This window comes from Vogesella margarita (assembly GCF_028548475.1).
In the GTDB taxonomy this organism is placed as follows: Bacteria; Pseudomonadota; Gammaproteobacteria; order Burkholderiales; family Chromobacteriaceae; genus Vogesella; species Vogesella margarita.
In genome coordinates, this window is the sequence record NZ_JAQQLE010000014.1 from 1 (window position 1) to 55,612 (window position 55,612).

The window sequence follows — 55,612 nt, forward strand, 5'->3', positions numbered from 1 at the left end:
GTCTGGTGGCCATAGCGAGGTGGTCCCACGCCTTCCCATTCCGAACAGGACCGTGAAACGCCTTAGCGCCGATGATAGTGCAGATACCTGTGTGAAAGTAGGACACCGCCAGACGCCCCATTCAGATGCCCCGACCGGATGGTCGGGGCATTGGTTTACCCGCCGAATGCCGGTAAACGACCAGTTTTTCTGGTGACCATAGCGAAGTAGTCCCACGCCTTCCCATTCCGAACAGGACCGTGAAATACTTTAGCGCCGATGATAGTGCCCATTGCGGGTGTGAAAGTAGGACATTGCCAGAGCCCCATTAGCGCTGCGGAACATTCCGCGGCGGACAGAAAAGCCCGGACCCCGTGTCCGGGCTTTTTGCTTTGCATTGCCGCTGCGGCAAGCGCGGAGGCAATGGTATCCTTGCCGCTTATCGTATTGTGCCGCGTGTCGTCGTGGCCGCAGCAAAGGAAACGCATGACTTATCCGACTCCGCAGTTTGAAGAAAAGATCTGTTCGCCCGAGCAACTGGCCGCAAGGTTGGCCGCACTGCCGCGCCCGATCGTGTTTACCAATGGCTGTTTCGACATTCTGCATCGCGGTCACGTGACTTACCTCGCCCAGGCGCGGGCGCTGGGCGGCAGCCTGATCGTGGGGCTGAATACCGACGCTTCGGTGAAGCGGCAGGGCAAGGGTGACGACCGACCGATCAACAACGAGCTGAACCGCGCGGCGGTGCTGGCGGCGCTGGAAAGCGTCAGCCTGGTGACCTGGTTCGATAGCGACACCCCGGCCGATCTGATTGAACTGGTGCAGCCGGATGTACTGGTCAAGGGCGGCGACTGGACGGTGGACAAGATCGTCGGCAGCGCCGAAACACTGGCCCGCGGCGGCGAGGTGCACTCCATCCCCTTCCTGTTCGATACCTCGACCACCGCTACCATCAAGAAAATCCGGACCGTGGACGGCCAATGAAAGACCTGGCGTTTTCGGTGTTGCGCACCCTGGCCGATGGCCGTTTCCATTCCGGCGAGGCGATGGCGCAGCAGCTTGGCTGTTCGCGCACCCTGGTGTGGCAGGCGGTGCACCATCTGGAGAACGAGTTCGGCCTCACCGTGTTCAGCGTGCGTGGCCAGGGCTACCGTCTGCCGGCGCCGTTCTCGCTGCTGGATGTGAGCTCGGTGCGTGCCGCTCTGGACGAGCGTGCGGCCAACGTGTTCACGCTGGCGCTGGCCGACGAGATCGACTCCTCCAATACCCAGCTCACCACGCGCGCGGCGCAGGGCGCGCCGCACGGCCTGGTGCTGGCGGCGGAGCGGCAGACCGCCGGTCGCGGCCGGCTGGGGCGACGCTGGCAGATGCGGCTTGGCGCCGGGCTGACCTTCTCGCTGCTGTGGCGCTTTGATCGTGGCCTGTCCGGCCTGGCCGGGTTGTCGCTGGTGGTCGGCATCGCCATCGTGCGCGCCCTGCGCGAGTTCGGCGTGCCGGTGGCGCTGAAGTGGCCGAACGACGTGCTGCTCGATGGCCGCAAGCTGGCCGGCATCCTGATCGAATTGTCCGGCGATGCGCTGGGGCCGGCGGCGGTGGTGATCGGCATCGGCCTCAACGTGGAGGCGCCGGGCGAGGTGGACCAGCCGGTGGCCAATCTCGCCGACGCCGGCTGCAAGGTTGGCCGCAATGCGCTGCTGGCGGCGCTGCTCAACCAGCTGGCCGGGGTGCTGGCGCAGTTCGATCGCGACGGCTTTGCCGCCTTCCGCGACGAGTGGCACCAGCTGGCGGCCTTCATCGGTCAGCCGGTGCGCCTCAGCTTCAGCCACGGCGAACCGGCCGACGGCATCGCCGTCGGTGTCGACGACAGCGGGGCGCTGCTGGTCGATGGTGCCGCTGGCCGCCGCGTGTTCCATGTTGGCGAAGTCAGCCTGCGGGCGGCGCCATGAAGCTGCTGATCGACGCCGGCAACACCCGCGTCAAGTGGGCACTGTGGGACGGCCACCAGCTGCAGCCGCAGGGCGCGGTGGCGCACGCCGACATCGCCACCCTGGCCGCGCCGTGGGCGGCGCTGCCGTTGAGCGCGGTGCTGGCCGCCAGCGTGGCGCACGAGGCGGTGCGACAGGCGATCGAGGCGGCTTCGCCGCTGCCGGTGCAGTGGCAGCGTGCGCAGGCGGCGGCATTCGGGGTGCGCAACCACTACCGCAATGTCGCCGAGCAGGGTGCCGACCGCTGGCTGGCGGTGCTGGGCGCGCGGCAGCGCTATCCGGCGCAGGACGTGGTGATCGCCAGCGCCGGCACCGCGCTGACGGTGGAGGCGCTGACCGCCGAGGGTGACTATCTGGGCGGCCTGATCCTGCCCGGCTACCGGCTGATGCTGGCCAGCCTGGCGCAGAATACCGCCAACCTCGACCGTGCCGCCGGTCACGCCTGCGCCTTCCCGCAGGGGACCGAGGATGCGCTGGCCTCCGGCGCCATCGACGCGCTGTGCGGCGCGATCCAGCGTCTGCAGCAAAGGTTGGCCGCACACACCGGCCGTGCGCCGCGCTTGCTGCTCACCGGTGGCGACGCCGCTTTGTTGCAGCCGCACCTCCCGCCGGATGCGCGGATGGTGGATAATCTCGTCATCTATGGATTAGCAAGCGTGGCAGACGGCTCATGAAGTGGTTTCTCGTAATCGTGGTGGTACTGAACGTGCTGGTCGGCCTCTATGGCGTGCTGAAGCAGAAACCGGTCGCCGACATCGGCGCGCAGGACATCAATGCGGCGCAGCTGACCATCCTGCCGGCCAGCTGGAGCCCGGCGTCCGCGCCGCTGGCACAGCCGGAAGCCAGTGCCGTCACCGCGCTGACCGACAACCTCGACGCCAGTGTCGCCACCCCGGCGGCGGCACTGCCGGCAACCCTCGCCAGCCAGCCATCCGTACAGAAGCCGGCCATGCAGAAGCCGCTCATGCAGAAGCCGCTCATGCAGAAACCGGTGGCGCCGCTCAAGGCCGACACGCCGACCGTGGCCAAGGCCGAGCTCACGCCGGTGGCCAAACCGGCCGCTGCCGGACAGTGCCTGGCCTGGGGCGCGCTGGACGACAAGCAGCTGGCACGGGTGCAGGGTGGCCTGCCGGCGCTGAAGCTGGCTGCCGCGCCGCAAAGCAGCGTCAAGGAAGCGATGCGCGGCTCCGGCCGGGTGTGGGTGTTCTACCCGCCGCTCGCGACCAAGGCGGAAACGCAGACGCTGGTGGCGGAGCTGAAGGGCAAGGGCTTCGACAGCTACATCGTCAAGACCGAAGGCGAGTTCAGCGGCCACCTGTCGCTGGGCCTGTTCTCGAAAGAGGCGGCGGCGCAGGCGCTGGTGGCACGGCTGAAGGCGGCCGGCTACGACAAGGCCAAGGTCGACGCCCGCAGCGAGCGCAGCCAGCTCACCACCCTCAGCTTCCGCGCGCTGGACGCGGCGCAGGCCGACAAGCTGCGCGCGCTGCAGCAGCGGCTGTTGCCCGGCATCCCGCTGCGCGCCTGCAGCTGATCGCAAACCCGAGGCAGACCGTGCGGTCTGCCTTTTTCTTTGGCCCGCCATGCATAGACAACACTTTTCCCGGCTGCTGGACCAGCGCGTCGCCACGCGCAGCCTGTACCGCGAGCCGCTGACCTGGCTGCTGGGCGGGGCGATGGCCTTCATCGCCGGCGCGCTCAATGCCGGCGGCTTTCTCGCGGTGCAGCGCTACACCTCGCACGTGTCCGGCGTGGTGTCGTCGATGGCGGACAACCTGGTGCTGGGCGACGTGTCGGCAACGTTGGCCGCACTGGCCTCGCTGCTGGCCTTCATCGCCGGCGCCGCCCACGCCGCGTGGCTGATCAACTGGGCGCGGCGGCAGCGCCTGCGCAGCGGCTACGGCGTGTCGCTGATCGAGGAGTCGCTGCTGATGCTGCTGTTCGGCGTGTCCGGTGCCGCGCTGGCGATCGCGCCCGATTTCTTCGCGCCGCCCATCGTGCTGCTGCTGTGTTTCATCATGGGCATGCACAACACCATTGTCACCAAGCTGTCCGGCGGCCTGTTGCGCTCCACCCACATGACCGGCATCGCCACCGACATCGGCATCGAGCTGGCCCGCGCCAGCTACGTCAACCGCGACCGCAACAGCAAGGTGGCGCAGGTGCGCGCCAACCGCGAGCGGCTGCAGATTTACCTGCTGATCCTCGGCGCCTTCTTCGTCGGCGGCGTGGTCGGCGCGCTCGGCTTCAGTTACCTCGGCTACGGCTTCAGCGTGCCGCTGGCGCTGTTCCTGTTCGTCCTCGGCCTGCGCCCGCTGTGGTACGACCTGCGCCTGCGCTGGCGCTGGTGGCGCAACAGCCGCAGCGCCGTGCCGCGTGAAAAGACATGAAAACGTCATCCAACTGACACGCTTCCGTGATCTGGCTGTCACGCACCTGCCTTAAGGTAGGCGCGGTCAATAAACGCATGCCGCCACGAGGTTCATCATGTCCGACAGCTACAAAATCAAACACCACGGCGTAGAGGCCGCGGCCAACGAATCCACCAACCCATTGCTGTCCGAAGTGCTGGAAGCACGCTTCTCCCGCCGCAGCCTGCTGCAGGGCTCTGGTGCCCTCGGCGTGGCCGGCGTGCTGTCGGGCAGTTTCGCCACCCTGGCCGAAGCCGCCAGCGCACCGTTTGCCAAGAAGACCCCGCAGCTGGGCTTCAAGCCGGTGCCGTTCGGTTTTGAAGACAAGGTCGTGGTGCCGGAAGGCTACACGGCCGAGGTGCTGTACGCCTGGGGCGATCCGGTGGGCATCAAGGGCAATATGCCGGCCTTCAAGCAGGACGCTTCCAACAGCGCCGCCGAGCAGGAAGTCCAGGCCGGCATGCACCACGACGGCATGCACTACTACCCGCTGCCGCTGGGCGCGACCGGCTCCAAGCACGGCCTGCTGGCCATCAACCACGAATACACCGATGACGGCCTGCTCCATGTTGGCGGCATGAAGCCGTGGAATGGCGACAAGGTGAAGAAGGCACAAGCCGCCGTCGGCGTGTCGGTGATCGAAGTCGAAGACACTGGCAAAGGCTGGCAAGTGGTACGGCCGTCGAAATACGCGCGCCGCATCACCGCCAACACGCCGATCGCCATCGGCGGCCCGGCACGCGGCAATGCACTGATGAAAACCGAGGCCGATCCGCAAGGCGTGGAAATCCTCGGCACCTTCCAGAACTGCGCCAGCGGCCCGACGCCGTGGGGCACCTACCTGACCTGTGAGGAGAACTTCGACGGCGTGTTCGTCAACGAATCCGGCAACCTCACCGAGCTGGAAAAGCGCTACGGCATCTCCAACAAGGACGCCGGCTATCGCTGGGCGTGGGAAGACTTCCGCTTCGACCTGCAGTTGAACCCGAACGAAGCCAACCGCTTCGGCTGGGTGGTGGAAATCGACCCGTTCGATCCGGCCGCCAAGCCGGTGAAGCGCACCGCACTCGGCCGCTTCAAGCATGAAGGCGCCACCACCACCATCGCGGCCAACGGGCAAGTGGTGGTGTACATGGGCGACGACCAGCGCTTCGAGTACATCTACAAGTTCGTGTCCAAGAACAAGTACAACCCGAAAAACCGCAAGGCCAATATGCAGCTGCTGGAAGAGGGCACGCTGTACGTGGCACGCTTCGACGCCGATGGCAGCGGCCAGTGGCTGCCGCTGGTGCACGGCCAGAACGGCCTGACCGCGGAAAACGGTTTTGCCGACCAGGGCGACGTGGTGATCAAGGCGCGCATGGCCGCCGACAAGCTCGGCGCCACCAAGATGGACCGTCCGGAATGGATTGCCGTCGATCCGCGCCATCCGGGCAGCGTGTACTGCACCCTGACCAACAACAGCGACCGCGGCAAGGAAGGCAAGCCGGGCACCGACGCGGCCAACCCGCGCAACGACAACAAGTTCGGCCACATCCTGCACTGGCAGGAAAAAGGCAGCGATGCCGCCGCCCTAGGCTTCAAGTGGGACATCTTCGTGCTGGCCGGCCGCCCCGACGCGGCCAAGCCGGAACACGTCGGCAACATCAAGGGCGACGCCTTCGGCAGCCCGGACGGCCTGAAATTCGACCACAACGGCGTGCTGTGGGTACAGACCGACGTGTCCACCTCCACGGTGAACATGAAGGAATACCAGGACATGGGTAACAATCAGATGGTGGCGGTGGTGCCGGAAACCGGCGAATTCCGCCGCTTCCTGACCGGCCCGAACGGTTGCGAGATCACCGGCCTCGCCTTCACGCCGGACATGAAGACCATGTTCGTCAACATCCAGCACCCTGGCGAGCCGGACTCCGAGCGCAACGACCCGGCCAAGCCGACCGCGATCTCCACCTGGCCGGACGGCCCGAAAGCCGGCCGCCCGCGCGCCGGCACGGTGGTGGTACGCAAGCTCAACGGTGGCGTGATCGGCAGCTAAACCGCTGGCACCGAAGCGAAGGACAACAGCCCCCGCGATTGCGGGGCTGTTTTTTTATTGCGGCCAACGTTGGCCGCGGCGGTTGCGGCTTAAGTGATTCATTTCGCACGCCAAACTTGCCCTCGCACCGCCGACACGGCACACTGCGCGCTGCGCACCGCGGGGTGTGCCAGCCTCAAACCGTCGGCTGTACAGATGGACGGTAATCGTCGTGGCGCGTCGCCGCGGCGTGCTCTTCTTGCGGAGCGAACATGTCTGACGATCAAATCAAGGGCGACGGCGCCATTCGCCGCCAGAGCCTGTACGGCTCCTCCATCGAAAACACCTACGCCGGCGTGCTGTCCTTCATGCGCCGCAACTACACGCGCAATCTGGAAGGCGCGGACGTGGTGGTATCCGGCATTCCGCTGGACCTGTCCGTCACCTACCGCTCCGGCGCGCGCCAGGGTCCGCAGGCCATCCGTGCCGCCAGCGTGCAGCTGGCCGAGCTCAAGCCCTACCCGTGGGGCTTCGACCCGTTCGACGACCTGGCCGTGATCGACTACGGCGACTGCTGGTTCGACGCGCACAACCCGCTGACCATCAAGCCGTCCATCATCGAACACGCACGCACTATCCTCGCCTCCGGCGCCAAGATGCTGACCTTCGGCGGCGACCACTTCGTCACCTACCCGCTGTTGATCGCGCACGCCGAAAAGTACGGCAAGCCGCTGGCGCTGCTGCACTTCGATGCGCACTGCGATACCTGGCCGGACGACGAGCCGGACAGCCTGAACCACGGCACCATGTTCTACAAGGCGGTGAAGGACGGCCTGATCGATCCGGCCAAGTCGGTACAGGTCGGCATCCGCACCTGGAACGACGACTTCATGGGCCTGAACGTGCTGGGCGCGCCGTGGGTGCACGACAACGGCGTCGATGCCACCATCGCCGAGATCAAGAAGACCATCGGCGACGCGCCGGTGTACGTCACCTTCGACATCGACTGCCTGGATCCGGCATTTGCCCCGGGCACCGGCACCCCGGTACCGGGCGGCCTCACCACCGCACAGGCGCTGAAGATCATCCGCAACCTGGGCGACCTGAACATCGTCGGCATGGACGTGGTGGAAGTGGCGCCGAGCTACGACCAGAGCGAGATTACCGCCATCGCCGCCGCGCACATCGCCTGTGACATGCTGTGCCTGATGCGCAACAAGAAGGTGGCCGGCACGCTGTAAGCCGTCCGCCTGCGGCCAAGGTTGGCCGCAAACAAAAACCGCGCCCTGTGCAGACAGGGTGCGGTTTTTTTCATGAGGACAGATGCTCTCCGTATATTGCTTATGACTCGCGGAATGCTTTGGGAACCGCATCTCGTAACGGCTCCATCAGGTACTGCAGGGGGGTGCTGTGACCCGTTTGGATGTAAATTTCAGCCAGCATGCCGGGTTTGAAGTCGCGGCTCAACACACGATTTGTTGCATCAAGTAATGGTGAAACCTTGATCGCATAATAGGCTTCACCGGAGTTCGAGTCGATTGTGGCATCAGAGGCGATATAAGTGATAGTTCCCTTGATCAGAGGGGTGCTCTTGACGGGTAATGCGGGAAAGCGGATTTCAGCTTGCTGATTCAGCCGAATGTGCCGGATCGAGTTGAGATCCAGTCGTGCATCAATACCCATCTGCCGGCTATCCGGCACAATTTCAAGCAAAGCATCCAGTGCACCGATGGCAGAACCGGTGGTATGAACTTTAAGCCCCATCACTGTGCCATCGACCGGACTGAGGATGGTCGTGTCCTTTAATGACTGATTGGCAGGCAGGTTGCTTGCTTGCAGGGTAGCCAAGCGCTTACTTGCTTCTTTGAGTTCTGCCGCACTGTTGGAAATAAAATTGTCCTGGATTTCTGCGAGCTGCGTACGGTGTTGCGCCAGCCGCTGACGGGCTTGGGCAATGTCCGAATAGGCTTCTTGCTGTCTATCTATGTAGTCGTTGACGATGCGACGCTGCTCATTCACCTTGTTTTCCGAAAAAAAGTTTTCCTCTTTTAGACGTTTGAAATTTTCCAGGTCGTGTTCTGCGATGGCTCTGGACTGTTGGATTGTTGACAGTCTGCTGTTCCGGGATTGAATTTCTAGTGAAAGCGCCTGCAAACTATCGCGGATATTCTGCTGCATGGATGTTTGCAGTGCCATTCTTGATTTGAATAACAGGTTTTCCTGGCTCAGAATTTTGGCAAGATTGTCGTCTTGCTTGGCGGCCGAAATCAGGGCCGAATCAAAATCTATAGCTGTTTTGCCGTTAATTTCTGACTGTAGGCGGCTGACCTTTGCTTGTTCTGAAAAAATTTCAGTAGTGAGATTATTGAGGTTGGCTAATTGCGTACTATTTTCAAGGGAAAGCAAGCGCTGCCCGCGAAGTACATGCTCGCCATCCTGCACATGAATAGCCGTGACGGTGGCAGTATTTGGGTGACGAATCACCTTTTTGTATTCGCTCACTTTTAACATCCCACTAGCTGTAACGGTTTTGCTAATGGGGGCGAGTGCTAGCCATGCGCCAGCCATGACAAATGCCGTGACGATGACAAATGTTCCGCGTTGCTTGATTAGGTTGAGTTCGCTATGCATGGTTTGTTTGTGGGGAGGGGTGTGTCACTGCCAGGATGTCGGCACGGCTGCCCATTTTTTCAACACGGCCGGCATTCATGACCAGAAGTTGGTCGGCGTATTGGGTCAGGCTAGGTCGATGGGTGATAATGACGGTAGTGGTGCCCTGCGTCTTCAGTTGCAAGAGCGTTGCTTGCAAGGCTTGTTCGCCATCATGGTCCAGATAGGCATTAGGCTCATCCAAAACGACCAAAGCAGGCTGATTGTAGAGGGCACGAGCCAGGGCGATGCGTTGTAGCTGGCCACCTGACAGTTGAATGCCTCCCTCGCCGATTAAGGTTTCGTAGCTGGCGGGCAATTTCAGAATCATCTCATGGGTTCCGGCCATGCGACTGGCCGCGATGACTTTGTCGTGGTCTGCTGCCTGGAACCGACTGATATTCTCTGCCACTGTACCCGACAACAGCGACAGGTCTTGCGGTAGGTAGCCTATGTGGTCCCCCATTTGTGGGGCGGCACCATTAGCGTAATTGATGCCGTCCAAACGAATACTGCCAGTATCGCAATAGGTGGCCCCCGCGATGACTCTTGCTAAGGTGCTCTTGCCCGAGCCATTGGGACCAATGATGGCAAGTTGTTTGCCCGGTTCAAGGCGCCAACTGATATTTCTCAAGATCTGTATATCTGGGCGCTGTCCAAAAATCGTGACGTTTTCCACACTTAGATGCCCGTCAATCGCGGAAGGCAGGAGAGGTGGCTTGCTGGCCGGTGTGTCAAGTAACGGACTGAGATTGCGTAATGCCATCATGGCCTGGACGATCGTTTTCCAGCTTCCGGTCAGGCTTTCTACGGGGGCCAAGGCCTTGCCCAGAATGATGGTGGTAGCCAACATGACACCAGATGACAGATGCTGGTCGATAACCAGATAAGCACCGGTGCCCATCATGGCAATTTGTAGTAGTTGCCGGATCAATTTGCTATGGCTGCTGACTTTTCCGGCCAATTTCCCAAATATGCGGGTGACAGCGTTAATCTGTTGCTGTTGCTGTTGCCAGCGGTTAATGATGGCCGGTTGCATGTGCATAGAACAGATGACCTGGCTGTGTTGATAAGCATCATCGATCATCTGGCTGGCCTGCCTGGTCAGCGGCTGGCTGGTCTGTATAAATTGCTTGCTGCCATGTTCACTCAGCAGGGTAAGAGTGACCAGCAGCAGGCTGCCTGCCAAGGCAATATTGCCTAACAGTGGATGAAACCAGTAAATCACCAACAGATAGAAAATGAACCAAGGTGCATCCAGCAGGGCAATCAAGCTGTGCCCTCCGATAAAGTGACGCAGAGTTGCAATATCTTTCAGAAGCGGGTGATCGGGTTGTTTTTTGATGAAGATTTTATCTCTAAAGTGCTGTTGGATGGCCTGTGTGCTGACAGTCTGTTCTAGTTGCATGGCTGCTTCAGCCAGCAGCCGACCTCTAAGGTAGTCAAGAATGGCCTGTGCGGCCAGAAAGTAGGCCGCTAGCAGGGTAAGCATGATCAGGGTTTCATTGCTGCGACTTGGCAAGACACGGTCGTAGACCTGAAGCATGTAAATGGATGGGGCAAGGTTGGCAAGGTTGATGAACACGCTAAACAGAATGCAGTGCGTGATGTGTTTGCCGAAAAACTGATGGATCAGAGAGTAGGTTTTCATTATGCAAAAAAGGCCCCTGCTGCTGGCAGAGGCCCTGAAGGGTTTATCGACTTTACTTAGATGAGATCAAGGCCAAAAGACTTCGCAAAGTCATTTGATGTTACACCTTTGACGGTGGCAACGAGGACAGTCGAAGCCTCTGTGCCGCTACCATCTGCGTCGTAGTACAACTTGCCCGCTTTGCTGTCATAGATCAGATGCTGGTCAGCGCTCTTGGCCGTTGTTTCACCGGTTCCGATGAGCAGGTTATCTAGAGTGAAGCCCTGCAGAGCCGTGAAAACAGATGTATCGAATTGCAACTGATCTTCGCCACTCTTGAAGTCGGTAACGGTGTCGAACATCGCGGGATCAGTTTCGAGGAAATCGAATCGGAAAATATCGGTGCCAGTGCCACCTGTCAGGAGATCCTTGCCAGCACCACCGATGAGAGTGTCGTTACCAGCCCCGGCGACGAGTGTGTCATTACCGTTTTCACCATATAAGAGATCTACGCCGGCACCACCTTTGGTATTGTCATTGCCAGCCCCCGCGTGAACGGTGTTGTTGCCATCACCCGCAGTAATTTTGTCGTTGCCGCTGCCTGTGGTGATGACATCATTGCCGGTACCCGTGATGATGGTGTTGGCACCATCGCCTGCGTTGACGATATTGTCGCCATTGCTCGCAGTAATCTTGTCGTTGCCGCTGCCTGTGGTGATAACATCATTGCCGGTACCCGTGGTGATAGTGTTGGTACCATCGCCTGCGGTAATGATGTTATTGCCATCCCCGGCCGTAATTTTGTCGTTGCCGGCACCAGCCGCAATAGTGTCGTTACCGCTACCTGTGGTAATGGTGTTATTGCCAGCAGAGGCGTTTACATAATTGTCACCATTTCCGGTCGTGATTTTGTCATGCCCATCTCCGGACAAGATGTGATCATTACCAGCACCAGTAGTGATGGTATTGTTACCGGCAGTTGCCGTCAGAACAAGAACAAGACTGTCATCTTCGTCAAGGTACGCCCCTGCCCAGACTTCATTGTCACCATCGCCGGCAACGATTTTATTGGTACCATAACCTACTTCAATGTGGTCATTTCCCTTGCCGGTGGTAATGAGATTATTACCATTTCCGACATAAATCTGGTTGCCGAGAATGATTGGCTGGTTGGTGTCTGCGTCTAGGATCAGGTCAAGATTATCATCTATGGCAGTCTTGCCATTACCGGCCACAATTTTATTATTACCATTGCTGGCGTAAATCACATTCAGACCATTACCTGCTGCAATCTGGTTATTGCCACCCCAGGCATCGATGTAGTTGTCACCGTTGCCAGTAACAATCTTGTCGTTGCCATATCCTCCCCAAATCTCATTATTACCGTTGCCGGTCGTGATCTGGTTGTGGCCCTGCCAAGCATCAATGTAATTGTTGCCATTGCCAGTAACAATTTTGTCGTTGCCATTGCCCGTCACAATGAAGTTGTTGCCATTGCCGGTGGTAATGGTGTTGTTACCTGTGCCATTGCCGGTCGCATCATCAACATCGTACTCTTCAGGTCCGTAGCCTGCCAGGATGCGATTGTCGCCATCGCCAGCAATAATCTTGTTGTTACCATTGCCGGCGCGGATGTTGTCATCACCGGCACCGGTAGTGATGGTAGCTACATCTTCCATATCGGTGATGGTGTTGTTGCCACTCAGGTCAGTAATTTTGTCTACACCGGCACCACCGTCGATGGTGTCGTCACCGTCGCCACCGTCAAGAATGTCATTGCCGAGGCCACCAAATATCTGGTCATTCCCTGCCAAACCTTGGATTTTGTCATTACCAAAGCTGCCATCCAGATAGTTACTCCCATCGGTGCCCGTAATCAGGTCGTTGCCAGCGTAGGCCGTTTGGGCAAGGGTAGTGAACCCTTCGCCCTCAAGTTGGCTTTTCAGGGCCAATGCTGAGATGGTGAGTTTGTCTACACTGCCGAGCTTGGAGAAGGTCGGTTCGCCATCACCGTCACCACCAACACCGGTTCCGTATTCATAGCCAGTGACCGTACCGGCAATAATCTCGCCATCGGCTACACTAAAGCTGCCTTTGAGTTTGACAAAATAAAAATCATTGTCTACCGATGGGGTGTCTTCGTTGAAATAAACCAGGTAGACGGATGTAGCTTGCCCTGCAAATTTTATCGGGTTGCTCACCACATCTTGTATGTCAAACGTGCCACTGTTGTAACCGAGCTTGAAGTTGCCTTCGAAGGCAATGATAGAGCCATGGTTATCCAGAGTGCCGAAATTTATGCTGGAAGCTGAGTTCTTGGTGATGACAACTTTGCTATCGCTGAAGGAATTCCCCAAAGAGATGGAAAGCCCGACATTTCCTTCCCAGCCATAGAACGCATCCACATTCGTTGCGTCGATGTTCACTGCATCAGCAATGACAGTACCCGAAGTGTTTGATGTCTGTTTGAATGCAGAGAGATGAACCCAAGCGTGTGTGTTGCTGGTATCAAACCAGCCAGCCAAGCTTGTATTACTTTCCATATCGTAGCCAAAGCTTGGTTGGCCATACATACCAGACTGCATTGCCTCAATGGTAGCCAGCATGTTGCTGTAGCTGGTGTCCAGATCGGCCTTGAAGTCGGCATACGAGAAGCCAAAATCCATACTGTTGACGGCGGTGTTGCTGATATTTTCGAAGGTTGCCATAAACCAATGCCCATAAATGCAATAATGATATTTATGCAATAATTCACAATGCTATGGCATTTGTCTATTCGTAGAAATACTTAGCATCTAATTCGAGTGAACATGTCAGAGATGCGTTGAAGCGACTAGTGCCAGCAACAGTAAGTTCTCGCACAGCTCGATGCCGGCGCCGAGGCAGTCGCCGGTCCTGCCGCCCAGCTTCCTTTTCAGGTACGCCCACCACCACAGCCCGGCCAGCGGTGCCAGCAGCAGCGCCGGCGCCAGCCACCACGAGGCGGCCGCCAGCAGCGCGGCGCTCAGCCAGAAGCTGGGCCAGTGCGTGCGCCAGGCGAAGCGCTCGCCGCTGCCGGCGGCGAGGCTGGGCAGCGTCGCCGACCAGGCCACGGTGAACAGCCGCGCCCACGCCGGCACCAGCAGCAGCGGTGCGAGGTTGGCGGCCAGTATGGGTAGCCCGGACAGGTAGCTCGGATAAGCCGCAGGCGCATCCGGGGAATAAAGCGCACCTTGGGAAAACCCCGCCTCCGCCAGCGCAAACTTCACCACCAGCATCAGCAGCACCAGCTTGGCGATCAGCTGCATCGCCATGCTCATCACGCCGAAGCTGCCCAGGTGCGGGTCTTTCAGCACTTCCAGAAAGCGTTCGCGCGAACGGTGTGCCGCGCCCTGCGCATCGGCGAGGTCGGCGAGGCCGTCCAGATGCAGGCCGCCGGTGACCCACAGCCAGGCCAGCAGGCCGGCCAGTGCGGCGAGCCAGGGATCGAGCAGGCTGCCGGCCAGCACCGCCAGCCACACCACGACGCCGACCAGCAACCCGACCGGCGCGAACCAGCGTGCGGCGTCGGCCAGCCACGCCGGGTCGAAGGTTTTCAGCTGCGGCGTGGGCAGGCGGGTGAGGAACTGCACGGCGAGAATCAGTGAGCGCATCGTGGGGTCGCAAGAGGAGGGGCGTTGTGGGTAACTTCCGGAAATCGGTGTGGCTGTGGATAACTCAGTGGCCGCCGTGATCCGGCGCTTCCAGCCGCGTGAGGTAGGCCGGGTGCCCCTCCAGCATCGACAGCTGCGCGAAGCCGCCGCGTTGCACCGCCATCAGCCGTGCGACGTTGAAGTCGGTGCCGAGCAGCTCGGCCAGCAGCACATTGATCACGCCGCCGTGGCTGACCAGCACGCGGTGGCTGCCACGCGCCTGCTGCAGCCAGTCGGCAAAGCCGGTCAGCACCCGGGTGCGGAAGGTATCGAACGATTCGCCGCCCTCCGGCGTCAGCAGTCCGCGCGCCAGCAGCGTCTGCCAGTCCGGCGTGGTGGCGGCGATGTCGGCCAGCGGCCGGTTTTCCCAGGCGCCGAAGTGGCACTCGGCCAGCAGCGGCGCCACCTGCAGCGGCACGCCGCAGGCCAGCGCCTGCTGCACCGCGAATTCGCGGCAGCGCAGCAGCGGCGAGGTGGCCATGCTGGTCACCGGCGCGTGGCGCACGATGCGCTGCCAGCTGGCGGCCATGTCGGCGCGGCCGCGCTCGGTCAGTGGCAGGTCGGTGTGACCGATCAGCCGCCCCTGGTGGTCGATATCGCCGTGGCGCAGCAGGGTGAGGGTGTAGGGGTTCATGGTTCAAGCCTTTTTGCCACGTAAGCACACGGAAAACGAAGTTTCTGCGAAGCAAAAACACGGACCAGAGCGGCTGGCACTCGTGCGGCCAACCTTGCGCCTGGACGCTGCTTCAGGATGTTGCGGCAACAGGCCGCTTGCCGGTTTGCTTCGGTGCCTTGCCGTGTGTTTCCGTGGCGGGGAATCATCCGTTCTTTCCGGCCACGCCGGCCTCGGCAAAGGTGGCCATGCCGGCGTGCAGCGCGATCGCCTGTTGCAGCAGCGGGATCGCCAGCGCCGCGCCGGAGCCTTCGCCCAAGCGCAGGCCGAAGTCGACCAGCGGCGTCAGCCCCAGCGCCGCCAGCGCCAGCTGGTGGCCGGTTTCCTGCGAGCAGTGGCTGGCGATGAACCACGGCGTGACCGCCGGATCGATCTCCTGCGCCGCCAGCGCGGCGGCGGTGCTGATGAAGCCGTCCAGCAGCAGCGGCACGCCCTGCGCCGCGCCTTCCAGGTAGAAGCCGGCGATGGCGGCGATTTCCAGCCCGCCCAGTTCCGCCAGCAGCGCGCGGCCGTCCAGCCCGGCCGTCGCCACACGCGCCAGTGCGTCGGCCACCACCTGCCGCTTCAGTGCCAGCCCGGCGTCGTCGACCCCGGTGCCGCGACCGACGATGCTGTCCACGCTGTGGCCGCTCAGGCGGCAGATCAGCGCCGCCGACGGCGTGGTGTTGCCGATGCCCATGTCGCCGGCGATCAGCAGCGTCGCGCCGCTGGCGATGGCGCGCTGTGCCGCGTTGCGGCCAACCTCTAGCGCCTGCTGCACTTCGTCCGCGCTCATCGCGGCCTCGCGGCGGATATTGCCGCTGCCGGCGCGCACTTTGGCGTGGACGACGGGCAGGCCGTCAAGCTTGGCCGCGACGCCGGCGTCGACCACTTCCAGTCGCGCCTGATTGACGCGCGCCAGCACGCTGATCGCCGCGCCGCCGTGCACGAAATTGGCCACCATCGCACCGGTCACCTCCTGCGGATAGGCCGACACCCCCTCGGCGCAGACGCCGTGATCGCCGGCAAACACGGAGATCGCCGGCGACAGCGGCAGCGGCACCTCGCGCCCCTGCAGCGCGGCCAGCCGGCAGGCCAGGCTTTCCAGTTGGCCGAGGCTGCCGGCGGGTTTGGTCAGTTGTTGCTGGCGGGCCTGGGCGGCGGCGAGGGCGGACAGATCGGGGGGAGAAATGCGCGACATGATGGCTCCTGATACGAATGGGGCAGACCTTACGGCAGCGGCAGCCGTGCTGGCAACCGTCTTGAGCAGGAATAAGCAAATTGCCGCCGCAACGGGCGGGCGGCGGCGGGGACGGGTATAATCCTGCCCCTGCAGGTGTCCGGCCCGTCAACGACAGGCCGGGTGAAACGGGAAGCCGGTGCAAGTCCGGCGCTGCCCCCGCAACGGTAAAGCCTGATCGCGCGCCGCGCGATCCAGGAGCAACAACCGCCACTGTCCGCACGGACGGGAAGGCGTTGCCCCGCAAGGCCGAGCCCGGAGACCGGCCTGCAACGGACGCAGTGGAATCGCGTCCAGCTGGAGCATCGCGGGGAGGCGATCTGACAGAACGTTGGCCGCAACGGCCGGTGTATGTCCTTATTTCTCCGCACTCCCTTTATCTCATCCCGGAGTGTGTATTCATGTTCAAGAACAAACCCCTGGCCGCGCTGGTCGCGCTGGCCTGTAGCCAGGCAGCCCTGGCCGCGACCCCCGTGAACCAGCTGGACGAGGTGGTGGTCACCGCCACGCGTGTGGCGACACCGCTGGCCAAGGTCCTGTCCGACGTCACCGTGCTCGGCCGTGAGGAGGTGGAGCAGTCGGGCAGCGTTAGTTTGCTGCAGTTGCTGTCGCGCCAGCCGGGTGTGGAAATGGCCAGTAACGGTGGCGAAGGCAAGACCGGTGGTATCTATCTGCGCGGTAGCAATGCCAACCATACGCTGGTGCTGGTGGATGGTGTACGCATCATGTCGGCGACGTTGGGCACCACCGCGCTAGAGCATATTCCGCTTGCGGCAGTGGAGCGCATCGAGATTTTGCGCGGGCCGGCTTCTAGTTTGTATGGCGCCGATGCCATTGGTGGCGTGATCCAGATCTTTACCAAACGCGGCGTCGGCACACCGGTTGTCAGCTTCAACGCCGGTTTCGGTGCCGAGGGCAAGCGGGTGATTGGTGCTGGCATCAGCGGCAAGAGTGGTGCCACGGCATACAGTCTCGCCTTCGATCATAACCAGACCGACGGCATTTCCTCGGCCAACGCCCGCAACAGTTTCAGCACCAATCCCGATCGCGACGGCTATGACAACACCACCTACTTGCTGAACATGCAGCATGAGTTGGCAGCCGGTCATAGTCTGGGGCTTAACCTGTACCAGACCGAAGCCAGTAGCGAGTTCGATTACAGTGCCAGCGCACAGGATGAGGATCGGATTCGTTTGGCCGGGCAAAGTCTGGAGCTGAAAGACCAGCTGGCGGCCAATTGGCACAGCACGCTGCGTTACAGCCATAGCAATGACCGCGCCAAGAGCTATATCGGTGGCAATTTCAGTTCGCCCGCCTATGCCTACGAAACCCGTCAGGATGAGTGGCTGTGGCAGAACGACGTGAGGCTGACTGCCGGCCAGCAGCTGGCGCTTGGTGTCTCCAATACGCAGCAGCGTGTGCTCAGCAGCACCGCATTTACCAATACCCGCCGTTCCGTCGATGCCGCGTTTGCCAGCTATCAGGGGGAATTCGGTGCGCACAGCCTGCAAGGCAGTCTGCGGATTGATGACAACTCGCAGTTCGGTGCCAAGACCACCGGCCAGATCGGTTACGGCTTCGTGCCGGCTCAGGGCTGGTTGCTGCGCGCCGCTTACGGCACCGCGTTCAAGGCGCCGACCTTCAATGACCTGTACTACCCATTTGAAGATTACGGTGGTGGTTTTACTTACCAGGGTAACCCGAACCTGAAACCGGAGGAGGCTCGTAACCGCGAGCTGGCGGTGCAGTGGCGCGATGGAGGCCGCTATCTGCGGCTGACGGCATTCGACAACCGTATCAATAACCTGATTCAGACCACGGATGATTTTTCCACGGTAGAAAACGTGGCCAATGCCCGCATTCGTGGCCAGACCTTGGAGGCCGCCACCACCTGGGGCGAGGTGACGCTCAGCGGTAACCTCACCTCACAGCGGGCGCGTGACAGCAACACGGCCAAGCTGCTGACGAAACGTTCCAAACTGCACGGTGGGGTGACGCTGGCTTGGCAGCAGGATCGTACCCGCTGGTCTGCCGAGTGGCAGGCTAGCGGCCGCCGTCCGGTTGACAGCAGTAACAGTGAGTATCTGGCTGGCTACGGGCTGCTGAATCTGGGCGCCGACTATCAACTGGACAAAAACTGGACGCTGAACACCCGGCTCACCAACGTGGGCGATAAAGCGTATGAAACCGTTAAAGGCTTTAACCAAGCGGGTCGTGGCTGGTTTGTGGGTGTCCGTTACGCACAATAAGTGTGGCGCCACTTAGCCAGGGGCTGGTGGTGTACCGGTGACTAAGGCCATGCTGGCCGTTCCTTGGCCTGCGTTGCGGGTCACTTGCCGTGCCGGGCAAGCGGCTTGCTGATGTTAGTTGAGTGTTTGATCCAGGCCCCTGTTTGACGTGCTCAAACAGGGGCTTTTTCATGCCGGTGCCCCTCACGCGCTGACCGGCGGCGGCAAATTGCAGCTGCGCGCGTATTGTGCCGTGCACGCAGGTATAATCCCGCCCCTGCAGGTGTCCGGCGCGTCCTAAGCGCGCCGGGTGAAACTGGGAAGCCGGTGCAATTCCGGCGCTGCCCCCGCAACGGTAAGGTCTGGGCGCGCATGCCGCGCCCAAGGTGCAACACTCGCCACTGTCCGGCAGGACGGGAAGGCGTTGCCCCGCATGACCAAGCCCGGAGACCGGCCTGCAACAGACGCGGTGGAATCGCGTCTTGCTGGAGCATCGCGGGGAGGCGAGCTGACAGTCCGCTTGCCGCAACGGCCGGCGCGCATGTCTTTTGGTCCTGATTTCTCCGCACTCCCTTTTTCCCATCCCGGAGTGTGTATTCATGTTTGACAACAAAACCCTGGCCGCGCTGCTGGCGCTGGCCACCGGCCATGCCGCCGTGGCTGCCGATCCCGTCACCACGGGCGAGACCGTGGTGGTCACCGCCACCCGTAGCGCGATTCCGCTCAGCCGCGTGCTGGCCGACGTCACCGTGCTCGGCCGCGAAGAAATCGAGCAGTCCGGCAGCCTGACACTGCCGGAGCTGCTCAGCCGCCAGCCGGGGGTGGAAGCCTACAGCAACGGCGGCGAGGGCAAATCCGCCAGCCTGCTGCTGCGCGGGGCCAAGGCCGATCACGTGCTGGTGCTGGTCGACGGCATGCGCATTGCCTCGGTCACCACCGGCGCCACCTCGCTGGAACACCTGCCGCTGGCGGCGATCGAGAAGATCGAGATCCTGCGCGGTCCGGTTTCCAGCCTGTATGGCGCCGACGCCATCGGCGGTGTGATCCAGATATTCACCAAGCGCGGCGAAGGCGGGCCGGCACTGAGCTTCCATGCCGGCATCGGTGCCGAGCACAAGCGCAGCAGTGGCGCCGGGTTGTCCGGCAAGGCCGGCAACACCGCCTTCAACCTCGCGTTCGAGCACAACCGTACCGACGGCATTTCCTCGCGCCGCTATCTGCCTGGCAAGTACAACCCCGACCGTGACGGCTACGAGAACACCACCTATCTCGCCAGCGTGCAGCACGAGTTGGCCGCCGGCCACAGCCTGGGGCTGAACCTGTACCAGACCGAGGCCAGCAGCGCCTACGACGCCACCGTCAACAAGGCGGACGAGCTGCGCTCGCGCCTGCAGGGGCACAGCATCGAGCTGAAAAACCGGCTGCGGGCTAACTGGCAAAGTACCTTGCGTTACGCCGAGACCAATGACCGGCAGCACACCTTTACCAAGGGCAACTTCGGCACACCGTCCGCGATTGCCGCTACCCGCCAGCAGGAATGGCAGTGGCAGCACGACGTGCAGTGGCAGGGCGTCGGCCAGTTCAGCCTCGGCGCGGCGCACACCGAGCAGCAGATCGAGACCCTGAACAGCTTCAACGGCACCCGCCGCAACGTGGATTCGCTGTTTGCCGCCTACCAGGGCAGCTTCGGCGCGCACCGGCTGCAGGGCAGCCTGCGCCACGACGACAACTCGCAGTTCGGCGACAAGGCCACCGGCCAGCTCGGCTATGGCTATGCGCTGACGCCGCAGTGGCTGCTTGGCGCCGCCTACGGCACCGCGTTCAAGGCACCGACCTTCAACCAGCTGTACTGGAGCGGCTCCGGCGCCAGCTACCACGGCAACCCGGCCCTGCGCCCGGAAGAGGCGCGCAACCGCGAGCTGTCGCTGAAGTGGCGGCAGCAGGGTGACTACTTCAGCGTGATCGCGTTCGATAACCGGATCGACAACCTGATCGCCAGCAAATCGGTGAGCGACGGGCTGCAGGTCAATATCGACGAGGCGCGCATCACCGGCCAGACGCTGGAAGCCGGCCGCAGCTGGGGCGATTTCAGTCTCGCCGGCAGCATCACCTCGCAACGGCCGCGCAGCCAGCCTTCCGGCAAGCTGCTGGCACGCCACGCCAAACTGTTCGGTGCGCTGACGGCCGGCTGGCAGCGGAACCGCGCCCGCCTCAGCGCGGAGTGGCGCGCCAGTGGCCGTCGCTACGACGATGCCGACAACAGCGCCGACAAGGTGCTGGGCGGTTACGGCGTGCTCAACCTCGGCGCCGACTACCAGCTGGACAAGCAGTGGACGCTGAACACGCGGTTGAGCAACGTCGGCGACAAGCGCTACGAGACCGTAAAAGACTACAATCAGCCCCGTCGTGGCTGGTTCGTCGGCGTACGCTACGCCCAGTAAACGGGATGACCGGGCACCATCCCGGTTCCGCACAACACGACCTGACCCGATCCGGGCAGGTCGTTTTTGATTTCCGGCAGGAGTTGAGCATGAGCACGCATCTGATCACCGGCGGTGCCCGCAGCGGCAAGAGCCGTTACGCCGAGCAGCTGGCGCTGGCCCACGACGGGCCGGTGCTGTACGTCGCCACCGCCGAGCGGCGCGACGACGACAGCTTTGCCGCGCGCATCGCACACCATCGCGAGCGCCGTCCGGCGTCCTGGGGGCTGGTCGAGGCCGGGCCGGCGCTGGCGGCGGTGATCGCGGCACAGGGGACGGCCGGCAGCCTGCTGCTGGTCGACTGTCTCGGCATGTGGCTGATGCGCTTTTTCGACGCCGATGGCCGGTTCCTGGCTGACGACTGGCAGCGCGAGCGCAGCGCGCTGCTGGATGCGCTGGCCGCGACGCCGGCCGCGGTGCTGCTGGTCAGCAACGAGATCGGCTGGGGCGTGGTGCCGCTCGGCGCCGAGACCCGCCACTTCGTCGACGAGCTGGGGCGGCTGAACCAGGACGTCGCCGCGTGCTGCCGGCGGGTGACGCTGGTGGCCTGCGGCCAACCGTTGCCGCTGAAGGTGCCGGCATGAGGCGCTGGGCAGGGCTGGCGTTGCTGGCGGGCTGGGTATTGCCGGCTGTGGCGCAGCTGACGGTGACGGACGGGCTGGGGCAGACGGTGACGCTGGCGGCGCCGGCACGGCGCATCGTGGTGCTGGTGCCGCATGCGGTGGAAACGCTGTATGCCATCGGTGCCGGGGCGCAGATCGTGGCGGTGGTCGAGCACAGCGACCAGCCGCCGGCGGCGAGGCAGCTGCCGCGCGTCGGCAGTTACAGCGGCATCAGCCTGGAGGCCATCCTGCGGTTGCGCCCCGAGCTGGTGGTGGCCTGGCGCGACGGCGGCCATCCGCGCGAGCTGGCGCGGCTGCGCGCGCTGGGTATTCCGCTCTATGTCAGCGCCCCGCAGGACGTGGCCGGTATCGCCCGCGAAATGCGCGTGCTGGGCACGCTCAGCGGCCAGGCGCGCGGCGCGGCGCAACAGGCGGCACGCTTCGAGCAGCAATTCGTCAGCCTGCGGCAGCGCTACGCGACGGCGCGGCCGGTGGCAACCTTCGTGCAGGTCGGCGACACGCCCTTGTTCAGTATCAGCCGCTTGAGTTTTGTCGACAGCCTGGTGCGGCTGTGCGGCGGTCGCAACGTGTTTGCCGACGCCGCGGTGCCGGCGCCGCAGGTCAGCGTCGAGGCGGTGCTGGCGCGCCGCCCGCAGCTGATCCTCGCCTTCGGCACGCGGCAGCTGGCGTACTGGCAACGTTGGCCGCAACTGCCGGCGGTGGCGCTGGGCAACCTGTCGCTGCTGGACGAGGACGGCATCAGCCGCCCCGGCCCGCGCCTGGCCGACGGCGCCGCCCGGCTGTGCCGCCAGATCGACGCCGCGCGGCAGCGTTTGCCGGCGGGCTGAGGCCGGCGCGCCATTTCGTTGCGGCGCGGCATATTTTGCTGACATCGGCGCGCGGCAAGACGTAAAATCTGGCGGTCGCTGCGCTGTTCGCCCAAGCCGGGCGACGGTGGCAGACCCGGTTTGACGCCTCCTCTACCCTTGGCTATCCTCGCCGCTATGGAACAAGAACTCGATTATCTGGAAGGCCGTGTGGTGGCGCTGATTGCGCGCATCCACGAGCTGGAAAACCAGAATGGCCGCTTCGCCGAGGTGCTGGCGCAGACCATGAAGGAAAATGCCGAAATGAAATTCGCGCTGGAGGAAACCCGCCACCGCGTTGCCGCGCTGATGACGCGCCTGCCGCAGGAGGATGCCGAATGAGCGAGATCGTACAGGTAGAGGTGACCCTGCTCGGGCGCCAGTTCACCATCGGCACGCCGCTGGAAGAGCGCGACACGCTGGAGCAGGCGGTGCGCCTGCTGGGCGACAAGATCCAGGCGATCCAGAGCGGCGGCCGCATCGTCGACGCCGACAAGATCGCGATCATGGCCGCGCTCAACATCGCCCACGACCTGCTGAAGGTAAAAGTTGGCGATGGTGGCTTGGAGATGGCGACAATCCGGCGTAAAATACAGCACATGAGCGAGGCCGCTGACGAGGCGTTACGCCAGAACCAGCCCAACCTGCTCTAAGACGAATATCCGTTCTTTCCCCTGCGGTGTTCGAGACGGCCCATAATTCCTTTGTACCAATGCGTTCGCTTTTGGTTGTCAGCATGAGTAGCGGGTGTGTCGCGTCCCTTCGCGGATGTGCCCGAAGCTACTGGCAGGCGACCCCCCCTGGAAACAGGGTACAAGCGAATTCGGCCCGATCGACTCTCGCGGGGGATTCCCCCTCCTTCCGCCCATGACCTCCTCTGCTGCCGCTGACAAGGCGCGTTTGCGCCGCGAGATTCGCCAGGCGCGCAAAGCCATTCCTGCCGCACACCGCCATCACGCCGAAAAGGCGATCAGCCGTCATGCACGCCGTTTTTTCCGCCATGGCCGCCGTATCGGCGCCTATATCGCCACCGGGTCCGAGCTGGGGCTGGACGCGCTGATGGCGCGCGCGCTGGCGCACGGCTGTCGCGTGGCGCTGCCGGCACTGCCGCTGCGCGGGCGCAAGATGCTGTTCTCGGTGCTGGATGCGCGCGGTCGCTGGTATCACAACCGCTACGGTATCCCGGAGTTCGACGGCGCGAACTGGCGCGCCCGCGATCTGGAGATCCTGTTCGTGCCGCTGCTGGCGGTGGACGCGCAGGGCTACCGCATGGGGCAGGGCGGGGGCTTTTACGACACCACACTGGCCTATCTCAATGGCTTTCGCCGCTGGCGGCGACCGTTGCTGGTCGGCGTCGCCTTCGACTGCCAGCGGGTGGCGGCGGTGCCGAAGGAGGCGTGGGACGTGCAGCTTGATTACCTGCTGACCGAGTCCGGCCTCATCCGTTACCGGCGCCTGGCAGCGCCGGTGTAGTCCGGCCGGCGTCTGCCGGCGCCGTGCCGTTTAGCGGCAGTTGCCTTTCTTGGCCTGACCCGGCGGGCAGAACGAGCCGGAGTGGCCGTCGCCGATCTCGATTTCCAGCGGCTTGATCTCGATCGGTTTCACCGACACGCGCGGGCCGCTGATGGTACAGGCAGCGAGCAGCAGCGCCACGCTGGCAAGCAGGACTGTTTTCATGACATTGTCTCTTTCGGAGGATGGGAGGGAGAATGCCGCATTATAGGATATCGCGCCCGGTGGCGAGCACCGGCGCCGGAGGACGGGCATGGCGTACTGGTTGATGAAGTCGGAGCCGGACGAGGTGGGCATCGACCACCTTGCGGCCAACCCCGAGCAGCTGTTCGAGTGGACCGGGGTGCGCAATTACCAGGCGCGCAACTTCATGCGCGACCGGATGCAGCCGGGCGATCTGCTGCTGTTCTGGCATTCGTCCTGCCCCGACCCGGGCATCGCCGGCATCGCAGAGGTGGCTGGTGCTGCGCACGCCGATTCCAGCCAGTTCGATCCCGCCAGCCCGTATTTCGATCCCAAGTCCGACCCGGCCAACCCGCGCTGGCAGTGCGTCGACGTGCGCTTCGTGCGCAAGACCGCGCTGGTGTCGCCTGCCGTCTTGCGCCAGCATCCGGCGCTGCTGGAGATGACGGTATTGCAACGCGGCAACCGGCTGTCGATCACGCCGGTCACGCCGCAACAATGGGATTACCTGATGGAGAACCTGCTCTGATGTTGTCGTTGACGCTGATTGCGGTATTGCTTGCCTGCGGCGTGGTCGCCGGCTTTCTCGCCGGCCTGCTCGGGGTCGGTGGCGGGCTGGTGATCGTGCCGGTGGTGGTCGGCGTGCTGGACGCGGCCGGCCTCGGCGGCCACTACGTGCAACATCTGGCGGTGGGCACCTCGCTGGCGGTGATGGTGTTCACCAGCGTGGCCAGCGTGCGCGCGCACCACAAGAAGGGCGCGGTGAACTGGGCCATCGTGCGCGGCATGGCGCCGGCGATGATGCTCGGCACCTTCGCCGGCAGCCTCTTGGCCGGCTGGATTCCCAGCAATGCTCTGCGCTGGTTCTTCGTGATCTACGCCTACGTGATCGGCGCGCAGATGTTCTTCGGCGCGACACCGGCCGCCAGCCGCGAGATGCCGGGCTTCGCCGGGCAGAGCGCCGCCGGTGGCGTGATCGGAATGGTGTCGAGCTGGGTCGGCATCGGCGGCGGCTCGATGAGCGTGCCGTTCATGGGCTGGTGCAATGTGCCGATGCACAGCGCCATCGCCACCAGCGCCGCGCTGGGCTGGCCGATCGCGGTGTCCGGTGCGCTGGGCTACCTGACCGCCGGCTGGCAGACGCCGGGGCTGCCGTGGGGCGCGTTCGGCTTCGTCTACCTGCCGGCGATGCTGGCACTGATGCTGATGACGGTGCTGTGCGCGCCGCTGGGCGCCCGCGCCGCCCACGCGCTGCCGGTGGCGAAGCTGAAAAAGGGCTTCGCGCTGCTGATGGCGGTGATGGCCAGCGAGATGCTGCTCGGCCTGCTGCGCCAGGGCTGAGGCCGCGCTGCGGCCAACCTTTTCCGCGCAGCGCTTCGCGGCGATGGCAACTCGCCGCTATAATGTTGCGATTGAATTTTCACGCTTTTTTGCGCCTAGAGATCCCCATGCAAGAACAATACAGCCCGCGCGAGCTTGAAGCCGCCGCCCAGCAGAAGTGGCAGGCCACCGCCGCCTTCAAAGCCGTCGAAGACAGCACCCGCCCGAAATACTACGCCTTGTCGATGTTCCCGTACCCGTCCGGCAAGCTGCACATGGGCCACGTGCGCAACTACACCATTACCGACGTGCTGGCCCGCTTCAAGCGCGCGCAGGGTTTCAACGTGCTGCAGCCGATGGGCTGGGACGCCTTCGGCCTGCCGGCGGAAAACGCGGCGATGAAGAACGGTGGCGCACCGGCGGCATGGACCTATGCCAACATCGAGTACATGAAGAAGCAGCTGGACAGCCTCGGCTTCGCACTGGACTGGGACCGCGAGCTGGCGACCTGCAAGCCGGACTACTACCGCTGGGAGCAGTGGCTGTTCACCCGCCTGTTCGAGAAGGGCATCATCTACAAGAAAAACGGCGTGGTGAACTGGGATCCGGTGGACCAGACCGTGCTGGCCAACGAGCAGGTGGTCGACGGCCGCGGCTGGCGCTCCGGCGCGCTGGTGGAAAAGCGTGAAATCCCGATGTACTACTTCGCCATCACCAAGTACGCGGACGAGCTGCTGAACGATCTGGACAAGCTGGATGGCTGGCCGGAACAGGTGAAGACCATGCAGCGCAACTGGATCGGCAAGAGCTTCGGCTCCGACGTGTCCTTTGCCTACGACACGGACAGCATCGGCCACGACGGCGTGATGAAGGTGTACACCACCCGTCCTGACACCCTGATGGGCGCTACCTACGTGGCCGTCGCCGCCGAGCACCCGCTGGCGACGCAGGCCGCAGCAAGCAACCCTGCGCTGCAGGCTTTCATCGCCGAGTGCAAGGCCGGCTCCGTGGCCGAGGCCGACGTCGCCAAGATGGAGAAGAAGGGCATGGACACCGGCCTGTTCGTGGTTCACCCGCTCACTGGCGCCAAGCTGCCGGTATGGGTGGCCAACTACGTGCTGTGGGGCTACGGTGAAGGCGCAGTGATGGCCGTGCCGGCGCACGACGAGCGCGACTTCGAATTCGCCAACAAGTACCAGCTGCCGATTACCCAAGTGTACGCCCCGGCGGCCGGCGACGGCAACTTTGACGCCAGCACCTGGCAAGATTGGTACGGCGCCAAGGAAGGCCTGATCACCCGCAACAGCGGCAAGTACGACGGCCTGGACTTCAGCGCCGCCTTCGACGCCATCGTGGCCGACCTGGAAGCCAAGGCTGCCGGCACCAAGAAAACCCAGTACCGCCTGCGCGATTGGGGCATCAGCCGCCAGCGCTACTGGGGCTGCCCGATCCCCATCATCCACTGCCCGAGCTGCGGCGACGTGCCGGTGCCGGCCGAGCAGCTGCCGGTGGTGTTGCCGGAAAACGTGATTCCCGATGGCGCCGGTTCGCCGCTGGCCAAGATGCCGGAATTCTACGAGACCAGCTGTCCGAAATGCGGCGGTGCCGCCAAGCGTGAAACCGACACCATGGACACCTTCGTGGAGTCCAGCTGGTACTACGCGCGCTACGCCAGCCCGCAGTGCGACACCGCGATGCTGGACAAGGCTGCGGCCAACTACTGGCTGCAGGTCGACCAGTACGTCGGCGGCATCGAACACGCGATCCTGCACCTGTTGTACGCGCGCTTCTTCCACAAGCTGATGCGTGACGAAGGCCTGGTGGACAGCGACGAGCCGTTCAAGAGCCTGCTGACCCAGGGCATGGTGATCTGCGAGACCTTCTACCGCGACCTGCCGAATGGCAGCAAGGACTGGATCGCGCCGCAGGACGTGGTGCTGGAACGCGACGCCAAGGGCAAGATTGTTGGCGCGACCCACCGCGTCGACGGCCAGCCGGTGATCGTGGGTGGCGTGGAGAAGATGTCCAAGTCCAAGAACAACGGCGTCGATCCGCAGGAGTTCATCGAGAATTACGGCGCAGATACCGCGCGCCTGTTCATGATGTTTGCCGCCCCGCCGGAGCAGAGCCTGGAATGGTCTGACGCCGGTGTGGAAGGCGCGTTCCGCTTCCTGAAGCGCCTGTGGAAGCTCAGCCGCGAGCATGTGGCTGCCGGCATCACCGCGCCGTACGCCGGTGGCGAGCTGAACGCCAGCCAGAAAGAGCTGCGCTTCAAGCTGCACAGCACCATCCAGAAGGTAGCCGACGACTACGGCCGCCGCCTGCAGTTCAACACCGCCATCGCCGCGGTGATGGAGCTGCTCAATACCTTTGATAAGGCCGATACCAGCGGTGATGTTGGCCGCGCCGTGGCGCAGGAAGTGCTGGAAGCGGTCACCATCCTGCTGTCGCCTATCGTGCCGCATATCACCGAGGCGATCTGGAGTGCCCTGAAACCGGGTACCGAGCTGCTGGCCCAGGCCTGGCCGCAGGTGGACGAGAGCGCGCTGGTGAAGAGCGAGATCGAACTGATGGTGCAGGTATGCGGCAAGCTGCGCGGCAGCGTCACCGTCGCCGCCGACGCCGGCAAGGACGTGATCGAAGCGGCCGCGCTGGCACACGAGAACGTGATCAAGTTCATGGAAGGCAAGCCGGCCAAGAAGATCATCGTGGTGCCGGGCCGCCTGGTGAACATCGTCGTTTAATCCCGCTAGTCACGCGCCGTAACGCAACAAGGCGGCTGACGGGTATCCCCGTCAGCCGCGTTTTCACAACGGCGCACACCGGAGTGTCGTATGAACCGACTGATCAAGAGCACGCTGCTGGCCGGCGCCCTGCTGGCGCTGAGCGCCTGCGGCTTTCACCTGCGCGGGCTGTCGGCACCGCTGACGCCGCTGCCGTTTGCCAGCATCGCCATCCAGCAGGCGGGCAACCTCGCCGAGCCGCTGCAAAGCGCGCTGCAGCGCGACGGCCGCGTGCAGTTGCAAAGCCGTGCTGCCGACGCCGAGGTGGTGCTGACCATCGACAGCACCGCCAATGCCAAGGACATCCTGACCATCAACCGCGGCGGCAAGGTCAACGAGTACCTGCTCACCTACCGTGTCGAGGCCAGCGTGCAGCGCAAGGGTGAGGAGCAGCCGCTGCCGCTGACGGTGGTGGTGCGCCGCGAGCTGAGCTACAGCGACAGCGCGGTGCTGGGCAAGGAGCGCGAGGAAGCGCTGCTGCTGGAAGACATGCGCCGCGATGCCGCCGAACAGCTGATGCACCGTCTCGCCTACCTGCCGAAACCGGGCAATGCCAGCACTAAGCCCTGACGCCTTTATCACGCAGCTGGCGCGCGGTCTGGCGCCGCTGTACGTGATCCACGGCGAGGAAGCGCTGCTGGCGCTGGAGGCGGCCGACGCGCTGCGCAGCCACGCGCGCCAGGCCGGCTATGTCGAGCGCGAGGTGCTGACGGTGGAGGGTGCGCACTTCGACTGGTCGCAGCTGAACGACGCGATGAGCAGCGTGTCGCTGTTCGCCAGCCTCAAGCTGCTGGAAATCCGCATTCCCGGCGGCAAGCCGGGGCTGGAGGGCGGCGAGGCACTGCAAAGGTTGGCCGCAAGCCCGCCGCCGGACACCATCACCCTGCTGCAACTGCCCAAGCTGGATCGCAGCCAGCAGAAGAGCAAGTGGTTCGCCGCGCTGGAAAAGAGCGCGGTGATCACCGAGGCGAGGCCGGTGGGGCGCGGCGAGCTGCCGGTGTGGATCGCACGGCGGCTGCAGCGGCAGGGCCAGACCCTGGACCATGATGCGGCCAGCTTCTTCGCCGACCGCGTCGAGGGCAACCTGCTGGCGGCGAAGCAGGAGATCGACAAGCTGGCGCTGCTGTACCCGCGGGGCGAGCTGAGCCTGGCCGACATCCGCGACGCGGTGGCCAACGTGGCGCGCTTCGACGTCTTTCATTTGTCCGAGAGCTGGCTGGCCGGCGACGTGGCGCGTGCCGCGCGCATGCTGGACGGGCTGGAGGCGGAAGGCGAGGCGCCAGTGCTGGTGTTGTGGTCGTTCACCGAGGACGTGCGCATGCTGATCAAGCTCGGCCGCGGCCTGAAGGACGGGCGCAGCGTGCGCGACATGGCCGGCGAGTTGCGGCTGTGGGGCGACAAGCAGCGGCTGGCGGAGCCGGCGCTGAAGCGCATCGGCGGCGCGCGGCTGATGCAGGCGCTGACCGAATGCGCACGCATCGACCGCCAGATCAAGGGTGTGGCGCCGGGCGACGCCTGGCACAGCCTGAAACGGCTGGCCACCAGCCTCGCCACGCGCTGAGTGACGGCGTTACCGGCAAATAAAAAACCCCTGTCCGCGGACAGGGGTTTTTGTTTGTGACGGCCGCCCGTTTTACAGCGGGAATTGCGGCGGCGGCAGGATCAGCTGGAAGCGCGGCTGGCGCGAGGGCACCAGCGACTGGCCGGTGCGCGACTCGTAGGACGCCAGCACCTTGGCCACGTATTCGCGGGTTTCGCGATACGGCGGGATGGTGTTGCGGTACTTGCCGACCGCGCCTTCGCCGGCGTTGTAGGCGGCGATTACCAGCGTCATGTCCTGCTTGAAGTAACCCTGCAGGAAGCGCAGGTAGCGCGCGCCGCCGCGCAGGCTCTGCAGCGGGTCGGCCCGGTTGCGCACGCCGAAGCGGGCGGCGGTATCGGGCATCAGCTGCATCAGGCCCTGTGCGCCCTTGGGCGAGGTCGCCCCCGGGTTGTAGCCGGATTCGACGGTGACGATGGCGTGCAGCAGCTGCGGGTCCAGCTGGTGTTCGCGCGCCACCTGGTGGATCAGCTTGCTGAACAGCGCCGCCTGTTGCCGGTTGTAGCCTGGCGCCTTGACGTCGGGTACCGTGTCGCCGCGCGTCTCGGACGCCGCTGGCGCCGCCGGCAGGGCATCGAAGCTGAGGGTGGCGCCGAGGCCGGGGCGTACCGCGTCGGCGAGGAAGTCATCGGCGGGCAGTGGCGCGAGTGCCAGCACCGGGCTGGTAGCCAGCAGCAGGCCGATCGTCAGTAGCAGGCGGTTCATCATGATGTAAAGAACTCGGGCTCAGGTTAAAGGAGCGATAACTTCATGTTACTGATCGGATTGGCCATTTTCCAGTTCAAGCCGTGGCCGGCGTAACGGTCTTTTTTATGTCTTTGGCGTATGTCGAGCAGGGGTAAGGCGTCGGGCGGAATCGGCGCTTAGTGGATTTGTTGTAAAAGTGTTTAAATTAAATGCGGAAAATCGGACGGCGCACTGTGGAGAGACTTGACGACGGCGGCGGTCTTGCAAAAAATAACGGCCACTTTTTTGTCAGCCTTCTGTTTTGCAGCATGTTAAACCATGTCGGTCTCTCATTCTGCCTGTCAAGATTGTGGCGCCTGCTGCGCCAGTTTCCGGGTGTCGTTCTACTGGGCGGAGGCCGATGACGGCGGCGGCACGGTGCCGGCCGGCCTCACCGAACGGCGCGACGCCTTCCACCGCTGCATGCGCGGCACCTGGTCGGCCACGCCGCGCTGTATCGCGCTGCAGGGCGAGGTCGGGCGCGGGGTCAGCTGTCGCATCTACCCGCTGCGCAGCAGCGCCTGTCGCGAGCTGCACGAGGGCAGCCCCCAGTGCCACCGCGCACGCCAGCGCTGGGGATTGCCACCACTGGAGCGCGACGCCGGCTCGCAGGCGGCCTGAAGCGGTGGCCGGGGTTGGCCGCAACGGGTCGGCTATTCGCGGTGGTAGGGGTGGTTGTTGAGGATGGAGTAGGCGCGGTACAGCTGCTCGGCCAGCAGCACGCGCACCATGCCGTGCGGCAGCGTCATCGCCGACAGCTGCAGCATGATGTCGGCGCGCGCCTTCAGTTCCGCCGACAGCCCGTCGGCGCCGCCGATGACGATGCAGATGTCGTCGCCGCCGGCCATCCACTCCTTCATCGCGCCGGCCAGCTGCACCGAGGTCCAGTTCTTGCCGCGCTCATCCAGAATGATCAGCTTGCTGCGCAGCGGGATGGCCGCCACCAGGCGTTCGTGCTCGGCGGCGATGCCTTTCTCGGCGGTGACGCCGCCGCCGCGCTTCTCCGGCTTGATCTCTTTCAGTTCGAAGCTGATGTCGCGGCCGAAGCGCTTGGCGTAGTCGTTGAACGCGTCGTCCACCCAGCGCGGCATCTTGGTGCCGACGGCCAGCAGGGTAATTTTCATGGCAGGGCTACAGGGGGAAAAGGTTGGCCGCAAAGCACAACGCACCGCCGGGGCGGTGCGCTTGCGTTCACGGCAGGGCGGGGCTTATTCCGCGGTGGCGTCCCACGGACGGCCGCCGACCGGCACGAACGACGGCTTCTGGCCGCCCCACAGTGCCTCGATGTCGTAGTAGTCGCGTACCGCCGGCAGCATCACGTGGATGACCACGTCGCCGGCATCGACCAGTACCCACTCGCCGCTCTCGTGGCCTTCGGTGCCGACGATGTCGACGCCGGCAGCCTTCAGGTCCACCGCCACGTTGTTGGCCAGCGCCTTCACCTGACGGTTGGAGTCGCCGGTGGCGACGATCAGGTGCGAGAACAGCGAGGTCAGCTTGCTGGTGTCCAGCGACACGATGTTTTTGCCTTTAACGTCTTCCAGCGCGTTGATGGCCAGTTTGACGATTTCTTGAACTTCCATGTGCATCCTTGATATTCGGTGTCAGGGGACGTGGCGACGCGTCAGCGCCCGGCGTGGCCAGAGGTTCCGCAAAAGAGCAAACGGCCGGCAACCGCCGGCCAGTGCAAATCCTGCTTGCCGCCGCGTGTTGCGCGGCGTTAGCGGTACAGCCGGTGCTGGCGGATATAGGCCAGCACCGCCGCTGGCAGCAGCGCGCTGCAGTCCTGCCCCGCCGCCAGTTGCTGGCGGATGGCGGTGGCAGAGAGGGTGATGGGCGGCAAGTCCAAGGCGCGGATTGTACCGGAAGGCGTTCGATTTGAAAAATCAGATACTTGCCGCGCCTGCCACAGGGCGGCGACGGCCGGATCGAGGTCGGCCGCGACGAAGCCGGGGCGGATGGCGACGGCCAGGTTGGCCAGCTGCAGCAGCTGCGGCCAACGTTGCCAGGTGTGCAGCTGTTGCAGCGAATCGCCGCCGATCAGGAACCACAGTTCGGCCTGGTCGCCCAGCTCGTCGCGCAGCTCCTGCAGCGTGTCGACGGTGTAGGCGGGGCGCGCGCGGCGCACCTCGCGGTCGTCGCTGACCAGGCCGGGTGCCTCGGTGGCCAGCGCCGCGTCCAGCATCGCCAGTCGTTGTGCGGCGCTGGCGTGCGGGGCACGGTCGCGGTGGTAGGGCTGGCCGGCCGGGATCAGCCGGACTTGGTCCAGCGCCAGCTCGTCGCGAAAGGCGCGCGCCAGGCGCAGGTGGGCGGCGTGCAGCGGGTCGAAGGTGCCGCCGAACACGCCGACGCGCGGCGGACGATCAGTCGGGCTGGTTGCCATCGATGACCACATCCAGCTGGCCGGTGGCCGGATGGATGACCAGGCCGTGTACCGGGATGTCTTTCGGCATCAGCGGATGGCTGCGGATGGTGGCCACGGTGTGGCGCACGCTGTCCTGCACGTTGTCGAAGCCCTTCAGCCAGCTGTCCAGGTCGATGCCGGCGCCGCGCAGGGTGGCGATGGTGTCCGCCGATACGCCGCGCTCCTGCGCATGGTCCAGGATGCGGCTCGGGTCGATGGCGCGCATGCCGCAGTCGTGGTGGGCGACGATGCAGATTTCCTCGGCGCGCAGCTCGTACACGGCCACCAGCAGCGAGCGCATCACCGAGCCCCACTGGTGGGTGACCAGCGCGCCGGCGTTCTTGATCAGCTTGAAGTCGCCATTCTTCAGCCCCATCGCCTTGGGCAGCAGTTCCACCAGCCGGGCGTCCATGCAGGACAGCACGACCAGGTTCTTGTCCGGGAATTTGTCGGTGGAAAATTGCTCGTATTCGCGCGCTTCGACGAAGGCGCGGTTGTGTTCCAGCAAGCTGTTAAGCAGGCCCATGGTGTTCTCCTGTCTTGAAGTTTGCCCGCGGGTAGCGGGCAGGGTCACGGGATTGGTGTGTTTGCTCTATCGGGGTCGGGCGCCATGCTACCACGGGTTTTGGCGACGGTCTCGTGCCGGCTTGGTCAGCGGGAGGCTTCGTCCGATGCCAGGGTTTTGCGCAGCGTGAGCGAGGTTTTGACATGGACATAACCGTGCTGCCGGTAAAAGCGGTGCGCATCCTGGCGGTGCTCGGCGCTGCGCAAGCCGAGCTGGTGGATACCCTGCGTTTTCGCCCACTGCTCGCATGCCGCCAGCAGCGCGCTGCCGATACCGTGGCCGCGTTGTGCCGTCGCCACGACCAGACCGCCCAGCTCGACGCAGGTGTCGGACTCCAGCAACGGCCGCACAAAGCCGTGAATCCAGCCGCAGGTTTCCCCCTGCCACTGCGCGACGCAGACGAAGTGCTGTTGCGGTGCCGCCAGCAGGGTGGCCAGCCGCTGTCGCAGTTGTGCCGCGCTGGCGGGATAGCCCAGCTCGCCGCTGAGACGGGCGAGGTCGGCGGCATCGTCGAGGTGCGCCGGGCGCAGTTGCAGCGCGGAGTCGGGCATCGTGCTTATCCTTGTGCCGATTGTTTGCGGGTGGCCAGCCACTGCTCCAGATAGTGGATGCTGGTGCTGCCGGCGATGAAGCCGGGGTCGCTGAACAGCAGCTGGTGCAGCGGAATATTGGTGTTGATGCCGCCGATGTTCAGCTCGCGCAGTGCCACGCGCATGCGTGCCATCGCCTGTTCGCGGTCGTCGCCATGGGCGATCAGCTTGCCGATCATCGAATCATAGTGTGGCGGCACATGATAGCCCTGGTAGATGTGCGAATCGATGCGGATGCCCGGGCCGCCGGCGGGATGGTAGTGCTCGATGCGCCCCGGCGACGGCAGGAAGCTGAACGCGTCCTCGGCATTGAGGCGGCACTCCATCGCGTGGCCGCGCAGCACCACCTGTTCCTGCGTGTAGCGCAGCGGCAGGCCGGCGGCGACGCGGATCTGTTCCTGCACGATGTCGACGCCGGTGATCATCTCGGTCACCGGGTGCTCCACCTGCACGCGGGTATTCATCTCGATGAAGTAGAACTCGCCGTTTTCGTACAGGAACTCGAAGGTGCCGGCGCCGCGGTAGCCGATGCGGCGGCAGGCGTCGGCGCAGGCCTCGCCGATCTTCTTGCGCTGCGCGTCGCTGATGCCCGGCGCCGGCGCCTCCTCGATCACCTTCTGGTGGCGGCGCTGCATCGAGCAGTCGCGCTCGCCCAGATAGATGGCGTTGCCGTGCTCGTCGGCCAGCATCTGGATCTCGATGTGGCGCGGCGCCTGCAGGTACTTTTCCATGTACACGGTCGGGTTGCCGAAGGCGGCACCGGCCTCGCTGCGGGTGGTCTGGATCGCGGTCAGCAGCTCGTCGGCCTGATGCACCACGCGCATGCCGCGACCGCCGCCACCGCCGGCGGCCTTGATGATGACCGGATAGCCGATCTTGCCGGCGATCTTCAGCACCGCCTTGTCGTCGTCCGGCAGCGCGCCGTCGGAGCCGGGTACGCAGGGCACGCCGGCGGCAATCATCGCCTGCTTGGCCGACACCTTGTCACCCATCAGGCGGATGGTGTCGGCGCGCGGGCCGATGAACACGAAGCCGGACTCCTCCACGCACTGCGAGAAGGCGGCGTTTTCCGACAGGAAGCCGTAGCCGGGGTGGATGGCCTGCGCGCGAGTGACCTCGGCGGCGGCGATGATGGACGGCATGTGCAGGTAGCTCCTGGCCGACGAGGCCGGGCCGATGCACACCGATTCGTCGGACAGTTTCACGTACTTGGCATCGCGGTCGGCCTCGGAGTGCACCACTACCGTCTTGATGCCCAGCTCGTGGCAGGCGCGCAGCACGCGCAAGGCGATTTCGCCGCGGTTGGCAATCAGGATCTTGTCGAACATGGTTGGCCGCACCTTATGCGATGACGAACAGCGGTTCGCCGAATTCCACCGCCTGGCCGTTGCTGGCCAGGATGGCGGTGATGGTGCCGCTGCGTTCGGCTTCGATCTCGTTCATCAGCTTCATCGCCTCGATGATGCACAGCGTGTCGCCGGCACGGACCTGCTGGCCGACGCTGACGAAAGGGCTGGCGTCCGGGCTCGGGGTCAGATAGCAGGTGCCGACCATCGGCGACTTCTGCGTCTGGCTGTCGTCGGGCGCCACCGCGGCGGCGGGCGCCGCAGCCGGGACGGGCAGCTCGGGCTGCGGCGCGGCGGCGACGGTGTAGTGCTGCAGGCCGGGCTGGGCCACGGCGCGGGTGATGCGGATCTGTGCCTCGCCCTCGCTGACTTCCAGTTCGGCGATGCCGGATTGCTGTACCAGCTGGATCAGCTGCTTCAGTTTACGAATTTCCATGGTCTGTTCCTGTCGGGGCAGGGTTGGCCGCAGGCTTGCGGCCAACCTTGTTCAGTGAGTAGTGCCGCCACTTAGCCGCACGTCGTGCACGGTCTGGATGGCAGTTCGCAACGCAATTCTCATGCCGGACACGATCTGTGGCAGTGCCATGCTCGGGGTGCCGCTCGCGTGTGCCGCCGCCTGCTGCGGCAGGTAGGGGATGTGCAGGAAGCCGGCGCGGCGCAATCCCGGCAACTGGCTGGCGGCGTGCATCAGGCCGAAAAACACATGGTTGCAGACATAGGTTCCTGCGCTGTGAGACACGCTGGCGGGGATAGCGTTCTCGCGCAGCGCCGCCACCATTGCCTTCAGCGGCAGGGTGCTGAAATAGGCGGCCGGGGCGCCGGCAATCACCGGCACATCGATAGGCTGCGCGCCAGCGTTGTCGGGGATGCGGGCGTCGTCGAGGTTGATGGCGACCCGCTCCAGGCTCAGCTCGGCGCGGCCGCCGGCCTGGCCGACCGCCAGCACCAGCGACGGCTGGTGTCGGGCCAGCGCCTGGCACAGTGCCTGCAGCGCCTTGCCGAACACGCAGGGCAGCTGTACCGCGACGATGCGGCAGCCGTCGAGCAGCTCGCCGTCGAGCTGGCGCACCGCTTCCCACGACGGGTTCAGCGTCTCGCCGTCAAAGGGCTCGAAGCCGGTCAGCAATAGGGTGGACATGGTGACTCCTAGCGGAACATGAACAGGTACAGCAGGCCGATGTTGACGAGCAACAGCGGCAGGGCGGTCTGCCACTGCACCTTGATCACCGCGTTCTTGTCCGGCAGCTCCAGCAGCGCGGCCGGCACGATGTTGAAGTTGGCCGCCATCGGCGTCATCAGCGTGCCGCAGTAGCCGGAGAACATGCCGATGGCCGCCATCACCGCGGCGTCGCCGTGATGCTGGCCCACCAGGATGGGCAGGCCGATGCCGGCGGTAATCACCGGGAAGGCGGCGAAGGCATTGCCCATGATCATGGTGAACAGCGCCATGCCCCCCGCGTAGGCGGCGACGGCGATCAGACGGTTATCCACCGCCAGATAGGTTTCGGTAATGTCGGCAATGGCCTTGCCGACGCCGGCCTCGGTGAACACCAGACCCAGCGTCGCCAGCAGCTGCGGCAGCATCACCGCCCAGCCCATCGCCTGCAGCAGGCGGCGCGACTCGCGCAGGCTCTGGCTGCCGCTGTCGCCGGTCAGCTTCAGGCACAGCGGCAGCGCCAGGATGCAGGCCAGGCCGAGGCTGATCAGGGTGACGTTCTTGGCGTCGAACAGGGCCAGCCCGCCGATGTGCACGTCTTTCAGCAGCACCGCGCAGAACACGGTGACCAGCGGGATCGCCAATGCCGGCAGGAACAGCTTGTTGCCCAGCAGCCGGGCCTTGGCCGCGCGGGCCTCATCGCTCAGCGTGCTGTGGCCACCGGCCCTGACGCCGCCCAGGCCGGCCAGCAGCGCCATCACGATCACCAGCACACCCACCAGCGCGGCCGGCAGCAGCTGGCCGGCGAGGAAGATCACGCCGTACAGGCCCCAGAACAGCGCGCTGGACCAGCGGCGCGGGTTGCTCGCGTCGCGGGCGCTCATGGCCGCCACCACCAGCAGGATCAGGCCGGCCAGCAGGTACAGATAGTCGGGTTTCAGGATCATTTCAGTTCTCCCGGCATGGTGCGAGGTTGGCCGCAGCGGCCGGCTGGCGCAGTTCGCGCGCCAGGTAGCCGTCCAGGCGGTACAGGCGGTAGGCATGAATCAGGAAGGCGGCCAGCGCGGTGGGGATGCCCCACATCGCGATGTGCAGCGGGTCGACATCGACGCCGTTTTCGCGCAGGAAGGTGTGCATCAGCATGATGGCGCCGAAGGCGACGAAGATGTCCTCGCCAAAGAACAGCCCGACGTTGTCGGTGGCGGCGGACAGCGCGCGTAGCTTGTGACGCACATGCTCCGGCAGCGTGCCGTAGCGGGTTTCGGCGGCGCCTTCGGCCATCGGCGCCAGCAGCGGCCGCACCATCTGCGGATGGCCGCCGAGGCTGGTCAGCCCCAGCGCGGCGGTGATTTCGCGCACGAACAGGTAGACAATCAGCAGGCGGCCGGTGGTGGCCGACTTGATGCGGGCGATCCAGTTCTGCGCGTGCTCCTTCAGGCCGTGCCGCTCCAGCAGGCCGATCACCGGCAAGGGCAGGATCAGGATCAGCGGCAGGTTGCGGCTTTTCACGAAGCCGGCGCCGATGGACGCCAGCAGCGCGTCGATCGGCATGTGCGCCGCCAGGCCGGTGACCAGGCCGGCAACGGTGACGACAAGCAGGGCGTTGAAGCGCAGGGCAAAGCCGGCGATCACCACCCCGACCCCCAGCAGGGGCCAGTAGCTGATGGTTTCTTGCATGATTTCTCCTTGGTTGGCCCTGGGCCGGGGCCGGTGATAGTGCCCGGGGCGGGCCGCCGGTGCGTTGCCGGTGGCCTCGCCGGATGGCGCGCGCGAAGCCAGGTCGCGGCGCCGTGCTTGCTCAGGCCGGCTGCACGCGGACGCCGCGCTGTGCCAGGCTGTCGCGCAGCAGGCGGGCGAACGCCAGCGCGTGGGCGCCGTCGCCGTGCAGGCATACGCTGTCGGCCTGCAGGCGCACGCGGCCGCCGTCGCGGCAGGTGACGCTGCCGTGCTCCACCAGCTGCAGGGTCTGCGCCAGCGCGGTGGCGGCGTCGTCGATGACGGCGCCGGGGGTGCCGCGCGGCGCCAGGCTGCCGTCGGCCAGATAGGCGCGGTCGGCAAACACCTCCTCAATCGCGCGCAGGCCATGGCGCTGTGCGGCGCGGATCAGCTCGCTGCCGGCCAGTCCCATCAGCTTCAGGGCCGGGTCGAAGTCGCGCACGGCACGGGCAATGGCGTCGGCCAGCACCGCGTCGCGCGCCGCCTGGTTGTACAGCGCGCCGTGCGGCTTGACGTGCACCAGCTGCGCGCCCTCGTCGCGGACGATGGCGGCCAGCTCGGCCAGCTGCGCCTGCACGTCGGCGTAGACCTGCTCCGCACTGCGCTGCATGGCGCTGCGACCGAAGTTTTCGCGGTCGGGAAAGCTGGGGTGGGCGCCGATGGCGACGCCGCGCTGCACGGCGGCGCGTACGGCGGTGCGCATGGTCTGCGCATCGCCGGCATGCCAGCCGCAGGCGATGTTGGCGGAGCTGACGCAGTCCAGAATCGCGGCGTCGTCGCCGCAGCCTTCGCCGAGATCGGCGTTCAGATCAATGACCATATTGCATGCTCCAGTCCAGACGTTTCAGTTCGGCCTGCTGCTGGCGCAGCGCGGCGCGGGCGGTGGCGGCATCGCAGGCGAGGAATTGCAGCTCGCTGCCGGGGCGGGCCTGGGCCAGTTTCCACAGGTCGGCCTCGATCACGCAGGCGATGCGCGGATAGCCGCCGGTGGTCTGCGCGTCTGCCAGCAGCACGATGGGCTGGCCGTTGGGCGGTACCTGCACCACGCCGGGCAGCACGCCGTGCGACAGCAGCTCGCCGCCGTGCTCCCGTGCCAGTTCCGGGCCCTGCAGGCGGTAGCCCATGCGGTTGCTGTGGCTGGAGACCGTCCAGGGTTGCGACCACAGCGCGGCCTGGGCGGCAGCGCTGAACTCGTGATATTCCGGGCCGGGCAGAGCGCGGATCGCCGGCGTCCACGCCGGGTGTCCGGCGCCGAGGCGCCGGGCAAGGTTGGCCGCACTGCCTTGCGGCAACTGGTCGCCGGCCTGCAGCGCGCGGCCGTGATGGCCGCCGAAGCCGGCCTTGAGGTCGGTGGCGCGCGCGCCGAGCACCTGCGGTACGTCGATGCCGCCGTCGACCGCGAGGTAGGCGCGCATGCCGTGGCGGGTGCCGTTCAGGCGCAGGCACTGGCCGCTACGGTAGGGCCAGCGCCAGCCGCACCATAGTGGCTGGCCGTCCAGGGTGGCGGAGAAGTCGGCGCCGGTCAGCGCCAGCCAGCCGTCGCGGTGGAAACGGATTTCCACCGGGCCGAGCACGATCTCCAGTGCCGCGCAGTCGTCGGTATTGCCGAGCAGGCGGTTGCCGAGCCGCAGGGCCGGCGCGTCCAGCGCGCCGCTTTGCGCGATGCCGAGATGGCGCAGGCCGTGACGGCCGAGGTCCTGGACCGTGGTCTGGACGCCGGGGCGGAGGATTTCAAGCATGATGCGCTCCCTGTGGCACGAAACGGACGCTGTCGCCGGGCAGCAGCAGCGAAGGCTGCGCCCGTTGCGGATCGAACAGCGGGGTGTCGCTGCGGCCGATCAGCTGCCAGCCGCCGGGGCTGGCAGCGGGGTAGATGCCGGTCTGGCTGCCGCCGATGCCGACGCTGCCGGCCGGCACGCTGAGGCGCGGTTCGGCGCGACGCGGGGTGGCCAGCTGCTCGGGCAGGCCGCCCATATAGGCAAAGCCGGGCTGGAAGCCGAGGAAGAACACCACGTAGTCGGTGCCGCTGTGCGTTGCGATCACCTCGTCCTCGCTGAGGCCGCTGTGGCGGCTCACTTCGGCCAGATCCGGGCCGGCGTCCCCGCCGTAATGCACCGGGATCTCCACCCGTCGCGGTTCGAGCACGGCGCTGTCCGCCTGTTGCCATAGCCCGGCCAGCTCGGCCAGCAGCGCATCGCCATCGCAGCCCAGCGGGTCGAATACCACGGTGAGATTGTTCATCCCCGGCACGATGTCGAGGTAGCGCTGGCGGGTGCGCAGCACGTCGGCCAGCCACCAGATGCGGCGCTGGCAGGACAGGGTAGCCGGTGGCATCGAGTGCACGATGGCCGCACGCTCCCCCATCAGGTAGAAGCTCGCTTCTCCGTGATCCAAGGTGTTCTCCATTTGCAGATAAACGAGCCGGTCGGATGCCGGCTTCTGTTGCGTTCAAGTTAAAAACTTTGTGCGCAACACGTCAACAAATTATCGATAAATTATCGATGTTGCGTTGCGGTGCATGGCCGCTTCCGGCCACGGTTCGGCCTGGCCGCGGATCGCGCCTGGATGGCCGCGCAGCGTACTATATTGTTTATAATCAATGGCTTGAATTGAATTTTCAGGATGACGGATACATCGCCAGCAGGCATGAAAGCGTGGCCGGCGCCGTCGGGGCTTGTCGCATTTCTGCTGCTATACTCGCCATCTGGCTGGCTAGTGACCCAATCCGTTTATGAAAAAAAACCTGAATATCGTTTCGTCGTCACATCTGGTGTCGGAACACAGTGCCGAGCTGTCGGAGTTCGAGTTCGGCCTGATGGTGGCCAACAGTGCCTTCAACCGCTGGATGGTGCGCTGCATGAGTGCTGCAGGCGAGAAGAACCTGACGGCGATGGAAGTCTCGCTGATCCATCACGTCAACCATCGCGGCCGCGAGAAGAAGCTGGCCGACATCTGCTTCGTGCTCAACATCGAGGACACCCATGTGGTGTCCTATGCGCTGAAGAAGCTGGTCAAGCTCGGTTATGTCAGCAGCCGCAAGGAAGGCAAGGAGGTGCTGTTCGGCACCACAGCCAGCGGCGCCGCGCTGTGCGAGCAGTACCGCGAGGTGCGCGAACAGTGCCTGATCAGCATGTTGCAGGAAAGCGGCATCGCCAACGACGAGATCGGCGACACCGCCAAGCTGCTGCGCATGCTGGCCGGGCTGTACGACCAGGCGTCGCGCTCCGGCGCCTCGCTGTAGCCCCGCGCCTGCGGCCAACGTTGGCCGCAGTTACCAGCGCGAGTGATGCTCTTCGGTGATGCCGAGCAGCTGCGACACCTCGTGCGCAACGCCGGTATGCGGGTGGATGATGCGGCCGCTGAAGCAGCCGATCGGCTGCCGCGAGTGGCTGGCGGCGATCAGCAGGTCCTGCTCCTGCTGGCGCACGCCTTCCGGGGTGAAAGTCAGCGCCACCGCGCCGTCGTCGGTGCGGATCTGCCACGGCGCCAGCGGCTGCGTGGCGTCGAACTCGAAGCGGGCGGCGCCGACCCGGTGCGGCACGCCGTCCAGCCATACCGCGTTCTCGGCATCGCCCATATAGCCCTGCTGCAGATTGAAGCCGATGCGGTGATCGTGGGCGCGGGCACTGCACCACGTGGTGTCGCGCGCCAGCAGGCCGTTGGCGGCGTCGAGGCTGGCACTGGCGTCGTCCAGTAGCAACCGCCGGTCTGCGTACTCGGCATAGCCGCTGATCGGCAGCGCGCTGCTCTTGTGGGTGGCGTGCGCCAGCCAGTTGCCGGGGGCGATGGCGGCCATCACGCTGTGTGGCTCCGGCAACGCGATGTGTGCCGCCAGCCGCAGTGCCGGGGTGTTGACGGTCAGCTCCAGGCGGCCGTCGGCGCGGCGGAAGGCGATGCAGTCCTTGCCTTGGCGGAAGGTGGCATCGCCGAAGCTGCGGTTTTCGATGCGGGTGGAGATCAGCGGCAGGCCGCTGCTGCTGAAGCTGGCGACCAGCTCGCGGCGCTGGCGGTCAAACAGGTAGGCAAAGGCGCTGCCGCACCAGCCGGTATCGATCACCGCCACGCCGATGAAGAAGTCGGGATGGCTGATGGCGGCGCATTGCCAGCGCTTGTGGTGCAGCTGGCGGGTCAGCTGCTTGGCCAGTGGCGCCCTCAGGGCGCGCCACGACAGTTGCTCGACGGTGCCGCGGTACATGCCGAAGGCCGGCACGCCGCGCTCGTGCACCAGTCGCGCCGGTGCCGGGGGTAAGGGATAGGGGTCCATTGCGGTACGGGTCGCCATGCGCCCGATGTCATCACGATGTCAGCAGTTTACAGCAGGTTCAGCGGAATCTTTAAGTAGGCGGTGCCATTGTCCTCGGCCGGCGGCAGTTGCCCGGCGCGGATATTGACCTGGATCGCCGGCAGGATCAGTACCGGCATTGCCAGTGTCGCGTCGCGCGCCTCGCGTAGCTGCACGAAGTCGGCCTCGCTGATGCCGTCGTGGACGTGGATATTGTGCGCGCGCTGCTCGGCCACCGTGCACTGCCACTGCGGCTCGCGCCCGGGCGGCGGATAGTCGTGACACATGAACAGCCGGGTGTGGTCGGGAAACGACAGCAGCCGGCGGATGGAGCGGTACAGGGTGGCGGCATCGCCGCCGGGAAAGTCGCAGCGCGCGGTGCCGACATCGGGCAGGAACAGGGTGTCGCCGACAAAGACGGCATCGCCGATGTGGTAGGCCATGTCGGCCGGGGTGTGGCCGGGCACCGCGATGGCGCGGGCCTGCAGCTGGCCGATGGCAAAGGTGTCGCCGTCGGCGAAAAGGTGGTCAAATTGCCGGCCGTCGGTGGCGAAGCCGGCTTCGAGGTTGAAAATGCCCTTGAACACGCGCTGTACGCCGTCGATCTTGTCGCCGATGGCGATACGCCCGCCCTGCTGCTGTTTCAGGTAGGCGGCGGCGGACAGGTGGTCGGCGTGGGCGTGGGTTTCGATGATCCAGTCCAGCGTCAGCTGCTGCTCACGCACGAAGGCCAGCAGCCGGTCGGCGGCGGCGGTGGCGGTGCGCCCGGACTTGGGGTCGTAGTCCAGCACCGGGTCGATGATCGCCGCGTGGCCGCCCTGCTGGTCATACACCACATAACTGATGGTCCAGGTAACGGGATCGAAACAGGCATGGACTTGGGGATTCATCGTGACTCCTCGGTATGGAACGGTAGTGTTATCAATATATTGCGTTACATTATATTTGTAAATATAATAAAGACGTGCTGCGACATTTCAAAAAGAACAAGACAGACAGGAGGAAGTAATGACCATGGATCTGAGCATCCTGCATGACAACGCGTCACGCGCCACCAGCCTGCTGAAAAGCCTGGCCAACGAAGACCGCCTGCTGCTGCTGTGCCAGCTGGTGGACGGCGAGAAGAGCGTGTCCGAGCTGGAACGGCTGACCGGCATCCGCCAGCCGACGCTGTCGCAGCAGCTGGGCGTGCTGCGCAACGAGGCGCTGGTCAACACCCGGCGCGAGGGCAAGTGGATCTACTACAGTGTAGCCAGCCAGGAGGCGATGGCCATTCTTGGGACGCTGCACAGCCTGTTCTGTGGCAATGACGCGGGGTCGCAAGTACCGCCGTCCTGACCTTTCCAAGGAGTAAAGCATGAACATCATCTGGGATCCTGCCTCGTTGCTGGCCGCGCTGGCCGGCGGGGTACTGATCGGGCTGGCCGCGGCGTGGATGGCGCTGGGGCTGGGACGCATTGCCGGCATCAGCGGCCTGCTCGGCGGCCTGGTCGACGGCGCGCCGGACCGCGCCATGCGCGTCGCCTTTGTCGGCGGCCTGCTGCTGGCGCCGGCGCTGTACCTGTTGCTGCGTGGCGAGCTGCCGGCGGTGCGGATGATGGCCGATACCCCGCAGCTGCTGCTGGCCGGGCTGCTGGTCGGCATCGGTACCCGCTTTGCCTCCGGCTGCACCAGCGGCCACGGCGTTTGCGGCCTGTCGCGGCTGTCGCCGCGCTCGCTGGTGGCAACGCTGTCGTTCATGGGCGCCGGCTTTGCCGCGGTCTACCTGCTGCGCCACCTGCTGGCGTGAGGAGAATCAAGATGAAACATCATGCACAAGCGGCACAGGCATTCGCCATCGGCCTGCTGTTCGGTATCGGCCTGCTGCTGTCGGGGATGAGCAATCCGCAGAAGGTGATCGGTTTTCTCGATGTTGCCGGCCAGTGGGATCCGTCGCTGGCGCTGGTGATGGGGGGGGCCATCGCCGTCGGCCTGCCGCTGTTCCGCATCGCCGAGTCGCGCAGCCATCGCCAGCTGCCGTCGTGGTCGGGCGCCCCCATCCACCTGCCGGGCAAGACCGGCATCACGCCGCGGCTGGTGCTCGGTAGCGTGCTGTTCGGCATCGGCTGGGGCATCGCCGGCATCTGTCCCGGCCCGGGCCTGGTGCTGGTGGGCAGCCTGCAGTGGCCGGGGCTGGTGTTCGTGCTGGCGATGGTGGCGGGCATGCTGCTGTTTCGGCCGCTGGACAAAGTGCTGTCGCGATGAACTGGCTGCCGTACTGGTTGCGCCATTACCGCCGTGCCGACCTGCCCGGTGATGTCAGCGCCGGGGTGATCGTCACCCTGCTGCTGGTGCCGCAGGGGCTGGCCTATGCGCTGGTGGCAGGGCTGCCGCCGGAGGCCGGCCTCTATGCCAGCCTGCTGCCGCTGCTGTTGTACGCGTTCAGCGGCCGCAGCCACGCGCAGTCGGTGGGGCCGATGGCGGTGACTTCGCTGCTGGTGGCGGCGACGCTGTCAAGGTTGGCCGCAGCCGGCAGCGACGACTACCTGCTGGCGGCCATCTGGCTTGCGCTGCTGTCCGGTGCCATGCTGTTCCTGTTCGGCCTGCTGCGTCTCGGTTTTCTGGCCGACGCGCTGTCACAGCCGGTGCTGGCCGGCTTCACCGCCGCCTCGGCGCTGTTGATCGTGTTGTCGCAGCTGGCGCCGCTGGCCGGCTTCCGCGCCGGTGGCGCCAGCCTGCCGGACATTGCGCAGGCCTTCTTCGCCCATGTCGCGGCCTTCAATCCGCTGGCCCTGCTGCTGGGGCTGACCGCGCTGCTGGGGCTGGTGCTGGCGCGGCGCTATCTGGCTGGCCTGCTGCACGCCATCGGGCTGGCCTCCGGCGCGGCGCGCACGCTGTCGCGCACTGCGCCGATGCTGGTGGTGCTCGGTGGCCTGCTGGCGGTGACGCTGGCCGGCTGGCAGTCGCAACTGCCGGTGGTCGGCGTGGTGCCGGGCGGCTTGCCGTCGCTGCGGCTGGCGGCCCTGCCGTCGCTGGGCCTCGCGCCGCTGGTGATGCCGGCCTTCTTTATCGCGCTGATCAATTACGTACAGAGCCTGTCGGTGGCGCAGATGCTGGCCGCGCCGCGGCGCGAGACCATCGACCCCGACCGCGAGCTGCTGGCGCTGGGGCTGTGCAATCTGGGCGCCGGTCTTAGCGGCGGCTTTCCGGTCACCGGCGGCCTGACCCGCTCGGTGGTCAATGCCGACGCCGGCGCCAATACCCAGCTCGCCTCGCTGATCACCGCCGTGCTGATGGTGCTGCTGCTGAGCACCGCCACCGGGCTGCTGGCCAACCTGCCGCTGGCGGTGCTGGCCGCCACCATCATCGCCTCGGTGGCGGTGATGATCGATTTTTCCGCGCTGCGCGCCGCGTGGCGCACCGAACGCGCCGACGCGGTGGCGTTCGCCGTCACCTTCCTGCTGGTGCTGGCGCTGGGCGTCGACGCCGGCATCGTCGCCGGGGTGGTGATCTCGCTGTCGGTGTGGCTGATGCGCAGCAGCCGGCCGCACATCGCGGTGCTGGGGCGGGTGCCCGGCACCGAGCACTTCCGCAATGTGCTGCGCTACCACACCGAGCCGCTGCCCGGCGTGCTGCTGCTGCGCGTCGACGAAAGCCTGTTCTTCGGCAATGCCCGCCACGTCGGCAACGCCATCGAACAGCTGGCCGCCGCCAGCCCGGACTGCCACAGCCTGCTGCTGGTGATGAGCGCGGTCAACCGCCTGGACATGACCGCGCTTTCGATGCTGGAGCGGCTGGACGACGGCCTCGCCGAGCGCGGCATCCGCCTGCACCTGGCCGAGGTCAAGGGCCCGGTGCTGGACGTGTGCAAGCGCGCCGGGCTGGCCGCGCGTTTCGACGGCCGCCTGCACCTGTCCACCCATATCGCCATCCAGCAGCTGTGCCCCGGCAGCGACTACCAGATCTGAGAACCTGTTCACGATCTGCTGTGCTTCGTGAAACGTTACACGGCGAGTACAGCTTCGGCATGCTTGCTCATATCTGGATAAACGCCGCTTCCTCAGCCGTTTTCGTCTTGTCTCGCGTGAGTGCGCGAGATCGTGAACACGTTCTGAAAACTACGCGCCGCGTGCAACTTCCGGCCGCTGCTGGCTATCATACCGGCATGAAACGATACTCCCGCCACACCCTGCTCGTCGCCAGCCTGCTCGCCACCCTGGCCGCGCCGCCACTGTTCGCCGCCAACGACCTGCCCAATCTGGGCACGGTGGCCGAGTCCGCCTTGTCGCAGGCGGAGGAGAACCGCATCGGGCGCGACATCCTGCGCTCGCTGCGCGGCGACGGCGACGTGATCGACGATGCGGAGGTCAACGCCTACCTCGCCGACCTCGGCGGGCGGCTGGCCGCCGGCGCACAGCTGCCGGGGATGCGTTTTGCCTTCTTCGCCGTCAACGACCGCAGCATCAATGCCTTCGCGCTGCCCGGTGGCGTGATCGGCGTACACAGCGGCCTGCTGCTGGCGACGCAGAGCGAGGGCGAGCTGGCCTCGGTGCTGGCGCACGAGATCGCCCACGTCAGCCAGCGCCATCTGGCGCGGATGCAGGAGGGCGAGGGCAACCGCCACCTGCTGATGCTGGCGGCGATCCTGGCCGGGGTGCTGGCGTCCAATGCCTCCAACGGCGACGTCAGCGCCGGCATGGTCAACGCCGGCGTCGGGCTCGCCGCCAGCCGCCAGCTGGCCTATTCGCGCGATTTCGAACGCGAGGCCGACCGCATCGGCATGCAGTACCTGACCGCCGCCGGTTTCGACGCGCGCAGCATGGCCGGCTTTTTCGACCGCCTGCAGCAGACCCACCGCCACAACGACAACAACGCCTTCGGTTTTTTGCGCACCCACCCGCTGACCGGCGAGCGCGTCAGCGAGGCGCAGAACCGCGCGCAGGGCTACCCGCTGCGCATGCGCGCCGACAGCCAGGATTTCCTGCTGATGCGCGAGAAGCTGCGCCTGGCCACCCTCGGCGCCGCCGAGGCCGAGCGCCACTACCGCACCGCGCTGGCCGCCGGCCGCTTCCTGCAGCCGGGCGCCACCTACTATGGCCTCGCGCGCGCGCTGCTGCAGCTGGGCCGCTACGACGACGCGCAGCAGGCACTGGCCAGTGCGCAGCGGCAACTGTCGCCGCACCCGTCGCTGCTGCTGCTGGGCGGCGACATCCAGCGCGCTGCGGCCAACCTTGACGGCGCGCTGGCGCGCTACGAGCAGGCGCTGCAGCAATTCCCGTCCAACGACGCGCTGTGGCTGGCGCGCATCGACACCCTGTTGCAGGCGCGGCGCAGCGCCGAGGCACGGCAGCAGATCGAGCTGGCGCTCAAGCGCGCACCCGACAACGCGGCGCTGTGGCGGCTGGCGGCGCGCAGCTACGGCGAGGGCGACGCGCTGCGCTACCACGCCGCGCTCGGCCACGCGTTCTATATCGAACAGGAGTTTGAATCGGCACGCATCCAGTACCAGCTCGCCAGCCGCGCCGGCGGCGACGACTTCTACCTGCGCTCCACCGTCGAGGCGCGTTTGCGCGAAATCGACACCCAGCATCCGGCCAAGCCGCGCTGACGCCTGTCCCCCTCGCCGTGTTACCGGCAAAAATCGCAAAAATACAACATATTGCGGCGCAATATCCGTGCCGAAAAAGCCGAATTTGAGCGTTATCCCTATTAGCCACTTCGCGTGTAAAACGTCAGGATTTACACTCTGCGCTATGTAAGAAATTTTTCACTTTCGCAAATTTTATTTGCGGAATTGTTCGATTATAATCCGCCGCAGTTCTGAAAAGCCTTTAGCAAGGCCCCAATGTCATGAAAACAGGCGCTGCCCATGCGGGTAGTGAACTGAAAATATAAAGTGAGGATGTGAGATGGCAGCAATCTACCCTGACGATATCGATCCGGTTGAAACCCACGAGTGGACCGATGCGCTGGAGTCCGTACTGGACAGCGACGGCGCAGAACGCGCCCATTTCCTGCTGGAAAAAATGGTCGAGCGTACCCGCCGTCGCGGCGCGCACCTGCCTTTCGAAGCCACCACCGCTTACCTGAACACCATCCCGGTGGGCAAAGAACAGAAGTCCCCCGGCAATCACGAGATGGAGCACCGCATCCGCTCCATCAACCGCTGGAACGCGATGGCCCTGGTGCTGCGCGCCGGCAAGAAAGACCTGGAACTGGGTGGCCACATTGCCTCCTTCCAGTCCTCCGCCACCCTGTACGACGTCGGCTTCAACCACTTCTGGCGCGCCCACAACGACGAGCAGGAAGGCGATCTGGTGTACTTCCAGGGCCATATCTCTCCTGGCGTGTACGCGCGTGCCTACCTTGAAGGCCGCCTGAACGAAGAGCAGCTGGACAGCTTCCGTCAGGAAGTGGACGGCGGCGGCCTGTCGTCCTATCCGCACCCGTGGCTGATGGAAGACTTCTGGCAGTTCCCGACCGTATCCATGGGCCTGGGCCCGCTGATGGCCATCTACCAGGCTCGCTTCCTGAAGTACCTGGAAAGCCGTGGCCTGGCCAAGACCCCGGGTCGCAAGGTGTGGTGCTTCTGCGGCGACGGCGAGATGGACGAGCCGGAATCCCTGGGCGCGATCGCGCTGGCGGCCCGCGAAGGCCTGGACAACCTGGTGTTCGTGATCAACTGCAACCTGCAGCGTCTGGACGGCCCGGTACGTGGTAACGGCAAGATCATCCAGGAACTGGAAGGCGACTTCCGCGGTTCCGGCTGGAACGTGCTGAAAGTGATCTGGGGCTCCCGTTGGGACCCGCTGCTGGCCATGGACACCAAGGGCCTGCTGAAGAAGCGCATGGACGAGTGCGTGGACGGCGACTACCAGACCTTCAAGTCCAAGGACGGCGCCTACGTTCGCGAACACTTCTTCGGCAAGTACCCGGAGCTGCGCGAGATGGTGGCCAACATGTCCGACGACGAAATCTGGGCACTGAACCGTGGCGGCCACGACCCGCACAAGGTGTACGCGGCGTACCACGAAGCCACCCACAACGCCAACGGCCGTCCGACCGTGATCCTGGCCAAGACCATCAAGGGTTACGGCATGGGCTCGTCCGGCGAAGCACAGAACGTTGCCCACCAGGCCAAGAAAATGGCGCTGGATAACCTGCGCAAGTTCCGCGACCGCTTCGGCATCCCGGTCTCCGACGCCGATCTGGAAAAAGTACCGTACTACAAGCCGGCCGAAGACAGCCCGGAAATGCAGTACATGCGCGAGCGCCGCGCCGCGCTGGGCGGCTACCTGCCGGCCCGCAAACCGGTGAAGACCCCGCTGGCCATCCCGGGCCTGCACGTGTTCGACAGCCAGTTCAACGATTCCGGCGAGCGCGAGTTCTCCACCACCATGGCCTTCGTGCGCCAGCTGGGCATCCTGCTGAAGGACAAGAACATCGGCAAGCAGATCGTGCCGATCGTGCCGGACGAGTCCCGCACCTTCGGTATGGAAGGCATGTTCCGCCAGTACGGCATCTGGTCCACCCAGGGTCAGAACTACGTACCGCAGGACGCCGACCAGCTGATGTTCTACAAGGAATCCAAGGACGGCCAGATGCTGCAGGAAGGCATCAACGAGCCGGGCGCGATGTCCTCGTGGATTGCGGCAGCGACCAGCTACGCCAACCACGGCATCCCGATGATTCCGTTCTACATCTACTACTCGATGTTCGGCTTCCAGCGTATCGGCGACCTGGCCTGGGCAGCCGGCGACATGCGCGCCCGCGGCTTCATGCTCGGCGGCACCGCCGGCCGTACCACCCTGAACGGTGAAGGCCTGCAGCACGAAGACGGCCACAGCCACATCCAGGCCGGCCTGATCCCGAACTGCATCAGCTACGACCCGACCTTCGCCTACGAACTGGCCGTGATCCTGCAGGACGGTCTGCGCCGCATGTATGTCGAGCAGCAGGACGTGTTCTACTACATCACCCTGATGAACGAGAACTACACCCACCCGGCCATGCCGCAGGGCGCCGAAGACGGCATCCTGAAGGGGATGTACCTGTTCAAGGACGGTGGCGACGCCGCGGTGAAAGTGCAGCTGATGGGCTCCGGCACCATCCTGCGCGAAGTGATCGCCGCCGCCGACCTGCTGCGCAACGACTTCGGCATCGCGTCCGACATCTGGAGCGTGACCTCGTTCAACGAGCTGCGCCGTGACGGCATGGAAGCGTCGCGCCACAACCTGCTGCACCCGGTGGGCGAGCAGCGCCAGTCCTACGTCGAGCAGCAGCTGGCCGGCCGTTCCGGCCCGGTGATCGCCGCCACCGACTACATCCGCAACTACGCCGACCAGATCCGTGAATACGTGCCTGGCCGTTACGTGGTGCTGGGTACCGACGGTTACGGCCGCTCCGACAGCCGCGCCAAGCTGCGCGAGTTCTTCGAAGTGGACCGCCGCTACGTCGCCGTGGCCGCGCTGTCGGCCCTGGCACGCGAAGGCAAGATCGACGCCGCCCGCGTCCAGGAAGCCATCACCAAGTACGGTATCAACGTCGCCAAGCTGCCGAGCTGGAAGGTGTAAGGCGCGGCCGCTGCGGCCAACCCTGATCCCGGCGAAAGTCACCCGCGTGGCTTTCGCCGCGCCAGCAACACAGCGCACACCGGCCGCCAGACGGCGGCCGGGATACCAAGCCGAATGTTGGCGGAGCCCGTCGCCGGCAAGGCAGCACGCCTTGCCCGTACTGCGGATCTCCGCCCTACGATGTGGATAGAGCCATGAGCAATCTGATCGAACTGAAAGTGCCCGACATCGGTGGGCACAGCAATGTAGACGTCATCGAAGTCTTCATCCAGCCGGGCCAGACCGTCGCCATCGACGACAGCCTGATCACCCTGGAAACCGACAAAGCCACCATGGAAGTACCGGCCGAAGCCGCCGGCGTGGTGAAGGAAGTGCGCGCCGTACTCGGCGGCAAGATTTCCGAAGGCGACGTGATCGCCATCATCGAAGTGGGCGCCAGCGCCGCCGCACCGGCTCCGGCTGCTGCGGTAGCCGCCCCGGTAGCGGCTGCGCCCGCACCGGTCGCTGCCCCTGCACCCGCTGCCGCGCCGGCCCCGGCCGCTGCGGCCAACGTTGGCCGCAGCGAGATCCGTATTCCGGATATCGGCGGCCACAGCGGCGTCGACGTGATCGAGGTATCGGTCAAGGTCGGCGACGAGATCAAGGTCGACGACAGCCTGATCACGCTGGAAACCGACAAGGCGACCATGGAAGTGCCGGCTACTGCTGCCGGCCGCGTGGTGGAAGTGAAAGTGAAAGTCGGCGACAAGGCCAGCGAAGGCGACCTGATCGTGGTGGTCGAGGGTGCCGGCGCCGCCGCCGCCCCGGCCGCTGCACCTGCTGCCGCTCCGGCTCCGGTCGCTGCCGCCCCTGTGGCCGCCGCGCCGGCGCCTGTCGCTGCTCCGGTGGCAACACCGGTTGCCGCTGCCGTCGCCGCCGCCTTTAACGAAGCCGGCTTCGCCAAGTCGCACGCCGGCCCGTCGGTACGCAAGCTGGCACGTGAGCTGGGCGTGGACCTGTCCAAGGTGAAAGGCTCCGGCCGCAAGGGCCGTATCGTCGAGGATGACGTGAAGGGCTTCGTCAAAGCCATCATGCAGAACCCGGCGGCGCTGGCCCCGGCTGCCGCACCGGCAGGCAACGGTGGCGGTCTCGACCTGCTGCCGTGGCCGAAGGTGGACTTCGCCAAGTTCGGCCCGGTGGAAGTGAAGCCGCTGTCCCGCATCCAGAAGATTTCCGGCGCCAACCTGTCGCGCAACTGGGTGATGATCCCGCACGTGACATTCAACGACGACTGCGATATCACCGAGCTGGAAGACTTCCGCAAGACCATCGGCAAGGAATGGGAAAAGTCCGGCCTGAAGATCAGCCCGCTGGCCTTCATCATCAAGGCCGCCGCCGAGGCGCTGAAAGCCTTCCCGGCCTTCAACAGCTCGCTGGATGGCGACAACCTGGTGCTGAAGCAGTACTACCACATCGGCTTCGCCGCCGACACGCCGAACGGCCTGGTGGTACCGGTGATCAAGAACGTGGACCAGAAGGGCATCAAGCAGATCGCCAAGGAACTGACCGACCTGTCCGCGCTGGCGCGTGACGGCAAGCTCAAGCCTACCGACATGCAGGGTGCCACCTTCACCATCTCCAGCCTGGGCGGTATCGGCGGCACCGGCTTCACGCCTATCGTGAACGCACCGGAAGTGGCCATCCTCGGCGTGTGCAAGTCGCAGATCAAGCCGGTATGGAACGGCAAGGAATTCGCGCCGCGCCTGATGTGCCCGCTGAGCCTGTCCTTCGACCACCGCGTGATCGACGGCGCCGCTGCGGCCCGCTTCACCGTGTACCTGGGCAAGCTGCTGTCCGACGTGCGCCGCCTGATCCTGTAATGGTCGCAGCCGGAAGGTTGGCCGCGGCCAACCTTCGGCTGCCAGCAAGCCATCGTGCCGAATACCGGCGGCGTGCCCTGCGCGCCGCCACCACATGGATGTGAACCATGAGCAATCTGATTGAACTGAAAGTGCCGGACATCGGCGGCCACAGCAATGTGGACGTGATCGAGGTGTTCGTGAAAGTCGGCGACACCGTTGCCAAGGACGACAGCCTGATCACGCTGGAAACCGACAAGGCCACCATGGAAGTGCCGGCCGAACACGCCGGTGTGATCAAGGAACTGCGCACCGCCGTCGGCGGCAAGATCTCCGAAGGCGACGTCATCGCCATCATCGAGGCTGCCGGTGCCGCTGCTGCGGCTCCTGCCCCGGCTGCTGCCGCTCCTGCTGCCGCTCCTGCTGCCGCGCCGGCCGCTGCACCTGTAGCCGCCCCGGTGGCAGCACCAGTTGCCGCCAGCCACGCCGGTGCTGCCGACATCGAATGCGACGTGCTGGTCCTGGGCGCCGGCCCTGGCGGTTACTCCGCCGCCTTCCGCGCTGCCGACCTGGGCCTGAAAGTGGTACTGGTCGAGCGTTACGCCACCCTCGGCGGCGTGTGCCTGAACGTGGGCTGCATCCCGTCCAAGGCGCTGCTGCACAACGCGGCGGTGATCGATGAGGTGAAACACCTGGCCGCCAACGGCATCAAGTTTGCCGCGCCGGAAATCGACATCGACATGCTGCGTGGCTACAAGGAAAAGGTCATCGGCAAGCTGACCGGCGGTCTGGCCGGCATGGCCAAGGCGCGCAAGGTACAGGTTGTACGCGGCGTCGGCCAGTTCCTGGACCCGTACCACCTGCAGGTGGAAACCACCGAAGGCAGCGGTCAGGACAAGACCGGCGCCAAGCAGGTGATCAAGTTCAAGAACGCCATCATCGCTGCCGGTAGCCGCGTGGTGAACCTGCCGTTCATTCCGCAAGACCCGCGCATCGTCGACTCCACCGGCGCGCTGGAACTGAAAGCCGTGCCGAACAAGATGCTGGTGATCGGCGGCGGCATCATTGGTCTGGAAATGGGTACCGTGTACTCCACGCTGGGCGCGCGCCTGGACGTGGTGGAAATGATGGACGGCCTGATGCAGGGTCCGGACCGTGATCTGGTGAAGGTATGGGAAAAGTACAACGCCCATCGCTTCGACAACATCATGACCGGCACCAAAACCGTGGCCGTCGAGGCCAAGGAAGACGGCATCTACGTGACCTTTGAAGGCGCCAAGGCCCCGGCCGAACCGCAGCGTTACGACCTGGTACTGGTCGCCGCCGGCCGCGCGCCGAACGGCAAGCTGATCGGCGCGGAAAACGCCGGTATCGCCGTCACCGACCGCGGCTTCATCGAAGTCGACAAGCAGCAGCGCACCAACGTGCCGCACATCTACGCCATCGGCGACATCGTTGGCCAGCCGATGCTGGCGCACAAGGCGGTGCACGAGGCGCACGTGGCGGCGGAAAACTGCGCCGGGCAGAAAGCCTACTTCGACGCCCGCGTGATTCCGGGCGTGGCCTACACCGATCCGGAAGTGGCCTGGGTCGGCGTGACCGAAGAATCGGCCAAGCGTGACGGCATCAAGATCGAAAAAGCGGTGTTCCCGTGGGCTGCTTCCGGCCGCGCCATCGCCAACGGTCGCGACGAAGGCTTCACCAAGCTGATTTTCGACGCCGAAACGCATCAGGTCATCGGCGGCGCCATCGTGGGCACCCACGCCGGCGACATGCTGGGCGAAATCTGCCTGGCCATCGAAATGGGCTGCGACGCCACCGACATCGGCAAGACCATCCATGCGCACCCGACACTGGGCGAGAGCATCGGCATGGCCGCCGAAGTGGCACACGGCAGCTGCACCGACCTGCCGCCGCAACGCAAGAAGTAAACGTGTGACTGCGGCCAAGGTTGGCCGCAGTGAAGACGAGAAAGGGCAAGCCTGATGAGGGCTTGCCCTTTTGTCATGGCCGTGATTTATGTCATGTGATTATAATGGTTGCTGGTTAGCACTTGTGGGCGTGTCGTTCGTTCGACAGATAGCGCAGCTTAAGGAGGGAAGGATGAGTATAGGGTCCTTGTTCAGCCGTGGTGTGGTCCTACTGGCATGGGCATTTTTTATGTTTCTGTTTAGCCTCGGCGATTCTCCATCGTATGGCGCAATGATTTTCGTCACCATCTTTGCGGTACTTTTTCTTGCCGGGATGCAGCTGTCGCATTATCCGAAGGGTGGCTATGACCCTAAAGCCTTGATCTATTGCGAAATCCTTGTCGTATGCTTGGCGAGCATCATTCTGGGTTTGCTAGGTCTCATCGTCAGCCACGTCCTGCATGGCAGGTTGAATACCGCGGGTGGCTTGGTTATCTTGCTGGCCGCATTTTTGTCGAAGTTGAGCGTGGCCTATGTGGAGATCAAGATGTGGTGGCTTTGGTATCTGACCCAGCACCGCTGGTGGCACCGGCCACGCAAGATCCCGTCGCAGCACAAGAAGTAAGTAAAGGTAGGTTGGGTCAGCTGCTGGTCGGGATGGTGGTGAGTGCGGAGATCAAAACGGAGGGACGACTGATGATGGATTACTTCTTGAGCCAACT

General features: G+C 64.8%; 54 protein-coding genes, 2 rRNA genes, 1 other RNA gene and 2 riboswitches. Of the genes, 34 read left to right on the forward strand and 23 right to left on the reverse strand.

The features are described from left to right. The first annotated feature begins 1 nt into the window (after position 1). The 9 genes from rrf (PQU96_RS14185) to speB all read left to right on the forward strand — a co-directional run bounded on the left by rrf (PQU96_RS14185) (position 2) and on the right by speB (position 7,630). Positions 2-114: ribosomal RNA gene (gene rrf / locus PQU96_RS14185) — 5S ribosomal RNA — on the forward strand. Between the two features lie 74 nt (positions 115-188). Next, positions 189-302: ribosomal RNA gene (gene rrf, locus PQU96_RS14190) — 5S ribosomal RNA — on the forward strand. Between the two features lie 163 nt (positions 303-465). Then, positions 466-963, forward strand: a complete 498-nt coding sequence (gene rfaE2, locus PQU96_RS14195; RefSeq protein ID WP_272773059.1) for a D-glycero-beta-D-manno-heptose 1-phosphate adenylyltransferase — start codon at positions 466-468, stop codon at positions 961-963. Continuing rightward, positions 960-1,925, forward strand: a complete 966-nt coding sequence (locus tag PQU96_RS14200; RefSeq protein WP_272773060.1) for a biotin--[acetyl-CoA-carboxylase] ligase — start codon at positions 960-962, stop codon at positions 1,923-1,925. The genes rfaE2 and PQU96_RS14200 overlap by 4 nt, the downstream gene beginning before the upstream one ends. After that, complete coding sequence (locus tag PQU96_RS14205; protein ID WP_272773061.1) at positions 1,922-2,638, forward strand: type III pantothenate kinase; 717 nt, start codon at positions 1,922-1,924, stop codon at positions 2,636-2,638. Before PQU96_RS14200 ends, PQU96_RS14205 begins: the two co-directional genes overlap by 4 nt. Continuing rightward, positions 2,635-3,495 (forward strand): SPOR domain-containing protein, encoded by an 861-nt coding sequence (locus PQU96_RS14210; protein WP_272773062.1) that lies wholly within the window; start codon positions 2,635-2,637, stop codon positions 3,493-3,495. The genes PQU96_RS14205 and PQU96_RS14210 overlap by 4 nt, the downstream gene beginning before the upstream one ends. Before the next feature lie 49 nt (positions 3,496-3,544). Beyond that, positions 3,545-4,351, forward strand: coding sequence for a YoaK family protein (locus PQU96_RS14215; protein WP_272773063.1), 807 nt, complete (start codon positions 3,545-3,547; stop codon positions 4,349-4,351). A gap of 97 nt (positions 4,352-4,448) precedes the next feature. Further along, the gene (locus PQU96_RS14220) at positions 4,449-6,410 is read left to right on the forward strand and encodes a PhoX family protein (RefSeq protein ID WP_272773064.1); all 1,962 of its coding nucleotides are present in this window, start codon (positions 4,449-4,451) and stop codon (positions 6,408-6,410) included. A gap of 251 nt (positions 6,411-6,661) precedes the next feature. Further along, a complete protein-coding gene (gene speB / locus PQU96_RS14225) occupies positions 6,662-7,630 on the forward strand; it encodes an agmatinase (RefSeq protein ID WP_272773065.1) in 969 nt (322 codons plus the stop codon). Between the two features lie 100 nt (positions 7,631-7,730). Here the strand turns inward: speB and PQU96_RS14230 are convergent, their stop codons facing one another. The 6 genes from PQU96_RS14230 to cobT form a co-directional block, all read right to left on the reverse strand. Continuing rightward, positions 7,731-9,020 carry an HlyD family type I secretion periplasmic adaptor subunit gene (locus PQU96_RS14230; protein ID WP_272773066.1) on the reverse strand — a complete coding sequence of 430 codons (1,290 nt, stop codon included), beginning with the start codon at positions 9,018-9,020 and terminating at the stop codon, positions 7,731-7,733. Continuing rightward, positions 9,013-10,689 carry a type I secretion system permease/ATPase gene (locus tag PQU96_RS14235; protein ID WP_272773068.1) on the reverse strand — a complete coding sequence of 559 codons (1,677 nt, stop codon included), beginning with the start codon at positions 10,687-10,689 and terminating at the stop codon, positions 9,013-9,015. Before PQU96_RS14235 ends, PQU96_RS14230 begins: the two co-directional genes overlap by 8 nt. A gap of 56 nt (positions 10,690-10,745) precedes the next feature. Further along, on the reverse strand, positions 10,746-13,376 hold the full coding sequence (locus PQU96_RS14240) for a calcium-binding protein (protein WP_272773069.1): 2,631 nt from the start codon (positions 13,374-13,376) through the stop codon (positions 10,746-10,748). A gap of 105 nt (positions 13,377-13,481) precedes the next feature. After that, positions 13,482-14,300 carry an adenosylcobinamide-GDP ribazoletransferase gene (locus PQU96_RS14245; protein WP_272773070.1) on the reverse strand — a complete coding sequence of 273 codons (819 nt, stop codon included), beginning with the start codon at positions 14,298-14,300 and terminating at the stop codon, positions 13,482-13,484. A gap of 64 nt (positions 14,301-14,364) precedes the next feature. After that, a complete protein-coding gene (locus PQU96_RS14250; protein WP_272773071.1) occupies positions 14,365-14,973 on the reverse strand; it encodes a histidine phosphatase family protein in 609 nt (202 codons plus the stop codon). Positions 14,974-15,157: 184 nt separating this feature from the next. Then, on the reverse strand, positions 15,158-16,192 hold the full coding sequence (cobT, locus tag PQU96_RS14255) for a nicotinate-nucleotide--dimethylbenzimidazole phosphoribosyltransferase (protein WP_272773072.1): 1,035 nt from the start codon (positions 16,190-16,192) through the stop codon (positions 15,158-15,160). A 116-nt stretch (positions 16,193-16,308) separates the two neighbouring features. After that, positions 16,309-16,516: riboswitch (cobalamin riboswitch) on the forward strand. A 116-nt stretch (positions 16,517-16,632) separates the two neighbouring features. On the opposite strand from cobT, the gene PQU96_RS14260 reads away from it, so the two are divergent. From PQU96_RS14260 to PQU96_RS14295, 8 genes are all read left to right on the forward strand, one after another. Further along, positions 16,633-18,480, forward strand: a complete 1,848-nt coding sequence (locus PQU96_RS14260; RefSeq protein ID WP_272773073.1) for a TonB-dependent receptor domain-containing protein — start codon at positions 16,633-16,635, stop codon at positions 18,478-18,480. Between the two features lie 243 nt (positions 18,481-18,723). Further along, positions 18,724-18,932, forward strand: a riboswitch (cobalamin riboswitch). A gap of 126 nt (positions 18,933-19,058) precedes the next feature. Further along, the gene (locus tag PQU96_RS14265; RefSeq protein ID WP_272773074.1) at positions 19,059-20,900 is read left to right on the forward strand and encodes a TonB-dependent receptor domain-containing protein; all 1,842 of its coding nucleotides are present in this window, start codon (positions 19,059-19,061) and stop codon (positions 20,898-20,900) included. A gap of 89 nt (positions 20,901-20,989) precedes the next feature. After that, complete coding sequence (gene cobU, locus PQU96_RS14270) at positions 20,990-21,523, forward strand: bifunctional adenosylcobinamide kinase/adenosylcobinamide-phosphate guanylyltransferase (RefSeq protein ID WP_272773075.1); 534 nt, start codon at positions 20,990-20,992, stop codon at positions 21,521-21,523. Next, positions 21,520-22,389: a cobalamin-binding protein gene (locus PQU96_RS14275; protein ID WP_272773076.1), complete on the forward strand. Its 870-nt coding sequence runs from the start codon at positions 21,520-21,522 to the stop codon at positions 22,387-22,389. The genes cobU and PQU96_RS14275 overlap by 4 nt, the downstream gene beginning before the upstream one ends. Positions 22,390-22,545: 156 nt before the next feature. Beyond that, on the forward strand, positions 22,546-22,749 hold the full coding sequence (locus PQU96_RS14280) for a hypothetical protein (RefSeq protein WP_047968001.1): 204 nt from the start codon (positions 22,546-22,548) through the stop codon (positions 22,747-22,749). Beyond that, the gene (locus tag PQU96_RS14285; protein WP_272773077.1) at positions 22,746-23,060 is read left to right on the forward strand and encodes a cell division protein ZapA; all 315 of its coding nucleotides are present in this window, start codon (positions 22,746-22,748) and stop codon (positions 23,058-23,060) included. The genes PQU96_RS14280 and PQU96_RS14285 overlap by 4 nt, the downstream gene beginning before the upstream one ends. 15 nt (positions 23,061-23,075) lie before the next feature. Then, positions 23,076-23,259: non-coding RNA, 6S RNA (gene ssrS, locus PQU96_RS14290), on the forward strand. Between the two features lie 15 nt (positions 23,260-23,274). Beyond that, entirely contained in the window at positions 23,275-23,880 is a 606-nt protein-coding gene (locus PQU96_RS14295; RefSeq protein ID WP_272773078.1) for a 5-formyltetrahydrofolate cyclo-ligase, read from the forward strand. A gap of 30 nt (positions 23,881-23,910) precedes the next feature. Here the strand turns inward: PQU96_RS14295 and PQU96_RS14300 are convergent, their stop codons facing one another. After that, positions 23,911-24,084, reverse strand: coding sequence for a vir-repressed protein (locus PQU96_RS14300; RefSeq protein WP_272773079.1), 174 nt, complete (start codon positions 24,082-24,084; stop codon positions 23,911-23,913). Positions 24,085-24,172: 88 nt separating this feature from the next. Here PQU96_RS14300 and PQU96_RS14305 point away from each other — a divergent pair, with 88 nt between their 5' ends. The 5 genes from PQU96_RS14305 to holA all read left to right on the forward strand — a co-directional run bounded on the left by PQU96_RS14305 (position 24,173) and on the right by holA (position 29,766). Next, positions 24,173-24,631: an EVE domain-containing protein gene (locus PQU96_RS14305; protein ID WP_272773080.1), complete on the forward strand. Its 459-nt coding sequence runs from the start codon at positions 24,173-24,175 to the stop codon at positions 24,629-24,631. After that, the gene (locus tag PQU96_RS14310) at positions 24,631-25,443 is read left to right on the forward strand and encodes a sulfite exporter TauE/SafE family protein (RefSeq protein WP_272773081.1); all 813 of its coding nucleotides are present in this window, start codon (positions 24,631-24,633) and stop codon (positions 25,441-25,443) included. Before PQU96_RS14305 ends, PQU96_RS14310 begins: the two co-directional genes overlap by 1 nt. A 107-nt stretch (positions 25,444-25,550) precedes the next feature. Beyond that, positions 25,551-28,166 (forward strand): leucine--tRNA ligase, encoded by a 2,616-nt coding sequence (gene leuS, locus PQU96_RS14315; protein ID WP_272773082.1) that lies wholly within the window; start codon positions 25,551-25,553, stop codon positions 28,164-28,166. A gap of 90 nt (positions 28,167-28,256) precedes the next feature. Then, positions 28,257-28,775 carry an LPS-assembly lipoprotein LptE gene (locus PQU96_RS14320; RefSeq protein ID WP_272773083.1) on the forward strand — a complete coding sequence of 173 codons (519 nt, stop codon included), beginning with the start codon at positions 28,257-28,259 and terminating at the stop codon, positions 28,773-28,775. Beyond that, positions 28,756-29,766, forward strand: a complete 1,011-nt coding sequence (gene holA, locus PQU96_RS14325; protein ID WP_272773084.1) for a DNA polymerase III subunit delta — start codon at positions 28,756-28,758, stop codon at positions 29,764-29,766. Before PQU96_RS14320 ends, holA begins: the two co-directional genes overlap by 20 nt. Positions 29,767-29,838: 72 nt before the next feature. On the opposite strand, the gene PQU96_RS14330 is transcribed toward holA, so the two are convergent. After that, positions 29,839-30,513, reverse strand: a complete 675-nt coding sequence (locus PQU96_RS14330) for a lytic transglycosylase domain-containing protein (RefSeq protein ID WP_272773085.1) — start codon at positions 30,511-30,513, stop codon at positions 29,839-29,841. A gap of 297 nt (positions 30,514-30,810) precedes the next feature. Between PQU96_RS14330 and PQU96_RS14335 the strand changes: the two genes are divergently transcribed. Continuing rightward, positions 30,811-31,152: a YkgJ family cysteine cluster protein gene (locus PQU96_RS14335; RefSeq protein WP_272773086.1), complete on the forward strand. Its 342-nt coding sequence runs from the start codon at positions 30,811-30,813 to the stop codon at positions 31,150-31,152. A gap of 32 nt (positions 31,153-31,184) precedes the next feature. Here the strand turns inward: PQU96_RS14335 and rlmH are convergent, their stop codons facing one another. From rlmH to pxpB, 13 genes are all read right to left on the reverse strand, one after another. Continuing rightward, positions 31,185-31,655: a 23S rRNA (pseudouridine(1915)-N(3))-methyltransferase RlmH gene (gene rlmH, locus PQU96_RS14340; protein ID WP_272773087.1), complete on the reverse strand. Its 471-nt coding sequence runs from the start codon at positions 31,653-31,655 to the stop codon at positions 31,185-31,187. 84 nt (positions 31,656-31,739) lie between these two features. Beyond that, positions 31,740-32,114, reverse strand: a complete 375-nt coding sequence (gene rsfS / locus PQU96_RS14345) for a ribosome silencing factor (RefSeq protein ID WP_189375221.1) — start codon at positions 32,112-32,114, stop codon at positions 31,740-31,742. Between the two features lie 137 nt (positions 32,115-32,251). After that, the gene (gene nadD / locus PQU96_RS14350; RefSeq protein ID WP_272773088.1) at positions 32,252-32,914 is read right to left on the reverse strand and encodes a nicotinate-nucleotide adenylyltransferase; all 663 of its coding nucleotides are present in this window, start codon (positions 32,912-32,914) and stop codon (positions 32,252-32,254) included. After that, the gene (locus PQU96_RS14355) at positions 32,895-33,461 is read right to left on the reverse strand and encodes a beta-class carbonic anhydrase (protein WP_272773089.1); all 567 of its coding nucleotides are present in this window, start codon (positions 33,459-33,461) and stop codon (positions 32,895-32,897) included. Before PQU96_RS14355 ends, nadD begins: the two co-directional genes overlap by 20 nt. Before the next feature lie 125 nt (positions 33,462-33,586). Beyond that, the gene (locus tag PQU96_RS14360) at positions 33,587-34,051 is read right to left on the reverse strand and encodes a GNAT family N-acetyltransferase (RefSeq protein ID WP_272773090.1); all 465 of its coding nucleotides are present in this window, start codon (positions 34,049-34,051) and stop codon (positions 33,587-33,589) included. A gap of 5 nt (positions 34,052-34,056) precedes the next feature. Beyond that, a complete protein-coding gene (gene accC / locus PQU96_RS14365) occupies positions 34,057-35,418 on the reverse strand; it encodes an acetyl-CoA carboxylase biotin carboxylase subunit (protein ID WP_272773091.1) in 1,362 nt (453 codons plus the stop codon). Between the two features lie 13 nt (positions 35,419-35,431). Next, complete coding sequence (gene accB, locus PQU96_RS14370; protein WP_272773092.1) at positions 35,432-35,872, reverse strand: acetyl-CoA carboxylase biotin carboxyl carrier protein; 441 nt, start codon at positions 35,870-35,872, stop codon at positions 35,432-35,434. Positions 35,873-35,923: 51 nt separating this feature from the next. Beyond that, on the reverse strand, positions 35,924-36,574 hold the full coding sequence (gene pcp, locus PQU96_RS14375) for a pyroglutamyl-peptidase I (protein ID WP_272773093.1): 651 nt from the start codon (positions 36,572-36,574) through the stop codon (positions 35,924-35,926). A gap of 8 nt (positions 36,575-36,582) precedes the next feature. Beyond that, on the reverse strand, positions 36,583-37,539 hold the full coding sequence (locus PQU96_RS14380) for a DUF979 domain-containing protein (RefSeq protein WP_272773094.1): 957 nt from the start codon (positions 37,537-37,539) through the stop codon (positions 36,583-36,585). 1 nt (position 37,540) lies between these two features. Continuing rightward, entirely contained in the window at positions 37,541-38,269 is a 729-nt protein-coding gene (locus PQU96_RS14385; RefSeq protein WP_272773095.1) for a DUF969 domain-containing protein, read from the reverse strand. A gap of 121 nt (positions 38,270-38,390) precedes the next feature. After that, complete coding sequence (gene pxpA, locus PQU96_RS14390) at positions 38,391-39,128, reverse strand: 5-oxoprolinase subunit PxpA (protein ID WP_272773096.1); 738 nt, start codon at positions 39,126-39,128, stop codon at positions 38,391-38,393. After that, entirely contained in the window at positions 39,118-40,047 is a 930-nt protein-coding gene (locus tag PQU96_RS14395) for a 5-oxoprolinase subunit C family protein (protein ID WP_272773097.1), read from the reverse strand. The genes pxpA and PQU96_RS14395 overlap by 11 nt, the downstream gene beginning before the upstream one ends. Further along, positions 40,040-40,702 (reverse strand): 5-oxoprolinase subunit PxpB, encoded by a 663-nt coding sequence (gene pxpB / locus PQU96_RS14400; RefSeq protein WP_272773099.1) that lies wholly within the window; start codon positions 40,700-40,702, stop codon positions 40,040-40,042. Before pxpB ends, PQU96_RS14395 begins: the two co-directional genes overlap by 8 nt. A gap of 35 nt (positions 40,703-40,737) precedes the next feature. Here pxpB and PQU96_RS14405 point away from each other — a divergent pair, with 35 nt between their 5' ends. Together PQU96_RS14405 and PQU96_RS14410 are read left to right on the forward strand one after the other, a co-directional pair. Further along, positions 40,738-41,043, forward strand: coding sequence for a hypothetical protein (locus PQU96_RS14405; protein WP_272773100.1), 306 nt, complete (start codon positions 40,738-40,740; stop codon positions 41,041-41,043). Next, positions 41,040-41,549 carry a winged helix DNA-binding protein gene (locus PQU96_RS14410; RefSeq protein WP_272773101.1) on the forward strand — a complete coding sequence of 170 codons (510 nt, stop codon included), beginning with the start codon at positions 41,040-41,042 and terminating at the stop codon, positions 41,547-41,549. The genes PQU96_RS14405 and PQU96_RS14410 overlap by 4 nt, the downstream gene beginning before the upstream one ends. 30 nt (positions 41,550-41,579) lie before the next feature. Here PQU96_RS14410 and PQU96_RS14415 read toward each other — a convergent pair whose 3' ends face one another. Both PQU96_RS14415 and PQU96_RS14420 read right to left on the reverse strand, forming a co-directional pair. Next, a complete protein-coding gene (locus PQU96_RS14415) occupies positions 41,580-42,590 on the reverse strand; it encodes a DUF2804 domain-containing protein (RefSeq protein ID WP_272773102.1) in 1,011 nt (336 codons plus the stop codon). A 29-nt stretch (positions 42,591-42,619) separates the two neighbouring features. Continuing rightward, the gene (locus tag PQU96_RS14420; protein WP_272773103.1) at positions 42,620-43,480 is read right to left on the reverse strand and encodes an MBL fold metallo-hydrolase; all 861 of its coding nucleotides are present in this window, start codon (positions 43,478-43,480) and stop codon (positions 42,620-42,622) included. Between the two features lie 124 nt (positions 43,481-43,604). On the opposite strand from PQU96_RS14420, the gene PQU96_RS14425 reads away from it, so the two are divergent. The 9 genes from PQU96_RS14425 to PQU96_RS14465 all read left to right on the forward strand — a co-directional run bounded on the left by PQU96_RS14425 (position 43,605) and on the right by PQU96_RS14465 (position 55,515). Further along, on the forward strand, positions 43,605-43,928 hold the full coding sequence (locus PQU96_RS14425; RefSeq protein ID WP_272773175.1) for an ArsR/SmtB family transcription factor: 324 nt from the start codon (positions 43,605-43,607) through the stop codon (positions 43,926-43,928). 19 nt (positions 43,929-43,947) lie between these two features. Then, positions 43,948-44,379: a YeeE/YedE family protein gene (locus PQU96_RS14430; protein WP_272773104.1), complete on the forward strand. Its 432-nt coding sequence runs from the start codon at positions 43,948-43,950 to the stop codon at positions 44,377-44,379. Between the two features lie 11 nt (positions 44,380-44,390). Continuing rightward, on the forward strand, positions 44,391-44,834 hold the full coding sequence (locus PQU96_RS14435; RefSeq protein ID WP_272773105.1) for a DUF6691 family protein: 444 nt from the start codon (positions 44,391-44,393) through the stop codon (positions 44,832-44,834). Continuing rightward, positions 44,831-46,537 (forward strand): SulP family inorganic anion transporter, encoded by a 1,707-nt coding sequence (locus PQU96_RS14440; protein WP_272773106.1) that lies wholly within the window; start codon positions 44,831-44,833, stop codon positions 46,535-46,537. The genes PQU96_RS14435 and PQU96_RS14440 overlap by 4 nt, the downstream gene beginning before the upstream one ends. Before the next feature lie 197 nt (positions 46,538-46,734). After that, entirely contained in the window at positions 46,735-48,177 is a 1,443-nt protein-coding gene (locus PQU96_RS14445) for a M48 family metalloprotease (RefSeq protein WP_272773108.1), read from the forward strand. Positions 48,178-48,478: 301 nt separating this feature from the next. Beyond that, entirely contained in the window at positions 48,479-51,142 is a 2,664-nt protein-coding gene (aceE, locus tag PQU96_RS14450) for a pyruvate dehydrogenase (acetyl-transferring), homodimeric type (protein ID WP_272773111.1), read from the forward strand. A 194-nt stretch (positions 51,143-51,336) separates the two neighbouring features. Then, a complete protein-coding gene (gene aceF, locus PQU96_RS14455) occupies positions 51,337-53,001 on the forward strand; it encodes a dihydrolipoyllysine-residue acetyltransferase (RefSeq protein WP_272773113.1) in 1,665 nt (554 codons plus the stop codon). Between the two features lie 107 nt (positions 53,002-53,108). Then, positions 53,109-54,911 (forward strand): dihydrolipoyl dehydrogenase, encoded by a 1,803-nt coding sequence (gene lpdA / locus PQU96_RS14460; RefSeq protein ID WP_272773114.1) that lies wholly within the window; start codon positions 53,109-53,111, stop codon positions 54,909-54,911. A 172-nt stretch (positions 54,912-55,083) separates the two neighbouring features. Beyond that, positions 55,084-55,515, forward strand: coding sequence for a hypothetical protein (locus tag PQU96_RS14465; RefSeq protein WP_272773115.1), 432 nt, complete (start codon positions 55,084-55,086; stop codon positions 55,513-55,515). The last annotated feature ends 97 nt before the right edge of the window (positions 55,516-55,612 follow it).

Coding starts and splice junctions, on each gene's coding strand:
- rfaE2 (WP_272773059.1), top strand. CDS start 466: ATGACTTATCCGACTCCGCAGTTTGAAGAAAAGATCTGTTCGCCCGAG.
- PQU96_RS14200 (WP_272773060.1), top strand. CDS start 960: ATGAAAGACCTGGCGTTTTCGGTGTTGCGCACCCTGGCCGATGGCCGT.
- PQU96_RS14205 (WP_272773061.1), top strand. CDS start 1,922: ATGAAGCTGCTGATCGACGCCGGCAACACCCGCGTCAAGTGGGCACTG.
- PQU96_RS14210 (WP_272773062.1), top strand. CDS start 2,635: ATGAAGTGGTTTCTCGTAATCGTGGTGGTACTGAACGTGCTGGTCGGC.
- PQU96_RS14215 (WP_272773063.1), top strand. CDS start 3,545: ATGCATAGACAACACTTTTCCCGGCTGCTGGACCAGCGCGTCGCCACG.
- PQU96_RS14220 (WP_272773064.1), top strand. CDS start 4,449: ATGTCCGACAGCTACAAAATCAAACACCACGGCGTAGAGGCCGCGGCC.
- speB (WP_272773065.1), top strand. CDS start 6,662: ATGTCTGACGATCAAATCAAGGGCGACGGCGCCATTCGCCGCCAGAGC.
- PQU96_RS14230 (WP_272773066.1), bottom strand. CDS start 9,020: ATGCATAGCGAACTCAACCTAATCAAGCAACGCGGAACATTTGTCATC.
- PQU96_RS14235 (WP_272773068.1), bottom strand. CDS start 10,689: ATGAAAACCTACTCTCTGATCCATCAGTTTTTCGGCAAACACATCACG.
- PQU96_RS14240 (WP_272773069.1), bottom strand. CDS start 13,376: ATGGCAACCTTCGAAAATATCAGCAACACCGCCGTCAACAGTATGGAT.
- PQU96_RS14245 (WP_272773070.1), bottom strand. CDS start 14,300: ATGCGCTCACTGATTCTCGCCGTGCAGTTCCTCACCCGCCTGCCCACG.
- PQU96_RS14250 (WP_272773071.1), bottom strand. CDS start 14,973: ATGAACCCCTACACCCTCACCCTGCTGCGCCACGGCGATATCGACCAC.
- cobT (WP_272773072.1), bottom strand. CDS start 16,192: ATGTCGCGCATTTCTCCCCCCGATCTGTCCGCCCTCGCCGCCGCCCAG.
- PQU96_RS14260 (WP_272773073.1), top strand. CDS start 16,633: ATGTTCAAGAACAAACCCCTGGCCGCGCTGGTCGCGCTGGCCTGTAGC.
- PQU96_RS14265 (WP_272773074.1), top strand. CDS start 19,059: ATGTTTGACAACAAAACCCTGGCCGCGCTGCTGGCGCTGGCCACCGGC.
- cobU (WP_272773075.1), top strand. CDS start 20,990: ATGAGCACGCATCTGATCACCGGCGGTGCCCGCAGCGGCAAGAGCCGT.
- PQU96_RS14275 (WP_272773076.1), top strand. CDS start 21,520: ATGAGGCGCTGGGCAGGGCTGGCGTTGCTGGCGGGCTGGGTATTGCCG.
- PQU96_RS14280 (WP_047968001.1), top strand. CDS start 22,546: ATGGAACAAGAACTCGATTATCTGGAAGGCCGTGTGGTGGCGCTGATT.
- PQU96_RS14285 (WP_272773077.1), top strand. CDS start 22,746: ATGAGCGAGATCGTACAGGTAGAGGTGACCCTGCTCGGGCGCCAGTTC.
- PQU96_RS14295 (WP_272773078.1), top strand. CDS start 23,275: ATGACCTCCTCTGCTGCCGCTGACAAGGCGCGTTTGCGCCGCGAGATT.
- PQU96_RS14300 (WP_272773079.1), bottom strand. CDS start 24,084: ATGAAAACAGTCCTGCTTGCCAGCGTGGCGCTGCTGCTCGCTGCCTGT.
- PQU96_RS14305 (WP_272773080.1), top strand. CDS start 24,173: ATGGCGTACTGGTTGATGAAGTCGGAGCCGGACGAGGTGGGCATCGAC.
- PQU96_RS14310 (WP_272773081.1), top strand. CDS start 24,631: ATGTTGTCGTTGACGCTGATTGCGGTATTGCTTGCCTGCGGCGTGGTC.
- leuS (WP_272773082.1), top strand. CDS start 25,551: ATGCAAGAACAATACAGCCCGCGCGAGCTTGAAGCCGCCGCCCAGCAG.
- PQU96_RS14320 (WP_272773083.1), top strand. CDS start 28,257: ATGAACCGACTGATCAAGAGCACGCTGCTGGCCGGCGCCCTGCTGGCG.
- holA (WP_272773084.1), top strand. CDS start 28,756: ATGCCAGCACTAAGCCCTGACGCCTTTATCACGCAGCTGGCGCGCGGT.
- PQU96_RS14330 (WP_272773085.1), bottom strand. CDS start 30,513: ATGATGAACCGCCTGCTACTGACGATCGGCCTGCTGCTGGCTACCAGC.
- PQU96_RS14335 (WP_272773086.1), top strand. CDS start 30,811: ATGTCGGTCTCTCATTCTGCCTGTCAAGATTGTGGCGCCTGCTGCGCC.
- rlmH (WP_272773087.1), bottom strand. CDS start 31,655: ATGAAAATTACCCTGCTGGCCGTCGGCACCAAGATGCCGCGCTGGGTG.
- rsfS (WP_189375221.1), bottom strand. CDS start 32,114: ATGGAAGTTCAAGAAATCGTCAAACTGGCCATCAACGCGCTGGAAGAC.
- nadD (WP_272773088.1), bottom strand. CDS start 32,914: ATGGCAACCAGCCCGACTGATCGTCCGCCGCGCGTCGGCGTGTTCGGC.
- PQU96_RS14355 (WP_272773089.1), bottom strand. CDS start 33,461: ATGGGCCTGCTTAACAGCTTGCTGGAACACAACCGCGCCTTCGTCGAA.
- PQU96_RS14360 (WP_272773090.1), bottom strand. CDS start 34,051: ATGCCCGACTCCGCGCTGCAACTGCGCCCGGCGCACCTCGACGATGCC.
- accC (WP_272773091.1), bottom strand. CDS start 35,418: ATGTTCGACAAGATCCTGATTGCCAACCGCGGCGAAATCGCCTTGCGC.
- accB (WP_272773092.1), bottom strand. CDS start 35,872: ATGGAAATTCGTAAACTGAAGCAGCTGATCCAGCTGGTACAGCAATCC.
- pcp (WP_272773093.1), bottom strand. CDS start 36,574: ATGTCCACCCTATTGCTGACCGGCTTCGAGCCCTTTGACGGCGAGACG.
- PQU96_RS14380 (WP_272773094.1), bottom strand. CDS start 37,539: ATGATCCTGAAACCCGACTATCTGTACCTGCTGGCCGGCCTGATCCTG.
- PQU96_RS14385 (WP_272773095.1), bottom strand. CDS start 38,269: ATGCAAGAAACCATCAGCTACTGGCCCCTGCTGGGGGTCGGGGTGGTG.
- pxpA (WP_272773096.1), bottom strand. CDS start 39,128: ATGGTCATTGATCTGAACGCCGATCTCGGCGAAGGCTGCGGCGACGAC.
- PQU96_RS14395 (WP_272773097.1), bottom strand. CDS start 40,047: ATGCTTGAAATCCTCCGCCCCGGCGTCCAGACCACGGTCCAGGACCTC.
- PQU96_RS14405 (WP_272773100.1), top strand. CDS start 40,738: ATGCCGGCTTCTGTTGCGTTCAAGTTAAAAACTTTGTGCGCAACACGT.
- PQU96_RS14410 (WP_272773101.1), top strand. CDS start 41,040: ATGAAAAAAAACCTGAATATCGTTTCGTCGTCACATCTGGTGTCGGAA.
- PQU96_RS14415 (WP_272773102.1), bottom strand. CDS start 42,590: ATGGCGACCCGTACCGCAATGGACCCCTATCCCTTACCCCCGGCACCG.
- PQU96_RS14420 (WP_272773103.1), bottom strand. CDS start 43,480: ATGAATCCCCAAGTCCATGCCTGTTTCGATCCCGTTACCTGGACCATC.
- PQU96_RS14425 (WP_272773175.1), top strand. CDS start 43,605: ATGGATCTGAGCATCCTGCATGACAACGCGTCACGCGCCACCAGCCTG.
- PQU96_RS14430 (WP_272773104.1), top strand. CDS start 43,948: ATGAACATCATCTGGGATCCTGCCTCGTTGCTGGCCGCGCTGGCCGGC.
- PQU96_RS14435 (WP_272773105.1), top strand. CDS start 44,391: ATGAAACATCATGCACAAGCGGCACAGGCATTCGCCATCGGCCTGCTG.
- PQU96_RS14440 (WP_272773106.1), top strand. CDS start 44,831: ATGAACTGGCTGCCGTACTGGTTGCGCCATTACCGCCGTGCCGACCTG.
- PQU96_RS14445 (WP_272773108.1), top strand. CDS start 46,735: ATGAAACGATACTCCCGCCACACCCTGCTCGTCGCCAGCCTGCTCGCC.
- aceE (WP_272773111.1), top strand. CDS start 48,479: ATGGCAGCAATCTACCCTGACGATATCGATCCGGTTGAAACCCACGAG.
- aceF (WP_272773113.1), top strand. CDS start 51,337: ATGAGCAATCTGATCGAACTGAAAGTGCCCGACATCGGTGGGCACAGC.
- lpdA (WP_272773114.1), top strand. CDS start 53,109: ATGAGCAATCTGATTGAACTGAAAGTGCCGGACATCGGCGGCCACAGC.
- PQU96_RS14465 (WP_272773115.1), top strand. CDS start 55,084: ATGAGTATAGGGTCCTTGTTCAGCCGTGGTGTGGTCCTACTGGCATGG.